Genomic DNA, 57,671 nt, shown 5'->3' on the forward strand with positions numbered 1-57,671 from the left:
TGGTCCTCTTATCCATGTGTCCTCCTTCGGCTGAGGACTACGCTAGGGGACCGGGGGGTCGCGGGGTGACAGAATCAAAAAACGAGGGGTGACAATTTCATTTGCTTATAACACAGTGGCATCCTGACTGGTAATCAAACTCTCCAATGCGTCTCCCGGTGTCCCGAAGGTTTTGGAGCAGTGGCATCCTGACTGGTAATCAAACGAGATCGCCGATCGAAGCGTCGACAGCCGTGTTTTGGAGCAGTGGCATCCTGACTGGTAATCAAACCGAGGGCGACGTCTACAACCGCGCCCACTTGTTTTGGAGCAGTGGCATCCTGACTGGTAATCAAACCCCCGTACTCGCCCGGCTCGTCGTCGCCGTGTTTTGGAGCAGTGGCATCCTGACTGGTAATCAAACTCCAGCCCCTTCTCGCGGAGGCTGCACGCGTTTTGGAGCAGTGGCATCCTGACTGGTAATCAAACTCGAGCGTGGGGATGTCAGCGGGGTCGTGGTTTTGGAGCAGTGGCATCCTGACTGGTAATCAAACCCCAGTAAGCGCCTCGAAACACCGCGCGTGTTTTGGAGCAGTGGCATCCTGACTGGTAATCAAACGGTAACATGTGGCCTTTCTTTAGCGTCGAGGTTTTGGAGCAGTGGCATCCTGACTGGTAATCAAACGGCCATCGTGCGCCTCATGGCGCCGTGCACGTTTTGGAGCAGTGGCATCCTGACTGGTAATCAAACTCCTCAGACCACATACAATCCTAGGCTTTGGTTTTGGAGCAGTGGCATCCTGACTGGTAATCAAACATTTCAGGCGGCAGGCCCTCCCACTCGAAGGTTTTGGAGCAGTGGCATCCTGACTGGTAATCAAACGGAGGATAGCGGATACATCGAGTGTCTGCTGTTTTGGAGCAGTGGCATCCTGACTGGTAATCAAACCAGAAGTGGGACGTGCTCGCCGGCATGGTGTTTTGGAGCAGCGGCATCCTGACTGGTAATCAAACGGCGCATATCGGCATGAAAAAAGGCCCTCGGTTTTGGAGCAGTGGCATCCTGACTGGTAATCAAACTGGTACGTCTGCTGGATGGAGCTGATGTCCGTTTTGGAGCAGCGGCATCCTGACTGGTATTCTATCGCGCTCCTCGGCTCGGCATACGTCGACGTGCTCTTCTGGCGCTACTGCGCAGGGGAGTCATGGGATGGTGTCGCACGCGAGTGTGGGATGTCTGAGAAGGCTGCGCGCAGGTACGCTGACGTCGCGATCGATGCCGCCGACACCTACGGAATCGCTAGGACCATGGATGGTGACGGCATGGCCGAATGATAGTAATTAATGCGATTGCCTTGGAAAACCTCCTCTATTATATATGGGATAGCATATATAATAGAAGGCGTCGAGAGGGGAGGTGATCGAATTGGAAGACTTCAAGAGAGGCCTCATCATCACCTTAATAGGAGTTGCCGTCGGCAAGCTCCTTGACGAGGAAGTCGAGGCGATAAAGAGAAAGGCTCCTCGTCCGCCCGGAAAGCACAGCAAGAAGCCTTAAGGAAAGGGGGCCGGGAGACCGGTCCCTCACCACCAGTCTACCCCAGAGGAGGGGAATGGAATGAGGACATTCATCATCGCCGCCGCGACTTCGTTCGTCTGCTTCCGCATCTGGCGTGCTGCCCGCGACAGGCGGGGCGAGTAACATGCCGGCGTCCGAGGCCCAGAGGCGGGCTACGGCGAAGTACGTGCGAGAGAAGGTCGTTCAGAAGCAGGTGCGGTTCTACCCGAAGGACGCCGATCTCGTCGAATGGGTTGAGTCCATTGACGAGCCGTTCTCGGCCTACGTGCGCAGACTCATCCGCGATGACATGGAGCGCGGGTCGTGTCCGCCAGTGACCGACTGTGACCAGGTATGACCAGATTTGACCAGGTCTGACCAGCCATGCCGGGTGTTTTCTGGTTTTGGAGCAGCGGCGTCCTATCCGGTAGACAAACTTTCACAGCCATTTCGGAAGCGGCCTCTCATCGCTTGAGGACGTTCTGATAACGGTTAGGGTTGGCTGCGTTGCATATCACGTGGTCGCGCATCACGATGGAAGCATCTCTTTCATCGAGCCAGTTAATCCCGATGGGCACATAAAAGGTGAAACGAAGTATTCGGCGAGATTAAAATGGAGCTTGGCAGAAACGACGCGTCAAGAGGAGTCGCGTTTGCGGCTCTGATTAGCGAGAACGGGAATAGAAATGGCACAAGGAGAGTAGAAGCCCTTAACGCCGATGTCGGTCATAGCGGAGATGACGGCTGACGAGCGTGACAAGTGGCTTATTGGCGATACCGTCGAGTTCGATCCCAAAGACCCGTTCAAGAACTTCACCAAAGACGAGCGCGAGAAGATCAAGCGCGTCATGGATGGAATCAACGGCAAGCGTCTTTGATCTGCGGCATCCTGGCTGGCAATAGCTTCATCCCCGAGGGTCGTGGCCAATTGTTGTCCGGACGCTTGGTTACTATGGGAACAAGGCCAGGACGAGTCGAGGAGGTAGTCATGAAAAGCGGTGCTCACACGGTCGTGCGGACAGACGGATTGCTGGCGATTGTGCGGCAGATAGGGCCCAGGTGTCCCTTGTCTGGCGTGCAAACCGAGACCATTCTCTAGACGAGATGGGTAACCCGTTTGATTTCGACCGGGACGGCCACTGGTCGATGCCGGAGCGTGCCTTTACGTATTACGGGGTGCGCCCACTCCTGAGCGGCGAAGGGGACCGCGGTGGGCGCGGCGGCTGCGGCTGTGGTTGCGGCTGCCTGATGGTTCTCATCGGCGTTCTGGTTGTGTTCTTACTCATTATTGGGTGAGCACGCAACAGCGCGCGCAAGGAAGTGCCATGGCCCCGATCAGCGTTGCCTCGCTCCGCAAGGACGCCTCAACACCATCGCGAGGACCGGCGTGGACTGCGTGCCCATCGCTATGTGCTATACTGCTATACATCTAAGCGAGGTGATGGAGATGCCGGGAACAACCGTGGCGTCGCAGGCACGTCAGACGCAGATGAACACGCGCATAGACCCAGCGCTCAAGGAGGCCGGGGATGCCGTGCTCGCGCGTCTTGGATACTCGCCATCGGCAGCCGTGCGCGGTCTTTGGCGGTTTGTGGTCGATCACCAGGACGACGCAGCTGCCGTGCGCGAGGTCCTCGAGCCAAATGCGTCAGCCGTGCTTTCCGATGAGGTTGCCAGGAAAGCGGCCGCAATCGCCGACCTGCGGTCCCAGTACGCGCAGACGGCTGGCGAGCTTGGCATTTCCAATAAGACCGAAGCGGACCTCCCGTCTTGGGATAACCTTCGCGAGGACTGGTACGGCGAGCGCCTGGAAAGGGAGGCGTAGATGTCACAGCCGTCGCGCGTTCTTCTTGATACCAACGTCTGGCTCGACGCGTTCGACGGCGCGCGGTCGCGCTCTCGTGCGGCGAACGAGCTGATCGACGCCTGCATTCACAAGGGGATCGACCTGCTCTTTGCGGTCGGCACGGCAAAGGACGTGTACTACCTCGTTGGGGCCTCGCTCAAGCGACAGGCGCGGGCGGCGGGAGGGGTGCTCTCCGAAAGGCAGGCGCGTGCGATATCCGCTTATGCGGCGGCATGCGTGGCGAACATGGGTGAGGTGGCAACGGCCGTGGGTGCAGACTCCTCGGACATCTGGCTCGCCCGAAAGTACCAGCGTATCCACGAGGACTTCGAGGATTGCCTCGTGCTTGCTGCCGTGCAGCGTGCAAAGGCGGATTTCCTCGTGACAAGTGATGAGGCGCTCCTGCGTCACGCTCCCGTGGCAGCGCTCTCGGTCGACGATTTCCTTGCATTGGTGGGGGAGTAGTTCCATGCAGGCCGCGAAGGATGCCAAGAACCTCAAGACGGCGGGGCTGGAAGGGAAGGCCAAGCGCCTTGTTGAGGTCGTGCGTGCCGACCCCTTTGGGACCCCGCCGGCCTATGAAGGGCTCGTCGGGAGCCTCGCCGGGCTCTACTCGCGCCGCATTAGCATCTGGCATCGCCTTGCCTACTCTGTCGACGCGAAGCCAGTCAACCATGGCGGCACGAGCTACGAGGGGACCGTCAAGGTGGTCCGCATGTGGACGCATTACGAGGGTGTGCGCGGGTAAGGTTTGCGCCGGCTCAACGGGAGGTTGCCATGCCGTTTTCCATCGTTCGCAACGACATCGCGCGCGTGCGCGCCGACGTGCTTGTCAACGCCGCCAACGAGCGGCTCGCCGCCGGGGGAGGGGTCTGCGGGGCGATCTTTTCCGGTGCGGGCGCGGGCAGGATGGCGGCCGCGTGCGCGAAGATTGGTCACTGCCCCACAGGCTCGGCGGTGACAACGCCGGGCTTCGACCTGCCGTGCCGCTGGGTGGTCCATGCGGTGGGACCCATCTGGCGCGGCGGGACGCATGGCGAGAGGGAGCTCCTGCAGAGCTGCTATCGCAGTGTGTTTGCCGAGGTGGCGCGCCTGGGTGCAGCATCGGTGGCCTTCCCCCTCATATCTGCCGGCATCTTCGGCTACCCCGTGCGCGAGGCGCTCGACGTGGCGCGGGCGGAGGCGTCGGCGTTTCTCGACGACCACCCGGACGTGGAGGTGACGCTCGTCGTCTTCACGCGCGACGTGGTGGCGCAGGGCGTGGCCCTTCTGGGAGAGCTGCGCGAGTGCGTGGACGACGCGTACGTGGACGGCAGCCCGCACCTGCGCGACCGCTCCGCCGAGCTCCGGGAGCTCTGCGCTCCCGAGGCGCGCCCCATCGCGGCGGCGCCCCTCGCCGCGCCCGCCACCATCGACGGCGGTCTGGGGACACCCGACGAGCTTGCCGAGTGTCTGGCGCACTTGGATGCCTCCTTCTCGGAGGCCCTGTTCGCCCTGATTGACGAACGCGGCCTTGCCGACGCCGAGGTCTATCGCCGGGCAAACCTCAGCCGGCAGCTCTTCTCCAAGATCCGATCCAAGCCGGACTACCGGCCGAGCAAGCCCACGGCGGTGGCGCTCGCGCTCGCCCTCGGCCTCACCCTACCGCAGACGCAGGAGCTTCTCGCCCACGCCGGGCTCATGCTCTCGCACAGCAGCAAGTTCGACGTGATCGTCGAGTTCTACCTCGCGCGCGGCGTTCACGACGTCATGACCGTGAACGAGGCGCTCTTCGCCTTTGACCAGCCGCTGCTCGGCTCGCAGTAGGCGTAGGCACCCGCACCCGGCAAATGTCGCCCGGCGGTTTACCTTCGCGCCGGCGTCTCCGCGTAGCCTTTGGGTCGTCAGGTGGACTGCGACAGAGGAGGCAGCAATGCGCACAGAGATCGTCTTCATCCTGGATGCGAGCGGGTCGATGACGGGGCTCGAGGCCGACACGATCGGCGGCTTCAACAGCCTCATCGAGAAGAACCGAGAGGAGCCGGGGGAGGCCGTGGTGTCCACGGTGCTCTTCTCGGACGGCTCGCGCGTCCTGCACGACCGGCTCGACATCCGCGAGGTGCCCCGGCTCACGAGGCGCGACTACGAGTGCTATGGGTGCACGGCGCTGCTCGACGCCGTGGGCGGCGCCATCAGGCACGTCGATTTGGTCCAGAAGGTGCAGCCCGCAGGCTACGAGGCGGACAGGGTGCTTTTCGTCATCACCACCGACGGCCAGGAGAACGCGAGCCGTCGCTACACGTACCCGCAGGTCAAGGGTATGATCGAGAAGCGCCGGAAGGAGGGCTGGGAGTTTCTGTTCATCGGCGCCAACATCGACGCCGCGGCGGAGGCGTCGAGCCTGGGCATCGCACCCGAGCGCGCGGCGGACTACGTGGCGGACGGACGCGGGACCGAGGTGCTCTACGAGGCGGTGGCGTGCGCGGTGGCAGAGGCGCGCGCGTGCCCGTCCAGCGCGGCGTTGGGCGACGCGTGGCGCGCGGGGCTCGACGCGGACGTGCGGGCGCGGAGACGGTAGGCGAATGCGCGCCCGTTACCTTTCCGTGCGAAAATGCCGCTCTCCGTTGGTGGCGCCGCCCCGCGCGGGCCGGGATAATCTTCCGTGATGCAAGAGGCCGCAGGAAGGGGAGACCATGATGCTCGCCCTTAAGGACATCCTCTACCAGGTCTGGAAGGCGCGCAAGGCCAGGGCCGCCAGGTAGCGTCGGCGAGAAGAACCTGCTGACCGCGGGTTCTTCTCGCCGTTTGTGTGAGTACGCTCCTCACGTTCGGCTCGCCTGACTGGAGGTGGCCATGGGCTGCCTGAGCGTGCTATTCAACCTGATCTGGATTCTCGCGCGAGGCTGGGTGACGGCGCTCGGGTTTTTGTCGTGGACATGTCCTGCTACGTCACGATCATAGGGATCCCTTAGGGCGGCAAGCGTTCAAGATGGCTGCGGTAGTACGATGGGTTTGGATGTCACTTGCCACCAGTCAACCAAGGGGCCCAGATCGGGCAACGTTGCCAATCCCCGGTGAAGCCCATGCGCCCCAGCCCGTCCTCGTTCAGCGGCCTGCAAAGCGTTATCTGGCCCAGCGACTCGTTTGGTTTTGGGCGGACTGTCGGTAACATGAGGATCAGCATCGACAAAGGAAGCTTCGATCAACTTCTTTAGAGCCGTCTCGGGGTGGGTCGACCACTTCGGGCAAGTACGCAAGGAGGCGCCCATGTCGCTCGTTCGTCTGTCAGAGCGCATATCCTATCTCCCGCACGTCGAGGAGCTTGACCGTCCCGTGCTGGCGCTCGTGCGCGGGGACCGCCTCGCCCTCGCCGTCGACGCGGGCTACTCGCCGCGCCACGTCGAGGACTTCTACCGCGAGCTCGTCTCGGCGGGCCTCCCGCTGCCCGACCTCACCGCGCTCACGCACTGGCACTGGGACCACAGCTTTGGCATGGGCGCCGTGGCAGGTCTCACGGTCGCCCGGAAAGAGACGAACGAGCATCTGCTCGAGGCGCGTGGGATTCTCTTGGACCCGGCCGACCCGCGTCGTGCGGACATCCGCTCGGCCCAGGGCTTTGCCGAGGAGTTTCCGCCCGGGGAGGACCCCGCCGTCGTGACCGCCGACCTCGAGTTCGAGGGCGAGCTCGAGGTCGACCTCGGCGGCGTGACGGCCCGCCTGATTGCCACGGACGCGCCCCACACCAACGACTCGACGCTCGTCTACGTCCCCGAGGAGCGCACCCTCTTCGTGGGCGACTGTTTCTGCGAGGACTACGACTCCGGCGACGACCCGTCCGTCTGCCGCCTCGACCCCGCGCGGCTGCGCGCGCTTCTCGCCACGATAGAGGGCCTGGACCCGGCACCGGAGACCTTCGTCATCGGCCACTGCCCGCCGGAGGGACCGGACGAGTTCCTCGGGTACCTGCACGAGCTGCTGCAGCCGGCCCCGGGGGAGGGAGGAACACATGCCAGCGCTTCGTGACGCGATCTATGGCCTTGCCGTGGGCGACGCGCTCGGCGTGCCGTATGAGTTCCGCCCGCGGGGGACCTTCACCTGCACGGGGATGGTCGGCCACGGCACGCACGGCAGGCCGGCGGGCACCTGGTCGGACGACACGAGCATGACGCTCGCCACCTGCGACAGCATCCGGGCGTGCGGGCGCGTGGACACAGGTGATATGCTCTCGAGGTTCCGTGCGTGGATCGAGGACGGCGCCTACGCCATCGACGGCGTGGTCTTTGACTACGGCAACACCACGGCCCGCGCGCTCGCCGCCGGCACGGGCTGTGCGGGCGAGCGCGACAACGGCAACGGCTCGCTCATGCGCATCGCGCCGCTCGCCTTCACGGATGCCACGGACGACGAGGTCCGCGCGGTCTCGGCCATCACGCACGCGCATCCCGTCTCAACCGGTGCCTGCGTGGACATGGTGCACGTGATGCGCGCGCTCGCAGCCGGCGCCTCGCCGGCGGAGGCGATTCCGGACCTCGAGGTCCTTCTCGCCGCCAGCGAGAAGGACCTCCGCTCCGGAGGCTTCGTGCGGGACACGTACTGCGCCGCGCTCTGGTGCCTTGCGGTCTCGGGGTCCTACGAGGAGTGCGTGCTGCGCGCGGTCAACCTCGGGGACGACACGGACACCACGGCGGCCGTTGCCGGCGCGCTCGCGGGCATCGCCTACGGCGTCGAGGGGATCCCGGGCGGGTGGCTCTCAGGGCTTCGGGGAAAAGACATCATCGAGCGCTGCCTGTTCTAGGGCCGCCGCGCCACGCCGTCATTAGCTCGGAGCTAATGAATCCTTCTTCTCAAATCCCTATGCTGAGCGTGTCGGATAGCAGGGAGAAGCTCGCCTGAAGTGCCAGGAGCTTCTTGGAAGAGAGGAAGCGGTCGTAATGTCTGACGCTGCACAGCAGCCGCGCTCGGCGGCAGCGATTGTCGGCTTGGTTCTCGGCATCATCGCAATCATCATCTCGTGGGTTCCCATCGTGAACAACTTCGCCTTCATCGTCGGGGCCGTGGGCCTGGTCTTCTCGGTCGTCGCCATGGTGGGAACCATGCGCAAGAAGAAGGCGGGCAAGGGGCTGGCAATTGCCGCCCTGGTGGCCAACATCGTCTCGATCGCCATCGTGCTGGGGACGCAGAGCATGTATGGCGCCGCAATCGACGACGCGCTTGATGCGCCGGCTGCGAGCACCGCGACGGCTCTGGGCGATGATGCCGACGCCGAGGCTCCCGCCACCTCGGACGTGGGGGACGCTCAGGAGTTCACGAACCTCGCCGTAGGGACGTCCGTGGAGCTCGAGAACGGCCTTTCGGTGACGGTCGACGCGGTCCAGACGGGACTTGTCAACTATGACGGGTCCTCGGTGGTCGGCATCCAGGTGACCTACGTGAACAACGGCGACGCCGGCGCCGACTATAACTCGTATGACTGGAAGGGCCAGGACGGCCAGGGCGCCCAGGAGTCGAGCACCTACTATGCCGACGGCACCAACGAGCTCTCCTACGGCACCCTCGACGCCGGCGGCAGCGTGACGGGCAACATCTATTTCGCCGGCGATACGGTGATGGCGCTCTACTTTGGCAACGTGTTTGCAGATTCCCCCGCGGCAAGCTGGGCGATCGCGTAGCATCATGCCGCGCAGAAAGGCGGGCTCGGCGCATCCGCATAGCGAGGACAGAAACCGTGACCGAGCGCGAGAGACGCGCGCCCGGTCACGGGTGCGCAAGAGGAACCGGTTGGATACCATAGGCAGAGAGAGACGATGCGTTCTTTTGGCACGGGGAGGTGGACGATGGGGCGCGACGCAGCGGGGGAGGGACCCCGGTCGGATGAGGAGCCCTTGACCGACGAGCTTCTGCGGGAGCTCATCTCCTCGCCGACGCCGATCGACTTCACCGATGCCCACAACATCACGCACCGCAGCCTTTCGGACTACCTCAACCGGCTGCTGGAAGCCAAGGGGCTCCGCCGCGCCGACGTCGTTCGGGCGGCGGGCATCAACGAGACCTTCGGCTACCAGATCTTCAAGGGCCAGCGCAATCCCTCGCGCGACAAGGTGCTGCAGCTCGCGCTGGCCATGGGATGCGACCTCACCGAGACGAACCGCCTGCTCAAGGCCGCCGGCGTCAACGAGCTGTACTGCAAGGACCGCCGCGACGCCATCATTCTGTTCTGCATCGACCGTGGGCTTGGGCTGCAGCAGGTCGACGAGCAGCTCTATCGCTTCCACGAGGACACGCTCGGGTCTTAGCGCCGCGGCGCTTCGCGTGCCGCGCTCGCCCGCGGCCGCCCCAAGGTCGGCCGAGCCTCCCAGGCCATGCCCCGGCATCGGTGTCCTCGCCGTTTGATACCATGGGCTCATGGATACGAATGACCCCACATACCACAGCCCGGGCGACGACGTCGAGCAGGAACTCGACGCCTACCTCGAGGCGCTGCGCCGCGACGATTGCTATCGGGTGCTGCGCAGGCTCAGCCGCTCGAGCGACCCGGCGTGTGGAACAACCGAGCTCGTTGCGTTCGAAGGCGTCAACGGCGCCAGCATGGGGCCGTTCGTGCGCAAGCGTCTGCCGCGGTGCCAAGGGCTGGGCGACGTCTACGAGGAGCTCTATCGACGCGAGCGCGCGGGCGACCATCTGCAGCATCTGCCGCGCGTTATCGACTGCTATAAGACCGCCTCCGAGCTCGTCGTGGTGCTGGAGTATGTTCCGGGCGAGACGCTTGATGGCTACGTCGCCCGCGAGGGCGCATCGACGGAGCTTGCTGCGCGGGTCATGCCGAGGCTGTGCGAAGCGGTCGCGGAGCTGCACGGGTCGACCCCGCCTGTCATCCATCGCGATATCAAGCCACAAAACATCGTGGTGTCGCCGCATGCCGTGACGCTGATCGATCTGGGCATCGCGCGCAGGCATCGCGCGGACGCTCGCGCCGACACCGTCCGGTTGGGGACGCGCGCCTATGCGCCACCCGAGCAGTTCGGCTTTGGCCAGACCGACGTGCGCAGCGATGTCTATGCGCTGGGCATGGTGCTGTGGTTTTGTCTCACGGGGAAGGAGCCTCAAGGCCAGCCGACCGCAGAGGCGCTCTCCGCCGCCGGCGTGCCCGGAAAGCTTGCGCGCGTGGTCTTGGTCGCATGCTCGTTCGACCCGAGCGACCGGTACCCGAGCGCCCTCGCCATGCGCGACGCCGTTATGGGTGCGCTGGCAAAGGGGGAGGGGCCATCGTCTTGTGGCGCACGTGCGCCACGCCGGGCGCTTGGCGATGTCGCGGCCACGGCCTCGGCTGCCGGTCCGGCGCATGCCGCAGGCGTCCCGACGCCGCCGGAGACGGGCTCGGCGCGTTCGTCACGGCGCGGGGTGCGCGCCGGCAGGCTTCGCAACGCCTTCCTCATCGCGTTGTGCGTGCTGCTGCTTCCGGCGCTGGCGGATGCGGTTCAGCACCCGACGGGCAACAACGTCGGACAGCCCATGTGGTACCTCGTCGTGCTCGCGTTTGGCTTCATCTATCCCGCCTGCGTCGGGGGCGCCTACCTCGCCCTCGACAAGCGCCGGCTCTATGCCCGCTTCCCCGCGATTGCATCTCGTACCTGGAAAGACGATCTCAAGGTCTACGGCATCGGCCTGCTCGTTCTTTTTGCCGTGGTCGTCGCGTGCAACGTCGCCACCCAGTCTTGAGAGGGCTCCGGTCGCACGCGTGTCCCGAAGGGTGTCGGCGCCGCCCGCCCGCATAGGGCGAGCCTTCGTTTCCGGGTGCTTGGCCGCTGGCGGCTTCGCACTCTAGGGGCTGCTGTCCAGGCAATATACAGCACACAGGGGAAATGCGGGCACATTTATGCATTGTTAATCGAGTGTCTAGAGCGGTTCATTTCGAATTTCACGTGGATCTGTGCAAAAAATCGATTTGTCGGTCATCGGGCGCTTCGTAGAGCCTCCATGCATACGTGCGGAGGGCCTCTTCCGCCAATAAAGGGGGTTATAAAATTGAGCCTTGTCATGCATACTGGCTTCCGGCGACCGACAAATCGATTTTTTGCACAAAATCATGCTTGCACGCGAGAAATGCTTTCAAGCAGGGGTTTCCCACTTCCAATCGTATTCATTTTAGGCCTGATAGTATGCAGTTTCCTCATCTTGGGGCAGCTCGCGGCGCGTAGCAGGCATTTCTGCCATGTCGCTCGACTGTGGCGCTTGTGACAATCTGGTTCGCCTCGTTCGTTTCGGGAGTAGAATAGACGCTTATTGAGAAAAGGAGGAATCTGTGTCACTGGAGTTTGGCCGGCGCGCCGATCTCGCCGACGTACGCCGCGTGGGCATCCCCCGCGCGCTTCTGTATTATCGCTATGGTATCGCCTGGCGCACCTTCTTCGAGCAGCTGGGCTGCGAGGTCGTGCTCGATGCGCCCTCCGACCGCGCCACCCTTGAGACGGGGGACCACCTGTCGGTCGACGAGTGCTGCCTCGCCTCGAAGCTGTTCTTGGGGCATGTCTCCGCCCTGGTCGACGAGGGCGTCGACGCCGTGTTCGTGCCCAGCCTCATGAGCTATGGCCGCTTCGAGACGTTCTGCACCAAATTCCAGGCGCTGCCCGACCTTGCCGAGAACGCCTTCATCGTCGCGGGCAGGCGCGTCCGCGTGATCTCGTTCCGCATCGACGAGCCCAAGGGCGACGCCGAGGAGGACGCCTACCTTGGCCTCGCGGCGCGTTTCGGCGCCTCGCGCAAAGAGGCGAAGCGCGCCTACAAGGCCGCGGCAGACGCCCAGCGCGCCTACGACGCATCCATGGCGCGCGAGCAGGAAAAGCTCGTGAAGGGCCTCTCCAAGCTTCCGGAGGCCGAGCGTCCGCTCACGATCCTCATCGCCGCGCACCCCTATGTGAGCCACGACCCCTTCGTCGGCGGCGTCGTCGAGGACGCCCTGCGCGAGCAGGGGGCGTGCGTGCTGTTCGCCGACGAGACCGACCGCTCCCGCGCGCTCAAGCGCAGCTACGACTTCTCGCACTCCATTCCCTGGATCGTCAACCGCGAGCTCATCGGTTCGATTCTCATGCTGCACGAGCATATCGACGGCATCGTGCTCATGAGCGCCTATCCGTGCGGCCCCGACTCCATGTGCGACGACGCCATCGAGCGCTGCATCAAGGGCAAGCCCATCCTCACGCTGACCGTGGACGCCCAGGCGGGCACGGCCGGCGTGGAGACGCGCGTCGAGAGCTTCGTGGACATCCTTTCCTACCAGAAGAAGGGCGGGTACCTCAATGCGTAGTTTCCAGTCGCAGCCCGAGCAGGGCGTCGGCGAGCCCCGCGTCAAGCGTCCCGCCGAGGAGCGCGGGCGCATCGTCATGCGCGAGGGCAAGCCGCGCCCGCTGTTCTTTACCGGCAAGCGCCCCAAGCGCGATCGTCACTCGCGCCGCAAGGTGTCGTTCTTCCATTTCCGCAACTACGAGCCGGCGTTCAAGTACTTCACCGAGCAGGTGCTCGATGCCGACTTCGTGCCCACGCCCACCCCGACGCGCGCCACGATCAAGCGCGGCGAGGAGATGAGCGCCGACTACGTGTGCACGCCGTTCAAGCACATCATCGGTGACTACGCCGCGGCGCTCGAGCAGGGGGCGGACGTCCTCGTGCAGGTGACGGGCTTCTGCCGCCTCAACTATTACGGCGAGCTGCAGGAGATGATCCTGCGCGATGCGGGCTACACCGACTTCCAGATGCTCAACTTCTCCTATGTGGCCTCGGGCAAGATGCGAGATTACATCGCGTACTGCAAAAAGGTGGTGAACCCCAACCTGTCGGTCGCCCATGGGGTGAAAAACCTGCTCGGCGCCTACCGCATGGTCGAGCACATCGATGCGTTCAGGGACCGCTACCTGGCAAACGCCGGGTTCGAGGTCGAGCCGGGGTCCTTCCAGCGCGTGCGCAAGGAGTTCATCTCGTCCATGAACGCGGCGAAGACGAACTCCGACATCGAGGACGGGTTCCGTCGCTCCATGGACGCGCTCGACGCGCTGGCGACCAAGAAGCCGGCGGACCCCGTGCGCGTGGGCATCGTGGGCGAGTACTACACCGCCCAGGACCCCACGAGCTGCCTCAACCTTGAGCAGAAGCTGCTGGACATGGGGGTGGAGCTTTCCAACGCCATGTCGATCTCGGCGTTCAACCTGCACTTCAACATCGATGCGGCGCAGGCGAGCATCTCCGAGTACAGCACCTACGACATGGGGCCGACCTCCACGTTCAACATCGCGGCGGCGAAGCGCTACGCCGAGGCCGGCTACGACGGCATCGTCCATATCAAGTCCGCCGGCTGCACGCCCGAGATCGACGTCATGCCGGTCCTGCAGCGCCTGTCGCGCGACTACCACGTACCGGTGCTGTTCCTCACCTTCGACACGCAGACCTCGGATGCCGGCTTGGACACGCGTCTCGAGGCCTTCTACGACATGATCGCCATGAAGAAGGTGCGCTAGGGGAGGCGTCGGCGCCGAAGGCTGCCGGGGCCGCGGGCGTTTCCGACGGCTGCCGCCCCCGGCATGGCCGGCGGGCGTCCGCGCCCGCAGCTCGGGCGGCGCTTCGAGGCGCTTGTTGCTCGCACACGACGCCGCGGCGCCGAGGCGCCGCGGATTTACGGGAAAGGTTTTTGCTCATGAAGGCATATCTTGGCATCGATACGGGCTCGATTTCCACGAAGGGCGTGGTGATCGGACCAGACAAGAAGATCATCGCCCGCTCGTACCTCTGGACCGAGGGCGACCCCTCGGGCGCGGTCCGACGCGTGGTCGATGACCTCCGCTCGCAGATCGACCTTGACGAGGTCGAGGTCATGTCCATCGGAACGACGGGCTCCGCCCGCCGCCTGGTGGGCGCCATGCTCGACGCCCAGGTGGTGAAAAACGAGATCACCGCCCATGCGGTGGGCACCACCTTCTTGCATCCCGACGTCCGCACCATCCTCGAGATCGGCGGCCAGGACTCCAAGATCATCTGCATCGAGAACGGCATCGCCGTGGACTACGCCATGAACACGCTCTGCGCCGCGGGCACGGGCTCGTTCCTGTCGAGCCAGGCGCATCGCCTGGGCGTCGAGGTCGAGGAGTTTGGCGAGATCGCCCTCACCTCCGAGAAGCCGGCGAACATCGCCGCCCGCTGCACGGTGTTCGCCGAGAGCGACCTCGTGCACAAGCTGCAGGTCGGCTATGAGAAGAAGGACGTCATCGCCGGGCTGTGCCGCGCGGTCGCGACCAACTACCTCAACAACGTCGGCAAGGGCAAGAAGATCGAGAGCCCCGTGGTGTTCCAGGGCGGCGTCTCCAAGAACGTGGGCGTGGTCGACGCGTTTGAGAAGGCGCTGGGCAAGAAGGTCATCGTCGACCCCGACGGCCACCTCATGGGCTGCTTCGGCGCGGCGCTGCTGGCTGCCGATGCGCCGAAGATGCGCGACGAGCCGTTCCGCTTCGACATCGACGACTTCGAGTTCCGCACGCGCGAGGTGGTCTGCGGGCATTGCGCAAACCACTGCGAGATCGTGTGCGTCTACCGCGACCAGGAGCTCATCGACTCCTGGGGCAACCGCTGCGACCGCGGCGCCATCAAGGTGCGCTAGGGGGCGCCATCGGTCCTGTGCCTGCCTGCGCCCCCCGGCCTCTTTCGGGGGCGCAGGCGGCCTCTGGTTCCGGTCGCTCCCGGCTGCGGCGCTGCGTCCAGGTTGTTTGCTGCGCTGCGTCCAGGTTGCACCCGGGTGCGGCGTGCAGGCGCCGCGAAGGCCGTCGCGAGGTGCGTCCGCGCTGTGGAGACCGGCATGAAAAAGGCCCCTTGAGGGGCCAGCTGTCGTGCGTTTCCGGGCGCGTGGTGCGGTGTGTGGTGTGGATGCGCCCGGTGCGAAGTGCGTCGAAGGTAGGGCCTAGATGAGGTTCATCTGGCCGGCGACCTTGTTGTACCAGTCCTGCCAGGTGGGCGGGCAGTACTTCTTGGCCGCTGCGGGGGTAAGCGTGGAGCCGTAGACGCGCTTGAGGTAGGAGACGTGCTCGTCGATGGCCTCTTCCCAGCTGCCGAAGGAACGCCAGCCGCCACCGGAAGCGCTCATGCCCCAAGCGTTGTAGCTGTTGGCGCAATGCACGCCCTTGGTGCTCTCGATGCACGAGATGGCGGGGGACCAACGGGGGTCGACGCCGTATTGCCATGCGGCGGAGGCGAAGGTGTTGCCGTAGCCGGCGAGGGGCGAACCCTCGAGATAGGCGTCGATGCGCGGGCCCCACTCGGCGACGAACTCCTCGCGGGAGACGTTCCAGTTCACGCCGCCCGACTCGACGGGCACGTTGATGGACTCGCCGGAGGTGCCTGCGGAGCTGTTGGGGTTGCCGCCGCTCTCGCCCTCACCGGTGCCCGGGGTGGTGTCGTCTGCCATGGCGGCAAGCTCGGCGGCGGCCTCCGCCTCGGCCTTGGCCTGGGCGTCGGCGCGGAGCTGCTGCGCGGTGGCGAGGGCGTCTGCGGCCGTCTGCTTCTCCTGCTCGAGCTGGGTCTTGGCCTGGTCGAGCTCGACCTTCTGCTGCTCCAGCTCCTGCTGCATGGCGTTGAGGTTCTCGATCGCCTCGTTGCTCGAGGACTGGATCTGGTTCATGTAGACGCAGGTGGTGATGAAGTCGCTCAGGCTCTCGGCGTTGAGCACCAGGCCCGCGAGGGGGTTGGAGCCCTTCTGGAACTTGTACAGCTCCTTGAGGGCCTCGCTGGCGCGCTCCTGGGCCCCGGGGAGCTGGGCCTCGATCTCGGCGATGTTGGCGGTGTTCTCATCGATCTTTGCCTGGAGCTCTTCGAGCTTGGCGACGGCCTCGTCGTAGGCCTTCGCGCTCGCCTCGACCTGCTCGGTGGCAGACGAGAGCTCGCTTTGGGTCTCGGCCGAGACGGCATATGCCGAAACGGGGGAGAGCACGGGGGTGGCGGCGAAGGCGACCGCGAGCGCAGCACAGGTGAGTGCGCGGGCGGGCTTGGACGCAACCACGGAGATGATGGAACGTTTTGAATCTCGCATCTATGTCCTCGACATTCTGCTTGCCTGAAACGCTGAAGCGATTATAGCCTGCACAAAAATTAAACTGACCCCCTAGGCAATCCTTAAGGCTCAAGTTGAAGGTTTATCACTGGTATCTACCTGCTGCTTTTATGAGTTGTTAAGATATTATGGGGGTTCAAGCTCACCTTTAAGGTTAAGGATATTCAAGGATATTCGGGCGTTTTCGGGGTGTGCGGGCTCCTCTCCTAGCTGGATGGGCAAGCTTCCTAGCTGGATGGGGACGGGTCCGTTCCATCCATGGTTGGGTTGGATGGGGACGGGTTCGTTTCATCCAACCCGCGGCCCAGCCGAACCCTGACGGCGGCAAGGGCGCGCCGCGGGCGGGGGCGGCGCCTAGGGGCGTCCGGCGCGCTGCCCTATAGAGCTGGCTCGTGTGCTAGCATGGGTCGCATATGCATGATGGCCTGGATGATGGTGCGGAGACGCACTGGCGCCGACGGCGCCAAGGGGAATGGGGTGCGACGCCCCAGCTATACCAGTAACCGTGATTCGTGATGTCGACCAGAAGGCGCCGCAGATCGGACGGCGTGGGCCGGCATCGAAGCGATAAGCCGGATCGCCTCTCATCCCATGTCTCGCGACCGGCGGGACGGCCCTGGATAGAAAGGAGCCGGCATGGCTCGGATCGACACCGATCCTACGTTGCATTCCCCGACAGATACGATTATGCGCGAGGTCGATGCGAGGCGGCATCCCGCTGCCCGCGCCTACGTATGGCGCCGCCGCGCGGCCGCGGTGCTCATCTCGGCGGCGCTCGTGGCGGGGCAGGCCCCCACGGCGGCATGGGCGCAGGACGCCGGGGCGGGGGAGTCCCCGGCGGCCGCATCGACGCAGCAGGCGGGCCTCGAGGACGCGGCGGGGGCCGACGCTTCCGGCTCAGAGGCGGCGCCTGGCGCCGAGTGCGCCCATGAAGGGGCCGACGAGTCTCGCAGCGACGCCTCCGCGGACTCGACGGATGCCGCGGACGCCTCCGACTCCGCCGCGACCGGCGCCGCCGAGCAGGCGGACGCGGACGGCACGGGCGCGCCGGCGCCTTCTGCGGACGCAGGCGACCAGGCGGACGCCGCCGAGGGCGCGGCGTCCCAGGCCGCTGAGGACACGATCACGGTCTCGGTAAAGGTGACGGGCGTCACCGAGCATGCAGAGGACGGCAGCTTCCACACCGAGACCTGGCTTCCCCTCGCGGAGGTCGAGGTGCCCGCGACGGGCGAGGTCACGGCGTGGGAGGTGTTCTCGTCCGCTCTTGACGAGGCCGGCTACACCTATGTCGTCGAGGGGTGGTACTGCCCCTTCTCCATCACCAGCCCCGACGGCCGAACGCTCGCGGCGACCACCGCTGAGCCCTACAGCTACTGGAGCTTCATGGTCAACGGCGACTATGCGAGCGTGGGCGCCGACCAGTATGTGATGCAGGCGGGCGACAGCATCGAGCTCGTGTACGTGGACGGCAGCGGAGAGGCCCTTCCCGAGGGCGAGGTCGACACGAACCCCGACGCGGAGCACCCCGACATTCCGAGCGACTGGAACGGCTTCGCCAACGGCGGCGGCGGAGCGGTCGTCGAGGACGCCGAAACGCCGACGGAGGGCGCCCAGGAGGCCTGGAAGGACTCGCTGCTGACCGATGAGGAGCGCGAGCAGTATGCCTCGCTCGCCGCATCCGACCCGCTCATCATCGACGGCAAGATCTATGTCGTGGCGTCTTCTGCCGTCTATGAGACGGAGCCTCCTTATAGCGCGACGAAGAGCCCGGCGCGCATCTCGGTCATCAATGCCTCCACCGGCGCGATCGAGCGTCAGGTCACCCTTTCGACCTCGCTCGACTCGGTGTGCCGCCCAGTGTATGCCGACGGCATCATCGTGGTGCCCCTTGCGGGGGGACGCCTGCAGGCGGTCTCGGCGGCGACGCTCGAGACGCTCTGGGTGCTCGACGGCATCGCGGGCGCCCAGTCCATCTCGAGCCTCACCGTCGCCGACGGCTACGTCTATGTGGCGACCGCCGATGCGCTGGGCACGGACTACACCGCGACGTCGGGCACGGTTCGCCGCGTGAACCTGCTCACCGGCGCCCTCTCCGGCACGGCCGAGAACGCCGCTTCTGGCTATTACTGGGCGGGCGGCATCTGGATGGACGGGTACTACCTGGTGGGCGACGACGCCGGCATGGTGCACGTGTATGCCTCCGACCTGTCGGGCGAGGTCTCGTCCGCCATGCTTTCTTCGGGCGTGCGCTCGACCCTTGTGGCAGACGGCGGCTATGTGTACGCGGTGACCAAGGAGGGCGTGCTGCACAAACTCGCCGTGGACGAGTCCGGCGCGGTGCGCGAGGTCGCGTCGGTTTCGTTTGCCGCGTCGAGCACCTCGACGCCCACGATCGCCGCTGGCAAGGCCTATGTGGGCGGCTCGTCGGCTTCCTACGCCGGCGTGCTCGCCGTGATCGATTTGGAGACCATGACGGTGTCGCAGTCGGTGACGGGCTACGCCGCATCCGACGGATCGGTGCAGGCGCTTCCCGGCGACGTGAAGAGCGTGCCGCTCATCTCGATTCAGGGGTCGGGCACCTACGCGTACTTCACCTGCAACAACCTGCCGGGCGGCCTGTATTGCTATCGCTTGGGCGACGCTGCCGCCTCCATGCTGTACCTGCCTGCGTCCGCCGACCAGAACTACTCCATGACCTCGGCGTTCGCCGGTCCCGACGGCACGCTGTACTACATCAACGATTCGGGCAACCTGTTTGCCCTGCGCGCGGCCCAAGAGGCGCCCGGCGATGAGCCCGGGGCGGGGGAGACACCGGGCGACGACGCCGGCGGCCCCGAGAACCCCGCGGTGCCGAGCGGGCCTGCCTCGTCGCGTCCGGCCGGCACGCAGATCCAGGCGTCGCACGCCCCGCTCTCCACGGCGCTCGCCTCGACGCGCGACGGCGCCGGGACGTCCGGGCGCGCTGAGGACGCCGCGCAGGACGACAAGGCGGAGCGGGACGAGCCTGCGGGCGCGGAGGCCGTCGCCTCGCTTGCCACGACGGGCGCAGACGTCGCCGAGGCCGTCGTAGAGCGCGGGGCGAACCCCGTGGCCGTGGGCGGCGTGGTCGCCGGCGTCGCCGGCGTGGGCGTGCTCGCCGCGGTCGCGCTCTGGCTGCGCCGCAGGGGAGGTGAGGCGTAATGGGCAAGAACGTAACGACGCCTCGGGACGCGCGCGAGCAGAGCCGCCCGGGTGCCGACGCCTTCATCTCGCTTGACGGAAGGGCCGACGCGCGGGAGGCCCCTTCCGCATCCAAGGGCACCGAGGCCCCTGAGGGCTCCTCCGCGCCGGGTGCGGGCGCGCCTTTGCCGGGACATGCCCCCTCGCGGGCAAAGGTGGCGGGGGCCGCTGTCGGGGCGGTGCTGTGCCTGGCGCTCGCCCTGGTTTCTTTGGGATTCGTCTATCCCGCGCAGGACGGCTCGTGGTCGCTTGCATGGCTGTTCCAGACGACTGAGGAGGCCGCCGACGTCTCCGCGCAGGGCTCTGTCGCCCCCACGGCGTCCGAGGACGATGCGGACGACGGCCCGGCGGACGACGCTGCCGCCGATGACGGCTCGGCCACCTCGGGGGAGGCCGACGCCGCGGCTTCGTCTGCGACGGGTGCCGACGACGGCGCGGCGAGCGCGGGTTCGCAGGGCGCCGCAGCAGGCGGCGCATCGGATGCCGGCGGCAGCGGCTCCTCGTCTGCCGATGCGTCTCAGGACGCCGACGCCTCGGGCGGTGCGTCGTCCGATGCCGGCGAGCAGCAGCCGGCGACCGTCACCATCAGCGTCTCGGTCAGCTCGTCCGAGGTGGGCGGCCCCGTGTCGGCGAGCGGATCGTTCACGTTTGAGGAGGGCGCCACGGCCTATGACGCGCTCTGCGCGCTCAACCTCTCGGTCAACGCCCAGAGCTCTGCCTACGGCATCTATGTGACCGCGATCGGCGGGCTCGCCCAGTTCGACCACGGCAGCAACAGCGGCTGGATGTACTCGGTCAACGGAGCCTCGCCCAACACGAGCGCAAGCTCCTATGTGCTGCGCGACGGCGACTCCGTGTCGTGGTACTACGTGGTGTAGGCATCAGGCATAACAGCGACCTTCCGCGTCCTCTTGACGCGGAAGGGAGGCGGCGGGCAGGACACATGCGATCCTGCCCGCCGTTCGTCTATCTGGTTCGTCTATCAGGCCCATCTATCGGGCTTACTTATCGGGTTCGCACATCATGCCCGCCTATCGAGTTCGCGTATCGGGTTCGCACATCATGCCCGCCTATCGAGTTCGCTCATCAGGACCACCTATCGAGTTAGCGTATCGGGCTCCCTTATCAGGCTCGCGCATTTCGTGGGCCGGCGTGCGCCGCGTTCATGCGATTCGTTCTAAACATGCAAGAATTTACGTTTTAGCGCCAGAAACGTAAATTCTTGCATGTTTATATTGCTGAGAGGCAGTCGATGGGCAGCCCAACAGCTGGGAGGGCGCACGGCCGGCGATTACGCGGCGCCAGGATTGTGGGAGGGGGCGCCGGGGCTGTGGGGGGCGCTGAAGGGCGGTTCTCGGCGCGGCACTCGATTACGCGGCGCCGGGGCCAGCCGTTCAGTGCCGGGGGAAGTCGGCCAAGCCTCATCGGCCGAGCCCAATCAGCCGAGTCCCATGCGCCGTGCCAATCAGCCGACGCCGGAGCAGGACTGCCAGGCCAATCAACCGGCCCCCAATCGCATCTTCTTGCCAATGAAAACAAAAAAGTTGCCGATGAAAAGAAAAAGCCGGCCCGCGGGCCGGCTCAGACGGTGACGTAGCAATCGGGCGCGCTGCTAACCGGCGAGGAACTTCTTGCGCGTGAAGAAGTTGTACCAGGTCACGCAGAAGGTGGCGATGACCTTCATGGCCTGGTAGCCCACGTTGAGCATGGTCACGCCTACAAACATGTACAGGTCGTTGAGGCCCAGCCCGATGCAGGAGAGGATGGCGAAGATCGTGAACTCGCGCTTGCGGCTCATGTCGTCGCGATGCTCGAACACGAAGCGCATGCTCAGCGCGTAGTTCAGGGCGACGGAGGTGAGGAACGACACCGTGGTGCTCACCAAGAAATCGATATGGAAGAGCTCAACCATCACGACGAGCATGATCCAATCCACCAAAAAGGAGAGGATGCCCACCGCGGCGAACTTGATGAACTGTTGCGTCACGGGGCGCTTGAGAACAGATCGCACAGAACCACTTCCAACGAGGATTGTCAGACACCCACCCGGGCGGAGGCCGCGGAGCGCGTCGGGCATGCGTGGGGCATGCGGGACGGTCGCGCTGCATAAGAGACCCACCCTGTGAGGTAGCAGAACTATACGGTAATCATCAAGAATATGTAAGCCGTCGCAGACGTTCTATACTAGATTTGCAAATTGCGGTCACAATGGCGTCCGGGCATCCGGTCGACCGACGATAAGGAGCGGGTATGGAGGACGTCACCAGCCAAGACGGCGAGCGGCCGCAGCGCGGTTCCGCATCGCCGAGCGCGCCCGTCCTTGCCATAGTGGTGCCGTGCTACAACGAGGCGCCGGTGCTCCCGCGCACGCTTTCCCTGCTGCTGGACGAGCTGGAGCTTCTTCGCAACGAGGGCTCCATCGACGCGTGCAGCCGGCTGCTGCTCGTGGACGACGGGAGCACGGACGGCACCTGGCGCCTGATCGCCGACGCGGCCGCTCGCGACGGGCGCATCATGGGCGTGTCGCTCTCCCGCAACAGCGGATTCCAAAACGCGCTCATGGCCGGCCTCATGGAGGCGCGCGCCTTTTGCGACGCCTGCATCAGCATCGATGCCGACGGACAGGACGACGAGCGCGCGATGGGGGCGATGGTCGAGGCGTTCTCCCGGGGCGCCCAGGTGGTCTATGGGGTGCGGTCGAGCCGGCAGGCCGACGGCGTCTTGAAGCGCGTCACGGCCCAGGGGTTCTATCGGTTCATGGCCGCCATGGGGGCGAAGACCGTCTACAACCATGCCGACTACCGCCTGCTCTCTCGTCGCGTGCTCGACGAGCTCTCCGGCTTTGGAGAGGCCAACCTGTACCTGCGCGGCCTCATCCCGCTTCTGGGATTCCCTTCGGCGACGGTGTCCTACGAGCGGCGCCGGCGCATGGCGGGCGAGAGCCATTACTCGTGGCCGGCCATGGCGGCGCTCGCCCTCGACGGCATCACGAGCCTCACGGTCAAGCCCATCCACCTTATCGCCATGGGGGGAGCGGCGCTGTCGCTGCTGAGTTTCGTGGGCGTCATCTGGGCGGTCGTCGTGTCGATTTCGGGCCATGCGGTTCCCGGCTGGGCGAGCCTGGTGTGCATCATCTGTCTCATCGGCGGGCTGCAGCTGTTTGCGCTGGGCTTGATCGGCGAATACGTGGGACGCATCTATCTCGAGGTCAAGAAGCGCCCGCGCTACATCGTGGAGCGCCGCGTCGGGCGCGCCCCCTCGCGTCGGGTCACGCCCGACGCTCCGCGTGCGGCCGAGGCGACCGAGGAGTCCTGACGGGCTGCGCCAAGGACGGTGCGCCAAGGACGGTCGGAGCGCCTCGACAGGCGGCCCGGCAGACATCCGAGGTGGCCCGGCGGGACGCCCCGGCAAGCGAGCGCCCCGGCAGGACGCCCCGGCATGCGACGAGCGGGCTAGCGGCCCGTCCCCCCGGCCCTGCTACCACCCCTGTCTTCGTGCTCCTCGAGAAAGATCTTGCGCGTCACGAAGTTCCACACCATCACGACGGCGGTGGCGAAGATCTTCACCAGGCGGTAGTCGAGCGTGAGCGCATCGGTGCCCACCCACATGAGGGCGTCGTTGATGATGAGGCCCAAAACCGAGAGCACGATGAAGATGACGAACTCGCGGCGGCGGCTCATGCCCTCGCGGTGCCGGAACACGTAGCGCATGCTCGCGAGGTAGTTGAAGATCACCGATACCGTGAACGAGATGGTTGCCGAGATCACCGGGTCGAGCCCAAAGGCCTCGGTCAGGAACACCATCACGCCGAAGTCGATGACGAATGCGATGGCGCCCACCACGCCGAATTTCATGATCTGTGCGAGAAGCTGCTTCACGGGACGCCCCCTTGTCATGTGCGATCGCTGTGTCCGAGGGGCAAGTGTAGCGCTTTTGGGGGACCTGGCCCCGGTCGGGGGCGGCGGTCGGGCAAATCCACAGGGGATGAACGCTCTGGGCCTGCCTGCGCGCAATGTCAACATTGACTGACTTTTTGTAGAGTATGGGCGGACCTTGGGGCAGGCGTGGCTCATACGTGAGATAATGACGTGCGTATGCTGCAAGGGGGGCAGCGTCAAGCGGGCCTCCTTTCGTATAACCAGTAAAGGAGAGCCCATGGCTGATTACATGCTTTGCTGCGAGTCCACTGCCGATATGACCCACGAGCACTTCGAGCAGCGGAACATCCCCTACGTCTGCTTTCATTACGAGATCGACGGCACCACCTATAAGGACGACCTGTACCAGTCGACCACTCCCGACGCCTTCTTCACCCGCCTGAAAAATGGTGCGCAGGCGAAGACCTCGCAGGTGAGCACCGGCGACTACGTCGAGTTTTGGGAGCCCTTCCTCAAGGAGGGCAAGGACGTGCTGCACGTCACGCTCTCTTCAGGCATCTCGGGCACGTACAACTCGGCGTGCCTGGCCGCCGAAAGCCTGTCCGAGCGCTATCCCGAGCGCACCATTCGCGTGATCGACTCCCTCGCCGCGTCCTCGGGCTACGGCTTGCTGGTCGACTATATGGCGGACCATCGTGACGAGGGCATGTCCCTCGAGGAGCTTTCCGCATGGGCGGAGGAGCACAAGCTCGACGTGAACCACTGGTTCTTCGTCTCCGACCTGGACTGCCTGAAGCGCGGCGGCCGCGTCTCGGCCACGAGCGCCCTCATCGCCACGGCGCTCAAGATCTGCCCGGTCATGAACGTCGACTACCAGGGCAAACTCATCCCGCGCGAGAAGATCCGCACCAAGAAGAAGGCCATCGTCCAGCTCGCTCAAAAATGCATCGAGCATATCCAGGACGGCGCGAACTACACCGGCAAGTGCTACATGTCGCAGTCTGCGTGCCTCGAGGACGCGCAGGAGGTCGCGCGCCTAATCGGCGAGCAGGTCCCCGCGCTGAAGGACAACATCCAGATCTTCAGCATCGGCACGGTCATCGGCTCGCACACCGGCCCGGGCACCGTGGCGCTGTTCTTTATGGGCGACAAGCGCGTCGACTAGCCGGCTCGAGGGCTCGGCGCGCCGCGCGCCGGACGGCTGGGGAGGCGAGGGTTCGGCGCACGTGCCCGGACGGCTGGGGGCGAGGGCTCGGCGCGCTGTACACCGGCTGGCCTGCCCTCCGTCTTCGCCGCCCGCCGCGCTTGCTTCGCAAGCCGCGGCGTCTGTCTGAGCTGCCCTCTTTTGATGTGTCCCGACCGAGCAGGTGGGGAATCTGGTAAGCTGTCGACGGGTAGGCGCCGAGGACGACCATAGAGGAATGGTGACAAGGCAATGGGCATTATGGATATCGTCGAGCCGATAGCGTTGTTTATCGGCGTGATTTTGGCGGCAGCCCTTATCTACGCCTTGATCGCAGCCGTGAAGTCGCGTTTTGGCCGCAGCGGCGACGGGCGCCGCGGCGGCGGCAGCCACATGCGCTAGGCCTGCCTCTACATCTCATGCAAACAAAAAAGGACGCGTCTGTGCGGGGCGCGTCCTTTTTGCTATGAGCTGAACGTCGTCAAGAGGCGCAGTCGGCCCACCTCATCCGGAGCTGCCGGAGGCGACGGGAGCCTGGCCGCGGCACACGGCGCCTAGCGCTTGCGATTCCGGAAAAAGAAGTGGGGGAAGCCCGTCTTCTGCTCCGGTTCGGCGGCGATGTTGTCGATGGCGTCGTCGGGGAAGGGGATGTCCGAGCGCGCCTCCAAGGGGTTGACCTCGCCTGCGGAGATCGGGTCGATGGAGGGCACGGGATGTTCGCCCTCGCCTTCAAGCTTGCGGTAGCGTTGCATCATGTCCGCCTGGAGCATCTGCGCCGACGGAGGCGTCCAGATGATGGCGTTCGCTCCGGCGCGGATGGTCTCCATGACGCTCTCGGCCGACTTGCCGCCCGTGGCGATCAGGGGCAGGGTGGGGAAGCGCTCGCGCAGCTGGCGCAGAACCGTCGGAGTGTCGCGGCTTGCCGCCACGTTGATGATCTTGGCGCCGGCGCTCACCTTGGCCTCGGCGTCGTCTGCGCGCACCACGGTCGCGATCACGGGGATGTCCACGATGCTGACGATCTGCGACACCATCTCGGCCGACGCGGGGGAGTTTACGATGACGCCCGCGGCGCCCTGCATCTCGGACACGGCGGCAAGCTGCACGGAGCGCTTGCCCTGCGTGGTCCCGCCGCCCACGCCCACAAAGACGGGGCACTCGGCAGCGGTGAGCAGCGCCTGCGTGATGGCCGGCTGGGCGGTAAAGGGGTAGACCGCAAACACGGCGTCGGCGTTGGCGTTGCGGATGACCGCGACGTCGGTGGAGTACAGCATCGATTTGATGCGCCGTCCAAACAGCGAGAACCCGCTGGCCTCCTCGATCTCGTCGGGCACGCGCAGGGCCGCCTTGCGCAGGTTCCCCTCGATCGGCGAGGGCTCGAGCGGCAGCACGCCGACGGGCGTGACCACATGCGGCGCCTCGGTGAGCTCGGGCGAGAGCTCGATCTCGGAGAAGTCCACGGCGGCGACGATGTCTTCGGAAAGCTCCGCCGGCACGCGCAGGGGAGGTTCAGGAGAGGGGCTCGGCATATCGACGTCCGTGTTGTCGGACGGCGTGGCTGCAGGCATATCTTCAAGGTTCATGGAGACCTCTCAATCATCGGGGGCGGATGGGGCATGCGCCGCGCGGACGCGAAACTGTCCTGTTGTACCCGTATCGGCTGTCGCGCAAGCCGATGATTATGGAACGCCCGCAAGCGTTTTACAAGGGTGCGGCCCTACTTTTTGCGGACGCGTGACGCCTTCTTGATTTTGGCGAGGTAGAACCCCTCGAATTCCTTGGTGGGGCGCACGGTGAGGGTGCCCTCGAGCCCGTTGGGAACCAGAGGGAGCGCGCCTGAGAACATGGCGGGCTCGAGCGGCGCCACCTCGCAGTCGCGATGGCGCTTGAGGGCTGCGCGGACCTGGTCCTCATTCTCTGCGGGAAGTATCGAGCAGGTGGAGTACACAAGGACGCCGCCGGGCTTGAGCACGGTCAGCGCCCGGTCGAGCAGCGCGCGCTGCGACTTGGTGACCTTGGAAAGGAGGTTCGGGGTGATGCGTTTCTGGGCACGCTCGTCGCCGGCGCGCACGGTGCCCGTCCCGGTGCAGGGGGCGTCCAGCAGGATCCGGTCAAACGAGAAGAACGTGTCGAGCTTGCGGGCATCGGTGCGCATGACGTTGATGTTGCGCGCACCGAGCTTGTCGAGGTTGTAGGCGAGCTTTTCGGCGCGCGGGCCGTTCATCTCGCAGGCGGTGAGGTGAGCGTTGCCGCCCGTGAGCGCCGCGATCTGGCTTGTCTTGCCGCCGGGCGCCGCGCACATGTCGAGCACATCCTCTCCGGCGGCCGCCTCGAGGACAAGCGGCGGCAGCATGGAGGAGAGGCTCTGCAGGTAGATCTTGCCCTCGCGGTAAAGATCGAGCTCCCACAGGGCGCGTTCCCTCGTGCCGGCGTCCAGAACAAAGGCGTCTGGATACCACGGCACGCGTCCAAAGCCGATGCCTGCGGCTTCGAGGGCCCGCGCGACCTCGTCCGCCGATGCCTTGAGGGCGTTGGCGCGCAAGGTGACGGGTCGCTCGCAGGCAGCGGTGCATCCTGCGAAGACCTGCTCCGCATCCGTTTGGTTGTAGGCCGCTTCGACCTCTTGGACGAGGAAGGAGGGCAGCTGCGTGGTGTCGATCATGGTCGCGCCTTCTCTAGGGTCTGTTCAGGTGGAGCCAGGGCCAGCGCCGCGGGCTCGCGTTCCATTGTGCCGCATCTGCCGGGCGATGCAAGGAGCCCGACAGATGCCTTGCCCAGGGAGCGGCATCGCGCCATGTTTTGCGACGCGGCACGGCTCGGCACGGCGGCCGCGCCCGTCTCGACGAGGTCGCCCCTCTGAGGCAGTGTTTGTTGCTCTATGCATGGCTTGATGTCATCTACCGAACATGTATGCATCGATTATTCATGGCAAAAAGAAAAAAGTCTCAGGAGGGGCTCAAACTGTGCAAAAAATCGATTTGTCGGTCATGGTGGGCGCATTATCGCGACCGACAAATCGACTATTTGCACACGTCACTGGCTGAAGGTGCAAAAAAGCCGATTGTCGGCCATGCATAATCGAGCTCCTTGACCGACAAATCGACTTTTTGCACAGAATGCCTCTATTTGCGTGATTAGCGCTATAACGTGCGAGATTGACGCTGCGAAGCGCCTCTCTACAGCAGGATGCCTGCGACGATGAGCGCGATGCACGCCGCAAAGGCAGCGATGTCGATCCCGCGGACGGGGTAGCGCTTGTAGGAGCTTGCCCGCGTGCGCAGATAGAAGCCGCGCTGCTCGGCTGCGAGGGCGCTCGCGTCGGTCTTGCTGACCGATGAGATGAGCAGCGGCACGCACAGCGGCAGCATGAGCTGGAGCTTCTTGATGGGGTTTTTGGTATCGTATTCGACCCCGCGCGCCGTCTGGGCCTCCATGATGGCGTTCATCTCCTGCGAGAACACCGGCACGAATCGCAGCGCCGTGGTGAAGGTGAACGCGTACTTGTAGGGAACGTGCAGCTTTTCCACGCAGGCGTTTGCGAGGTCGGTGAGCTTGGTCACCATGAGCATGAGCACGAGCGGGAGCGCAACGCCCAGCAGGCGCAGGCAGGCCTTGCCGCCGGTGATGAGCCCCTCGTCGGTGGCGAAGGCGACCACGGGCGTGCCGCTGCGCACAAAGGCGAGCTGCAAAAGAAGCATGATGAGCGCCACGGGCACGAGCAGCTTGAGCAGGCGGGCGAGCCTTCCGAGCACGCCCGCGTAGGCAGCGAGCAGCAGGGTGATCGCGAGCAGTCCCACGAGGGCGGGGTAGCCGTCCGACAAGAAGGTCGCGGCGATGATGGATGCGGCGAGCGCCAGCTTGGCGACGGGGTTCAGGCGGTGCAGAAGGGTGTCGCCAGGTACGTAGTCGATCACGTTAAGCATGGTCTGCAAGCTCCTTTACGCGGCGGACGATGTCGCTGACCTCGGAGATGTGGGCAAACGTTGGCGAGACGTCGCGAGCGAGGCGCCCGGCGAGGTCGATGACCTGCGGGGGCGTGACGCTGGCGCGCGCCATGAGCTCGGAGTCGGCGAAGAGCTCCGAGGCGGGGCCGCGCCCCAGGATGCGCCCGTCCGCCATGACCACGATGCGCTCGGCGAAGTCGCTCACGACCTCCATGTCGTGGCAAACCATGATGACGGCGCAGCCCTTGTCCGCCATGTCGCGCACGGTCTCCATCACGGTCATGCATTCCCGGTAGTCCAGGCCGCTCGTAGGCTCGTCGAGTACGACGACGTCGGGGTTCATGACCACGACGCCGGCGAGCGCCACCATCTGGCGCTGTCCGCGCGAGAGCGAGAAGGGGGCCTCGTCGCGGGGCAGCCCGAAGCGGTCGATGACCGTCTCCGCCCGCCGCTGCGCCTCGCGCGAGTCGACGCCCTGCAGCTCCAGCCCGAAGGCGACCTCTTCGATGACGGTGTTCTTGCAGATCTGCCGGTCGGGATTCTGGAACAGCGTGGACACGTGCGCCGCGATCGCCGAGACGGGGTTCTCGCCCGTGTCGAGCCCGGCGACGCGCACCCTGCCCCTGCTGGGTCGCAGCAGGCCGTTCAGCAGCTTGGTGAGGGTGGTCTTGCCCGCGCCGTTCTGGCCGACGACGCCCACGAGCTCGCCGGGATAGACCTCGAGCGAGAGGTCCTCGACGCTCGCGCCCCCGCCGGGATAGGTGAAGCCAACGTGCTCGAAGGTCAGCACGGGCGCGGCTCCCTCGGCATGCGGGCGCCGGGGGGCATGCGGGGAAGGCGTCGCCGCATGCGGGGTCGCGGACGTCTGGCCGGCGGCGCAGGCGTCCGCTGCGGCAGGGGCGGCGTCGGCACCTGCGGCGCCCGGGCCCGTCGCGTCGGCGCGGCGGATGATCTGCGCGATCAGGTCGTGCGCCTCCTCGACATTGAGGCAGGGGTCGTCGGCAGCGCACAGCCCCGCGGCGGCGAGGCTGTTGGAAATGCGTGCGGTGCGGGGGCTGTCAACGCCGAGCTCCCTCAAGAGCTCCGCGCGGCGAAACACCTCGTGCGGCGAGCCCTCGAGCGCGATGCCTCCCCGATCCATGACCACGATGCGGTTGCAGTGGCTCGAGAGCAGCGCGACCTTCTGCTCGATGACGATGACGGTGATGCCGAGGCGGCGGTTGATGTCGGCGAGGGTGTCGAAGACCACCTGCGAGCTCACCGGGTCGAGCGCGGCGGTGGGCTCGTCGAGCACGAGCACGCGCGGCTCGAGCGCCAGGATGGCGGCGATGGCGACCTTCTGCTTCTGCCCTCCCGAGAGCGTGGCGATCTCGCGGTGGCGAAGCTCGGAGATGCCCGCCGTCTCGAGCGTGCGCGCGATGCGCCCCTCGATCTGGTCGTGGGGCACCCCGAAGTTCTCAAGTCCGAAGAGCAGCTCGTCCTCGACTACCGAGGCGACCATCTGCGCGTCGATGTCCTGGGCGACCGATCCCACGGTGCGCGAGATGTCGGTGAGGGTGATCTCGCAGGTATCGTGCCCCGCGACGCGCGTGGCGCCGTAGAGCTCGCCGGTGAAATGGTGGGGGATCGCGCCCGAGAGGCATGCGGCGAGCGTCGACTTGCCTGCGCCCGAAGGACCGATGATGCCCAAAAAGTCTCCCTCTTCAACGCGGAGGGAGACGTCCGAGAGCGCGCGACGCGCGTCGGCGTCGTAGGAAAACGAGACGCCGTCCATCTCGATGATTGCTGCCATGAGAGCCTTTCCGCCGCGCCGCCGCGGCCATGTCGTGCTGCCTTCAGGAGTCGCGGGCAGCATATCACAGAAACGGCCCCGGACGGCCTGCGCGGCGTCCGGGGCATGGTTGCTGGGCACGGGGCTAGTCGTTCAGCTTGAGCGCCTTCTTGACGGGGATGTAGAGCGCGCCCACGAGCACCGCGTTGAACACGGCGGTGAGGGCGACGACCGGCAGCATCGCGGCGGCGATGGCCATGTCGAACTGCATGACGGCCATGCGGATGAGCATGAAGATGAAGCCCGAGACGAAGGTGGTCACGAAGGTGCCCACGGTGGGGACGACGGCCTTGGCGGGGGTCTTCATGCCGGCGTTCACGATGAGCGCCATGAGCATGGCGGCGATGCCCTCTGCCACGAAGTCCGCGCCGGGCAGGCTCGTGGTGATCTGGATCACGGCGGCGGAGACCAAGCCGATGACGAGCGCCTGGAGCAGGCCGGGGCGCACCACCAAGATGGTGAGGCAGAAGGCGGAGATGATGAACTCGGGGCTGATGAGGTTGCCCGAGATGGCGCCGATGGCCTTGCCGGCCGTCATGTTGAGGATGAAGCCCGCGGCCAGAAGGACGGCGAGCAGGACGAGGGCCTTGATGTCGAGCTTGCCGCGGTCGGGGGAGGAGACGGTGCGGGCGGCGGTGCGGGGCTGGGAGGAGAGCTGCTGGGACATGGTGGTCAACCTTTCTCGAGGATGCCGGCAAAGCGGCTGGTGAAGCTTCGTGTCGCGGTGCGACGTCGGGGGCGCGTGATGCGAGGGGAATCGGTCTCAAGGGGTCGCGGGGGCCGCAGATAACAAAAAAGCCCCCGGTCTCCCGGGGGCTCCGTGCCGCCTGTCTAAGAGATAGGCGTGATGGATCTCACCGTCGACCGACCGTATTCACATCACGCCACCACCAGTTCATGCGAGCGGTGCAAAGTGCGTTCTTCATGCTGGTGGCTCCTTTCGTGGTAGGGGCCCGAAGGCCTTTCAAGCGATTGAGGGCACTATAGCATAGCGAAGTGCCTTCGTAAGCGCGCACGCAAAAGATTGCGAGCATGTTTCCTGCGGGGCGGGCCGGGCTTACGCCTGCGCGTGCTGGGCGAGGTTCGAGAAGTCGTCGATGATGATATCCAGGCACTTCGGCAGCACGCGGGCGCCGAAGACGCCCTTGTTGTTGGAGATGACCTCGCCGTCGAACTGCATGCCGAGCGACGGCGTGCAGCTGATCTTGACCTCCTTCGCCTGGAACATCTTGAACTGCGGACGCCCCAGGCCCTTGCCGGCGGGATCGAAGACGCCTGCGATCGCGGTGGGCAGCAGCTGCACGAGGCGCGCCGGCTCGATGACCGCGATGTCCAGCAGGCCGTCGTCCATGCGGCAGTCGGGGAACAGGTTGATGTCGTTCTGGATGACCGCGGTGTTTCCCACCATGCACGAGATGCCGTCGAACTCGTCGACCTGGCCGTCGTGCTCGATGGTGAAGTGCGCCACCTGCGGCTCGAGCGTGGAGAGGGCCGACAGCACGTAGGCGATCTCGCCGATGTCGCTCTTCGAGGGAGCCGCCTTCTCCATGATGGTGGCGTCGAATCCCGACCCGGCGATGATGATGAAGCCGTGGCGGCAGATCTCGCCGGCCTCGTCTTTCCAGTAGAGCTCGCCCATGTCCACCTTGGCGGTGCGCCCCTCGCGGCACGCCTTGGCGAGCGCCGCCGCCTCGGGGGCGTTTCCGATGTTGGAGAAGAACAGGTTCGCGGTGCCTGAGGGGAAGATGAGCGTGGGGACCCCCGTGTCGCGCAGGCAGTCGAGCACGCTCGACACCGTGCCGTCGCCGCCCGACACCACCACGCGGTCGAACGAGGAGACGTCCTCTACCGCCTGCTCGGGCTCCATCCCGTCGCCGATGTAGCGCAGGACGATCTCGTCGCCGCCCTGGGCGAGCGTGTGGGCGAACGTGTAGATTTCGTCCGTGCCGGGGCCGGAAGCGGGGTTATGGATGATGAGGCAGCGCATTGCTTTCCGTTCTTCTATGGGGCTGCTATAGTTTCGGCGAACGTAGCGTATAGTTACGTTGACCGATATCCTACCCCCGCAGCCGGCGGTGAAACCAAGGCGACAGGTGAGCATGTATATTTCCACAGTTGAAGACCTTCAGGCGTTCTGCGACCGCGCGCGCACGTTTCCCGCCGTCGCGGTGGACACCGAGTTTTTGCGCGAGCGCACCTACCATCCGCGCCTGTGCCTGGTGCAGGTCGCCACGCCGGACGAGTGCGTGGCGATCGACCCGCTGGCGATCGACGACCTCTCGCCGCTTGCCGCCCTCATGGGCGACCCGTCGGTGGTCAAGGTCTTCCACGCCTGCTCTCAGGACATGGAGGTGCTGCTGCACACGCTTGGCGTGCTGCCCGCCCCGGTGTTCGACACCCAGGTCGCCGCGGCGTTTTTGGGCGAGCGTCTTCAGATCTCCTACAACGGGCTCGTCCACGCCTTCTGCGGCGTCACGCTTGCCAAGACCGAGTCGCTGACCGACTGGTCGCGCCGCCCGCTCTCCGAGAAGCAGCTCGACTACGCCCTCGACGACGTCCGCTACCTCATCGTCGCCTACCACGCCATCTACGACCGCCTGCAGGAGCAGGGGCGCATGTCCTGGGTCGCCGACGAGGTCGCCAACATCGCCGACCGCGCCCACTACGTCGTGGAGCCGCGCGAGATGTACACGCGCGTGAAGCGCATCACGTCCTGCACGCGCCGCCAGCTCGCCGTCGCTCGCGAGCTCGCGGCATGGCGGGAGACCCGCGCCGAGCGCAGCGACGTCCCGCGCAAGTGGGTCATGTCCGACGAGGTGCTGCTGGCGCTCGTGAAGCGCTCGCCGCGCGATGCCGCCGACTTCCGCAGCATCCGTGGCACCGAGCAGCTCTCCGAAGGCGATGTCTCCGCGGCGCTCGCGGCCATCGATCGCGGCAGGCGGTGCCCGGCAGACCACCTGCCGCAGGTGGGCCACGCCCGCAAGGCTCCCTCTAGCGAGCTCGAGAGCGTGAGCGACCTCATGTATGCGCTCATCCGCCTCATCTCCGAGCGTTCGGGCGTGGCGACGGCCATGATCGCCTCGCGCGACGACCTCATGGACTACATCGACCATCCCGAGCGCAGCCGCCTGCGCGACGGCTGGCGCTTTGAGCTCGTGGGCTCCCAGCTCGATGACCTGCTGTCGGGAAACATGGGCCTTACCGTCAAGGACCGCCGGGTCGAGATGCTCTAGACGGCGCGCCGTCCGGCCCCGCCGCTTTGCCCCGGATAGGGGGCAGCGGTCTGGGTACAAGGTGGGGAATGGCGTGTATCGAACAAGGAGTGAATGCACATGCCCATCTATTACGGTCTTGGCTACGGAATCGACACGAGCTACCTGCTGCTGGTCGCGGTATCGCTCTTGTTGGGCGTGGCGACGCAAGGCTATATCAACCGCACCTATAAGACGTGGCTGCGCGTGCCCTCGGACGGGCGCTCGGGCTCCGAGGTCGCCCGCACCATGCTCGACGCGAGCGGATGCTCGTCGGTGGGAATCCGCAGCACGCCCGGAACGCTGAGCGACCACTACGACCCTCGCGACAACAACCTCTACCTCTCGCGCGACAACCTCTCGGGCGGCTCGGTGGCAAGCGTCGCGGTCGCCTGCCACGAGGCGGGCCATGCCGTCCAGCGCGCCCAGGGCTACGCGTTCATGCGCTTCCGCCAGGCCCTCGTGCCGGTGGTGAACTTCACGCAGAACGTCTGGATGCTCGTCTTCATTCTGGGCGTCGCCATGAATCTTGCCGGCATGCAGACGCTGGCCATCGCGCTCTTCGCGTTCTCGGTGCTCTTTCAGTTGGTGACGCTGCCTGTAGAGCTTGATGCGAGCCGTCGCGCGGTCGCCTTTATCGAGTCGTCGGGCATGGGCGAGGTCAACGTGCGGGGCGCCCGCAAGGTGCTGACCGCGGCGGCCCTCACCTATGTGGCGGCGGCCCTTACCTCGATCTTGCAGCTGCTCTACCTGCTCGGCCGCACGAGCAACAGCCGCGAGTAGCCGTCCTTGGCGCGGCGCGGCAGGCGTCTCGCGGCGCGATGCGTCCCGGCGCGGCGTCGCGGCGCAACGCGGCCGCCGCGGCGTGCCGGTTCGTTTGTCCGCGCGGTGCGGTATCTTCTTCGCAGTCGATGAAAGGAGGAGGCGGCATGTGCGCCTGGAATCTGGTGGGCACCACGCCTGCGCGCGCCGACGTGCCCTGGCCAACCGCTCCCGAGGGAGGCCGGGCGTCTCGGGCTACGTCTTCTGGCGAGGACGCCCTCTCGGTGTCTCAGGCGGTTGAGATTGCAGCTGGCGCGCTCGACGCGCTTCCGCTGCTGACGGTGATCGGGGAGGTCACGGGCTTCCGCGGGCCGAACGCGCGCAGCGGGCACTGCTATTTCCAAATCAAAGACGACGCCGCGGCGGTGGACTGCATCGTGTGGCGCGGCGTCTACGGCAAGCGCACCTTCGACCTGCGCGACGGCATGCAGGTGCAGTTCACGGGCAACTTCAACCTCTACAAGCCCACGGGGCGCATGAGCTTTGTCGCCAAGTCCTTCACGCTGGCGGGAGAAGGCCTTCTGCGCCAGCAGGTCGCCGCCCTTGCCGAGAAGCTTCGCCGCGAGGGCCTCATGGACGAGGCGCGCAAGCGGCACATTCCCGCCTTCTGCTCGCGCGTGGCGGTGGTCACGTCGCTGTCGGGTGCGGTGATCGATGACGTGAAGCGCACGCTGCGCCGCCGCAACCCGCTCGTCGAGCTTGTGTGCGTGGGCGCAAAGGTGCAGGGGGAGGGCGCCCCCGATGAGCTCATCGGCGCCCTCGGGCGCGCGGCGGCGATCGAGCCCGCCCCCGACTGCATCTTGCTCGTGCGAGGGGGCGGGTCGTTCGAGGACCTCATGACGTTCAACGACGAGTCGCTCGCCCGCGCCGTCGCCGCCTGCCCGATACCCGTCATCACCGGCATCGGGCATGAGCCGGACACCTCGATCTGCGACATGGTGAGCGACCGCCGCTGCTCGACGCCTACCGCGGCGGCGGAGTCGGTGGCGCCCGCCATGACCGACCTCGCGGAGCTTCTCGCCGCCCGCGAGCGCAGGCTCGCCTCTGCGACCCAGTCGCTCGTCCGCGGGGCGGCGGGTCAGGTCGACACGCTTGCGCATCGCATCGTGATGGCGCAGGGCAGCAGGCTTGCCCAGCTGCGCTCGGCGCTCGACGCCGCGGCGCGCCGCCCGTGCCTGCAAGACCCCGCCTATGTGGTCGACCGCCGCGTCGCCGAGCTCGCCCAGACCGCTGATCGCCTAGCGGGCGCCATCGTGCGCGACCAGGGTCGCCATCGGGAGTCCGTAGAGCTTCTGGCCCCCCGCCTCAAGCGGAGCACGTCGGGTTTTTCCGGCAAGCGCCACGCGCTCGAGCTTGCCGCGTCGCGCTTGGCTCACGAGGGGCGGGCGCTTCTCGCGGCGCCGTCGTCTGCGCTTTCGGCCCAGGCGGCCTCCCTCGACGCGCTCTCGCCGCTCAAAGTGCTCTCGCGAGGCTACTCCATCGCCTATGACGAGACGGGCGTGGCGACGAGCGCCGACCGGTTCGAGCCCGGCTCGACCATCCGGGTCGCCCTGGCAGACGGCGAGGTCACAGGCACTGTCACCAAGGTGGAGCGAGGGCAAAGGCCCCAGATGTAGATTCGAGGCGAGGGCGTTTTCGAGAAGCGTCCTCCCAGCAAAAGAAAGGGAAGACCCATGGCAGATGTGAAACCGGTGGACGAGCTCACCTACAAAGAGGCGTCACAGGAGCTTGAGCGCATCATTCGTTCGCTGGAGTCGGGCGACATGGAGCTCGAGGAGTCGCTCGAGAGCTATTCGCGCGGCGTCGAGCTCTTGAAGAGCCTTCGCTCGCGTCTGGCGGATGCCGAGCAGAAGGTGTCGGTGCTTCTGGCCGATGTCGACGGCACCGATACGCTCGTGCCCGCCGAGGCTGCCGACACGAGCGATACCCTCTCGTTCTAGGGAAGCTTTTCCCATCGTGCCGGCGGGCGCGATGGGGGCGGGCGACGCATAGGGGGCAGGCACGGTGATAGCCGTCTGGATCGTTGCCACGGCGTTCACTTTGGCGAGGTTTGCGCATTCGACTCCCATGCGCCTTGCCATGTGCTGCGGCAAGGTGCGCGGCACATTCGTGTCAGCTCGCTCGGCCTTTGGCACGGCCTGTCGCAGGGCGCGTCTGCCTGGAAGCGGCCTGCCCTAAGCGGCCTGCCCGAAGTGCTGCTCCGTTCGCCATAACATCGGGTGCGCCCCTCTGCCGTCATGCGACAATAGGAGACAGGTCTGAGACGGGGCGCGCGTGTCCCGGCTTCGCTTTTCGTTGACAGAGAGAAGGATCATCCATGGACGACTGCATTTTCTGCAAAATCGCTGCGCACGAGATTCCCTCCACCATCGTCTATGAGGACGACAAGGTCGTTGCCTTCGACGACCTCAACCCCCAGGCGCCGGTACATACGCTCGTCATTCCCAAGGGCCACTACGAAAACATCGTGGACGGGGTGCCCGCAGACGTGCTCGAGGCCATGACCCACGCCATCGCCGAGGTCGCCAAGATCAAGGGGCTCGACCGCGGCTTCCGCGTCATCGCCAACACGGGTGCCTCCGCTGGCCAGACGGTCATGCACTTCCATATGCACGTGCTGGGCGGCAAGGACCTGGGCGAGGGTCTCATCTAGGCTTTCTTCTGCATACCTCGGAGAATAAGGGCCTGCCGACGCCGTGTCGGGAGGCCCTTGTTGCTGCCGGCCTCTCGCAGATAGCAGGCTCTCGCTGCTGCCGGCAGGCCTTCGTCGTCGCTGGCAGACGGCTTGGGCAAGGCCTGACGCCGCCATGTCGGACAGGTCGTCTCAACTTCTACTGCACTTTGGACGCCTTGGAACAGCTTCTTCTGCAAAATGGCCGCTAAGCCTGCTCTTTTTGGCCCTTAGCGTCCAAATTGCACCAGAAGTTTCTCCAGGCAACACTTCTCGGATGCTTGGGGCAGAATCGCGCCGCTCAAGGCCGCAGACGTGTATCATACAAAGGTGTATGCCTCCGCCGAGGGGCGGAGCGATTTTTCCAACGAGGGGAGTTCCATGAACGTTCTTGTGATCAACGCCGGCAGCTCGAGCCTGAAGTTCCAGCTGCTTGACACCAACACTCGTGAGGTCTTCGCCAAGGGCAACTGCGAGCGCATCGGTATCGAGGGCTCGTTCGTCGGATACACGGTCAACGGCGAGAAGAAGCAGCTCGACGTCGATATGCCCGATCACAAGACTGCCGTGCAGCACGTCTTCGAGATCCTGAAGGCCGTCGACAAGCCCATCGAGGGCATCGGCCATCGTCTGGTGCAGGGCGGCTGGTACTTCCCCGAGTCCAAGGTCGTCACCGACGAGACGCTGGGTTGGGCCCGCGAGGTCGCCCCGCTCGCTCCGCTGCACAACTATGCCGAGGCCGACGTCATCGAGATCTGCCGCGACATGTTCCCGGAGCTCGGCAACGTCATCGTGCCGGACACCGCCTTCCACTACAACATGCCCGAGCGCGCCTGGCGCTACGCCCTGCCGCGCGACGTGGTGGACAAGTACCACGTGCGCAAGTACGGCGCCCACGGCACGAGCCACCGCTACATCTGGCGCACCGTGGACGAGTTCACCAACCACGAGACGCATAAGCTCGTGAGCTGCCACCTCGGCTCCGGCGCGAGCCTGTGCGCCATCGAGGACGGCCACTGCATGGACACCACCATGGGCCTCACCCCGCTCGACGGCCTCATCATGGGCACCCGCTGCGGCACCGTCGACCCGGCGACCGTCTTCTATCTCAACCGCGTGGGCGGCTACTCGATCGACGACATCGACACCATGATGAACAAGAAGTCCGGCCTGCTCGCCGTCTCCGGCGTGTCGAGCGACTCCCGCGACGTGCGCGACGGCGCTGCCAACGGCGATGCCAACTGCCAGATGGCGCTCGACATGTTCAACTATCGCGCCTCGCAGCTCATCGCTGAGATGGCCGCCTCCATGGAGGGCATGGACACCATGGCCTTCACCGCCGGCATCGGCGAGAACTCCGCCGAGATCCGCGCCGCGATCGTGGATCGTCTGGGCTGGCTGGGCGTCAAGATCGATCCGGAACTCAACGACGTCCGTTCCGACGACCCGCGCGTCATCTCCACGCCCGACTCCAGCGTGAAGGTGCTCGTGGTTCCCACCAACGAGGAGCTCATGATCGCCCTCGACGTGGAGGCGCTGCTGGGCTAACGCCCTAGCATCCGTGTTTTCATAACGGGACATCTGCACCCGGTCGGCATGATTTGCTGGCCGGGTGTTTTTGTATGCGGTCTGCGCCCGGTGTGATCGTTGCCTCTGAGCACGTTGCGCGCCCCTTCGCAATGCAGCATCGGCGCCGCGCCGGTGTCCGGTGCGCCTGGCAACTCGACGTCCACGTGGATGTGCGAGCGTGATATAACTCAAGCAGTGCTTGTCTGAGCCGAGCAGAGTGTGCTTGAACCGCAGGGGGACGCATGAGGACTTCAGGAATCTTGATGCCGGTGACGTCGCTTCCCTCGCCGTGGGGCGTGGGAACGCTGGGTGCCGAGGCGCGGCGCTTCGTGGACTTTCTCGCCGCCGCCGGGGTCTCCGTCTGGCAGGTGCTTCCGGTCGTGCCCACGAGCTTTGGGGACTCGCCATACCAGAGCTTCTCGACGTTTGCTGGCAACCCCTACCTTATCGACTTGGACGACCTCGCCCAAGAGGGGCTGCTCGACCACGACGACTACGCGCATCGTTTCTGGGGCGACGACCCCGAGCGCGTGGACTACGGCGCCCTGTACCGCGAGCGCTTCGTCGTGCTGCATCGGGCCGCTGAGCGCCTGCTCGCATCTTCCCGTGGCGACTTCGAGGCGTTCTGCGAGCGCGAATCGGCCTGGCTTGACGACTACGCGCTGTTCATGGCGCTCAAAGACGCGCACGGCGGCGCCCCCTGGAGCATGTGGGAGGACGGCCTGCGCCGCCGCCGGCCGGACGTGCTTGCCGACGCGCGGACCGCATACGCCCGGGACATCCGGTTCTGGAAGGCGGTCCAGTATCTGTTCTTCTGCCAATGGGAGCGCCTGCACGGCTACGCTCGCAGCGCCGGCGTGCGCATCATGGGCGACCTGCCGTTCTACGTGTCGGGCGACAGCGCCGACGTCTGGTCGCGGCCCGAGCAGTTCGAGCTCGACGCCGACCTGCGTCCCCACGAGATCGCCGGCGTCCCGCCCGACGCGTTCTCAGAGATCGGCTAGGTATGGGGCAACCCGCTCTTCGATTGGGAGCGCATGCGTGACGAGGGCTACCGCTGGTGGGTCGACCGTGTCCGCGCCCAGTTCAAGCTCTACGACATCGTGCGCATCGACCACTTCCGCGGGTTCGACTCCTACTTTGCCATTCCGGCAGGCTCCGACACCGCGGCGGGCGGTCGCTGGCGTCCGGGCCCGGGCATCGACTTCTTCCGCGCGCTCAAGGACGAGCTGGGGCCGTGCGAGATCGTGGCCGAAGACCTGGGATACCTCACGCCCTCGGTACGCCAGCTGCTGGCAGACACCGGCTTTCCAGGCATGAAGATCTTGGAGTTCGCCTTCGACACGCGCGATGGAGGCGGGGCGGCGTACCTGCCGTTTTCCTATCCTGCAAACTGCGTCGCCTATGTGGGCACCCACGACAACGACACGGCGCTCGGCTGGCTGCAGAGCGCGCTGCCCGCAGACGTTGCCCACGCGCGCGAGTACCTGCGCCTCGACCCCGCCGAAGGGGAGGGCTGGGGCTTCATGCGGGCCATCTGGGCAAGCCCCGCAGACCTTGCCGTGGTGCAGATGCAGGACCTGCTCGGCCTTGGCAGCGAGGCGCGCATCAACACGCCCTCGACCATCGGAGGCAACTGGCGCTGGCGTGCACGGCCCGGCTTTGCGAGCGCAGACCTTGCATCCCGCATCCATCGCCAGCTGGAGCTCTACTACCGCCTGCCCGGACAGCTCGGCTAGGGCCCTCCACAAGAAGACGGCCCGGCAAGGAGGTTGCCGGGCCGTCTAGGAGTCCTTGTTGATATCCCTAGCCGAGCAGCTCGGGGTAGAGGGCGACGAGCATCGCGCCAACGCCAAAGATAGCGAGCCCCACCAAGAAGAACACGGTCCCGATGGCGATGTTGGCGTAGGTGCCAAACTGTGCGAGATAGGACCGCGAGGGGTCGGACAGGCTGTAGCGCACCTTGCACGGGCCGCCTCTTCGCACGACGATGAACTTGGTCCACCCGCTCGACCCCTCGTAGACGCGGCCGTCGACCTCGTAGCGATACAGCGCCCTCATGGGCTGGCTGCCGGTTCCCAGGCCTCTCTGCGCAGAGAGGAACGTTCCTGTGGCCCGGCCCCGATAGGAGAGGAGCCTAAACCACTTGGGACCCGAGTAGAGCGCGCCGACGAGCGTGAAGGACGCCGCGACGATCCAGACCGCGATCATGTCTGCCCCTCGTGCTACTCCGCCATCTGGGCCTGGACGGCGGTGATGGCGACGACGCCCACGATGTCCTCGGCGGAGCAGCCGCGGGACAGGTCGTTCACCGGCTTGGCGATGCCCTGCAGGATGGGGCCGTAGGCCTCGGCCTGGCCGAAGCGCTGCACCAGCTTGTAGCCGATGTTGCCGGTCTCGAGGTTGGGGAACACGAGCACGTTGGCGTGGCCGGCAACCTTGGACTCGGGGGCCTTGAGCGAGGCGACCTCGGGCACGATGGCGGCATCAAGCTGCAGGTCGCCGTCGATGGCGAGCTCGGGAGCCTTCTCCTTGGCGAATGCCGTGGCCTCCTGGACCTTCTTGGCGGTGTCGCCGCCGGCCGAGCCCATCGTGGAGTACGAGAGCATGGCGACCTGGGGCTCGACGTCGCCCATGAAGGTCTTGAAGGAGTGGGCGGAGGCGATGGCGATCTCGGAGAGCTCGTCGGAGGTCGGGTCGATGTTCAGGCCGCAGTCAGCGAAGACGAGGGTGCCGTCGGCTCCGAACTGGGGGGTCTTGGTGCACATGACCATGAAGGCGGAGACGAGCTTGGTGCCCGGAGCGGTCTTCAGGATCTGGAGCGCCGGGCGCAGGGTGTTGGCCGTGGAGTGGCAGGCGCCGGAGACCAGGCCGTCGGCGTCGCCCATCTTGACCATCATGGTGCCGTAGTAGGTGGCGTCCATCATCTGGGCGCGGGCCTGCTCGATGGTGACGCCCTTCTTGGCGCGCAGCTCGGCGAACTTCTGCGCATAGGCCTCATGCTTGGGGGCGGTCGGCGAGGTGGGGTCGATGACGGTCACGCCCTCGACGTCGACCTTGGCGGGGTCGCCCAGGATGACCAGGTTGGCCAGGCCCTCCTCGACGATCTGCTTGGCGGCCTCGATGGTGCGCGGGTCCTCGCCCTCGGGAAGGACGATGGTCTTCTTGTCCGCCTTGGCGGCGTCCTTCATACGGTTCAGGAAATCGCTCATGTCTCTCCTCATGATCTCGCCCATGCCCGCCGATCGTGCCGCCTGTCGATAAACTACGAGGTAGACGGCTTAAAGATGGGCAGGTTGAGCTTTCCTTGTGTGGCACGTCATATTATAGAGCGCTAGCGCTATAATCCCTCTAACAATTGGTGCCGTGTGCCCAAAGACGTCAAGATCGAGCCTGCGAGGAGCAGCGATGCAGATTCATTCTGGTCTACCTGAGTCATTCAACCCCGACCTCTACGACATGATCGTGGTGGGCGCGGGTTACGCCGGTTCTGTTTGTGCCCGGCGCCTTGCCGAGAGCGCGGGGTTCCGCGTGGCGGTGCTCGAGCGCCGCGACCATATCGCGGGCAACGCCTATGACTATGTGAACGAAGACGGCATCTTGGTGCACCTCTTCGGGCCGCACATCTACCACACCTACAACGAGCGCGTGCACACCTTCCTGTCGCGCTTCACCAAGTGGACCGACTACCAGCACAAGGTGCTCGCCAACATCCACGGCACCCTCATGCCGGTGCCGTTCAACCACACCTCGCTCAAGCTCGCCTTTGGCGACGAGCGCGGCGAGGAGCTCTACCAGAAGCTCGTGGACACCTTCGGTGAGAACAAGAAGGTGCCCATCATGGAGCTCCGCAAGAAGAACGACCCCGACCTGGTCGAGGTCGCCGACTACGTGTACGAGAACGTCTTTCTGTACTACACCATGAAGCAGTGGGGCCAGACCCCCGACGAGATCGACCCGTCGGTGACCGGTCGCGTGCCCATCTTCATCGGCGACGACGACCGCTACTTCCCGCAGGCGCCCTACCAGGGCATGCCGGCTGCCGGCTACACCGCCATGTTCGAGCACATGCTCGACCACGACCTCATCGACGTGTTCGTGGGCGTCGACGCGCGCGACATCTTCGAGATCGGCGAGACCAACGTCAACGTGTGCGGCAAGTGCTACGGCGGCGAGATCGTTTACACGGGCCCGCTCGACGAGCTCTTCAACCTCGATTTGGGGGCGCTGCCGTACCGCACCCTCGACATGGTCTTCGAGACCCTCGACGAGGACCAGTTCCAGCCCGTGGGCACCGTCAACTACACCACGAGCGAGGACTTCACCCGCATCACCGAGTTCAAGAACATGACGGGCCAGGTGCTGCCGGGCAAGACCACCATCATGAAGGAGTTCAGCCACGCCTACGAGCCGGGCAGCGGCCAGACCCCGTACTACGCCATCATCGACCCCAAGAACCAGGAGCTCTACGAGCGCTACCTCGACCGCGTGCAGAACCTCACGAACTTCCACCCGGTCGGCCGCCTTGCCGAGTATCGCTACTACGACATGGACGCCGTGACGGCATCGGCGCTCGAGCTCTCGGACGAGATCATCGCCTGCCATGCGTAAGGTCATTTCGTTTGGAATCCCCTGCTACAACTCGGCGGGGGACATGGACCGCTGCATCACCTCGATCCTCGAGGGGAGCGGATACGCGGGCGACATCGAGATCATCATCGTCGACGACGGCAGCAAGGACGAGACCCCTGCCAAGGCCGACGAGTGGGAGGCGCGCTACCCGGGCATCATCCGCGCGGTGCACCAGGAGAACGGCGGCCACGGCATCGCCGTGCTCTCGGGCCTGCGCGAGGCGAGGGGAACCTACTACAAGGTCGTAGACTCTGACGACTGGCTCGATGGCCAGGCTCTCTCCACCATGCTCTCCATCCTGCGCGGCTTCGTGCAGCGCGACACGCGGGTCGACCTGTTCATCTCGAACTACGTGTACGAGAAGGTGCACGAGGGCAAGCACACCGCCATCAGCTACCGCTCGGCCCTGCCGCGCAAGAAGGTGTTCACCTGGGACCAGATCGGCCGGTTTCGTCCCGATCAGAACCTGCTCATGCACAGCCTGTGCTACCGCACCGATGTGCTGCGCGAGGCAAACCTGCCGCTCCCGGCGCACACCTTCTATGTCGACAACATCTATGCCTATGTGCCGCTGCCGCTGTGCAAGAGCCTCTACTACGCCGACATCGACCTGTACCGCTACTTCATCGGGCGCGAGGGGCAAAGCGTCAACGAGGCGACGATGGTCAAGCGGCTTGACCAGCAGTTCCGCATCACCCGCATCATGATGGGTGCCTACCATCTGTTTGACGAGGTCGAGAGCCGCCGCCTGCAGAACTACATGATGGGCTACTTCACCATGATGATGACCATCTGCTCGGTCTTCACCAAGCTCTCGGACGACCCGGCGATGCCCGGCAAGCTCAAGGACCTCTGGGCCGAGCTGCGCACCTTCGACGAGCGCATGTATCGCCATGCCCGCTGGGGCCTTCTGGGCATTGGCACGAACCTTCCCACGAAGGTGGGCGACAAGGTCACCATCGCCGGCTACCACCTGGCGAGCAGGATCTTCAAGTTCAACTAAGCCAAGGGCGCCACGTTCTCGAGCGTGGCGCCCTTTGTATCCGCACCTGGAGCGTCCCGCCCCTCATGCACGCATCGAAGCGGGCGATCTCATGCGAGGCGAGCCCGGACGCTGTGGGACAATAGGTCCGCCCGCGCCGCTCGCCTTGAGCCGTGCGCGCGGGGCGGCACACGGCCGCAGCAGGAATGAGCCTTGGCTTGGAGGATTGACGCTATGCGTGAGAACATGAGCTACAACCCGCGGTACTTTCAGCTGCGAGAGGCGCAGCTCTCGAGAATGCTTGCGGTGGTGAGGCAGAATCGCGCCGCCGTTCCCGGCGGGGTCGTCTTCTTCGGGGACTCGTTGACCGAGACGTATCCCATCGAGCGCTGCTTTCCCCATGTGCCGCACCTATACAATTGCGGCATTGCCGGAGCCGTCTCGGAGGAGCTTCTCTGGATCGTGGACGAGGCGGTGATCAAATACCGTCCCGCGGTCGTCGTGCTCATGGTGGGCATCAACGACCTGGGGAACACCGTCATGGCGAGCCCTCGTGAAATCGCCCTGCATGTGAAGGAGATCATCGACCTCATCCTGGGCAACTGCCCAGAAACGAAGGTCCTGCTGTGGTCGACGCTGCCTTGTGTGGAGGAGCTCTGGGGGTATCGCCAGGTCCCCGGCATCCGATGCAACGATCTGGTGCGGATGATATTCGAACAGGAGCGCGAGCTCATCCGCGACGATCGAGTCACGCTGGTCGACGTGTTCCCGGCGTTTGTGGATGAGCGCGGCGGGGTGCTGAGGGACCTCTACAGGGACGGCCTTCATCTGAACGACGAGGGGTTCGACCGGCTCACCGGCTTGCTGGCGCCCGAGATTGGCAAGCTGCTGGGGTAGCGTTCCCAAACAGGGCAAAACCGGTCTCTCGCCCCGCTTTCTGAGCGCCTCCGCAGACGGGGGCGCCATCGTCAGGCGACAGATGGGGGCCCGGTGCAGGCGGGCAGGGAGCCCTGGTCTCAGATACGCGGCGGCGCTATATGGTGATCGCTCCGGTGGCGACCATGACCGCCGAGACGACGGCGATGACGAGAAGCGCCGCGGCGAGCGCCATCTCCCAGCGCCTCATGACCGGCGAGGCGCCGTGCTCCCTGCGGGCCATCACAAAGAACACGATGCCCGGTACATAGGCGATGCAGCACAGCATGAGCAGGTCGATCCCGGCGAGCAGGATGGCGACGGTCAAGAAGACCGTCGCGAACAGCGAGAGCGCAAACGCCCTGCCGGCCCCTTCGCGGCGCCGGGGCCAGGAGAGCTTCACCATATAGGCCGCCGCAAGCCCCCACGAGATCACGATCGACGCCGTGCAGAGCGAGTAGGCGAACTGGTATGCCGCCTCAGAGAACAGCATGACCACCGAGAGGACCTGGATCATGATGCCGGTGGTGACGAGGCACGCGGTCGGCGCCCCGTGGCGGTTGAGGCGCACAAAGAAGCGCGGCAGCAGCTCCATCTGCGCCATGCGGTTCATGGCCTCCGACGCCAGGATGGTGTAGGAGAGCCAGGCGCCGAAGATCGAGATGATGAGCCCGGCCGAGATGAAGGCGCCGCCCCAGGGGCCTACGACCTCCTGGAAGATATAGGGCATGGAGGGCGAGCCGAGCGTCATGAGCTCCTCGCGGGGCAGGTAGCCATAGGGGAGCACCGATGCCGCGACGTAGATCACCACGAGCGCCGCCACGCCGAGGATGGTGGCGCGCGAGACGTCGGCCTTGTTGCGCGCGCGGTGCCCCAGGACGCTCGCGCCCTCCATGCCCACGAACACCCACATCATGACCATGAAGCAGTTGATGACCTGCGTGGGAACGTCGCCCGGGGCGTCTGCGCCGCCCAGGTTGTTGGCGAGCGTGCCCCAGAAGTCTGCGGTGAAGACGTCGAAGCTGAAGACCAGGATCATCGCGACGATGAACACGAAGATGGGGACGAGCTTGCAGATCATGACGATGACGTTGACTACCGAGGCCTCCTCGACGCCGCGGTTGACCAGCAAGACGATGAGCCAGTTGACGACCGAGATGAAGGCGACGGCGCCCACGGTGAGGCCGTCGGAAAACGGCGGGAAGAAGTAGCCGATCGCCGTGGCGAGCATGACGCCGAAGGCGACGTTGCCGATCCAGATGGAGAGCCAGTAGCCCCATCCCGAGACGAAGCCCACGAAGGGACCGAATCCCTCTTTGGCGTAGGCGACGATGCCGTCGAGGTCGGGTCGCTCGAGCGAGAGGCGGCCGAAGGTATTTGCGAGCGCAATGAACCCGATGCCGGTCACGAGCCAGGCAAGCATGGCGGCGCCAGGGGCCGCGGCGGCGGAGATGTCGGTCGAGAGCGCGAAGACGCCCGAGCCGATGGACGAGGATATGACGAGGGCGATGAGGCCAAGAAGTCCGATGCCGCGCTTCTCGGGATTTGTCGTGGTTCGTGCCTCGCGGGGTGCGGTCATGGATTCCTCCAGCTAGATGATGCAATAATGCAGCCGTCACCCTCCTTTGAACAGGGATGACGGCGAGACAACATGCATCAGCTTAGCGGTTATATACGGTTTTTGGCCGAAGGAAGCCCTAGAATCCCGTCTGCGGTCGCACATCCGGCGCAAATGGCGCGCTCGAGCGCGCGCGTGGCGGCAAGGCCCAGCAGGTCGAGGGGAACCTCGACGTCGCCCAGGCTGCCGGACGCCATGACATAGATCGTGTCGCCGTCGTTGGTGGTATGGGTGGGTCGGATGGCGTGCGCATAGGCGTCGGCTGCCATCTGTGCCACCTTCGTCGCCTGCGCCTTGGTGAGGCGCGCGTTCGTGATGATGCACGAGATGGTGGTGTTGGTGCGGTCGAGCGGCATGCGAACGTCGGCGCCGCGCTCGAGCATGGCCTCCTCCATGTCGGCGATCTCTCGGCTCTCGGGCGAGGTGCGCATGCCGGCGATGGGGGAGAGGGTCGCGGGGTCGACCACGTTGCCGCAGGCGTTGACCACGGCGACGGCTCCCACCTTGATGTCGCCGAGCGCGATGGCCTGTGCCCCCAGGCCGCCCTTCATGGCGCATTCGGGCCCGTTGAGCTTGCCCACCGTGGCTCCGGTCCCGGCTCCCACGGTGCCCTCTTCCACCGGAGACCCCGCGCCCTCGAAGGCGGCTGCGGTGGCGCGCCGTCCGTCCTCGACGCCCGGGCGCACGCTTGCGTCGCCAAAGGCGAGGTCGAAGATGCAGCTGGAGCATACGATGGGCACGAGCGCCGGCCCGGTGTCGAGGCCGATGCCGCGCGCCTCGAGCTCGCGCGCAACGCCCGAGGCTGCCTCGAGCCCAAAGGCCGAGCCTCCCGAGAGGCAGACGGCGTGAATCTCCTGCACGGTGTTCTCAGGGCGCAGCAGGTCCGTCTCGCGCGACGCGGGGCCGCCGCCGCGCACGTCCACGCCGGCGGCGGCGCCTTCGGGCGCCACGATGACGGTGCAGCCGGTGCCGGCCTCGCGGTTGGTGCTGTGGCCGATCAAGAAGCCGTCGACCTCATGGATGGGAATGGCGCGATAGGCGGCGCCGGCAGCGTTGTCACACATGGGTTCCTCCCGGGTTGTGTCTGCTGGGTATGGGGAGCGTGGGCAAAGGTTCGCGCCCCGCGGGCGAGTCGAGCCGCCTGCGCGCGCTTCGGGCTCTAGCGAGCCTCGTTCAGCATCTCGTCGATAAGCCTCGCGAGGCGTGCGATGGGCAGGCCCACCACGTTGTAATAGTCGCCGTCGATCTTCTTGACCAGCATGCGGCCGCCGACGCCTTGGATGCCGTAGGCGCCCGCCTTGTCGAGCGGCTCGCCGCTGTCGACATAGCGGCGGATCTCTTCGTCGATCAGCGGGTAGAAGGCCACGTCGGTGACCTCGACGAAGCGGCGCGCAGCGGCCTCGCCCGCCTCTGCGGCCTCGCCGGCCCTCACCACGCACGCCCCGGTCATCACCTGATGGGTCCGCCCCGACAGGTGCCGCAGCATGTGGCAGGCGTCGTCCGCGTCTGCAGGCTTGCCCAGGATCTCGCCGTCGATGGTCACAATGGTATCCGCCGCGACCACCAGCTCATCCTCATGCCCATGCTGCGCGGCGACCGCCATCGCCTTCGAAACCGCGAGCCGGCCCACAAGCTCCCGCGGCCCCTCGTCGGGCAGCGGCGTCTCGTCGATGTCGGCCGGCTCTACAACAACGTCATAGCCCGCCTCGCGCATCAGCTCGATGCGCCGCGGCGATTGCGAAGCCAAGATCATAGCTGGATGCCCTCGCGGACCTTCTCGACGGCCTTCTTGCCGGCGATGTCCTCGAGCACGGCGAGCGCAAAGGGAAGCGCCTGCCCCATGGCCGAGGCGGTGATGATGTTCCCGTCGACGACCACCGTCTTGGGACCGGCGAAGGTGCCTGCGGGGAACGAGCTCTCGAAGCCGGGGAAGCAGGTCGCCTTGCGCCCGATGAGGAGTCCGAGCTCGCCCAGGATCGAGGGGGCGGCACAGATGGCGGCGACGTGCTTGGTGGAGGCAAACTCGCTCACCAGGTCGCAGACGCGCTGGTCGCGGCGCAGGTTGGTGGTGCCGGGCATGCCGCCGGGAAGCACGATGTAGTCGTACTCGGACATATCGACCTCGTCGAGGGTGTAGTCGCACACGATGTTCACCTGCTGGGCGCTCACCGCCTCGCGCGTCGCCATGACCGAGACAAGGGAGGCGCGCACGCCGCCGCGGCGCAAGACGTCAAGAATCGTGAGGCATTCGATGGTCTCGAAACCATCGGCTACGAGGATGGCGACAGCAGACATGGGAAATCCTTTCGACGAACGGCATCCCTGCGCTTATACCCGAAACGGGCGCTTCCGCGCAGAGAAGCGCCTGAGCGGTGCTAGTTGTTACGTGTAAGGTGCACGACCGTCTCGCAGTGGAAGGTCTGGGGGAAGAGGTCCACCGGCGTGGCCGAGACGACGCGGAAGGTTCCGTCGGCCCTGAAGCGGGCAAGGTCGCGGGCGAGGGTGGCGGGGTCGCAGGAGACATAGGCCACGTCTCGCGCCGAGGTCGAGGCGATGAGTCCCACGGCGTCTGCGGCGAGGCCGGCTCGCGGCGGGTCGACCACGAGCACGTCGGCGTCCTGGTCGGGGAACTCCTTCACGGCGTCGCCTCCGATGATGTCGACGTTGCTCAGGTTTGCGGCGTCGATGTTGTGGCGCAGGTCGCGCACCGCCGGCCCGTATGCCTCGACGGCGGCGACGAAGTCGCAGCGGCGGGCGAGCGGCATGGTGAAGGTGCCCGCCCCGCAGTACAGGTCGATGGCAAGATCTTCGGGCTCGGGCTTCAAGGCGTCCATCACCAAGTCGATGAGAATCTCCGCGGCGGCGGTGTTCACCTGGAAGAACGAGGGCGCCGAGACCCGCATGCGCCCGTCGGCGATCTTCTCGCTCCACGAGCCCTCGCCCGCAAGGAGCTCGACCTTGCTCACGCGGCGGGCGCGTTGCTCGCCCTTGGTCATGACGCGCACGATGCCGGTCGGGGCGAGCGCGTCCTCGAGCACGCGAGCGACGTGTGCCCGCGGGAACGGCCCGGTGGGCGTCCAGAGCGCCACCTCCACCGCGCCGGTGCGGCGGCTGGCGCGCACCCCTACGCGATCGAGCGAGAGGTCGCGCGAGTTGCCGAGGTAGCCCAGGGCGCCGGCGACCGCCTTGATGGCGCGAGAATACTTCTTCTCAAAGAGCGGGCAGGAGCCTACCGAGATGATCTGCTTGGGGTCGCGCCCGTGCATGCCCAGCCGCACGCGCCCGCGCTCGACCGACGGGGCGAGCTCGACTTTGTTGCGGTAGCCCCAGGCATCTCTCGTGGAACGGATGGGGCGCACCAGGGCCGCGACCTCGTCGGCGGTGAACTTGCCGATGCGCATGAGCGCGGAGCGCAGGTTGTCCTCCTTGGCGGCGAGCTGCGTCTTGCGGTCGAGCGCGCCCCAGGGGCACCCTCCGCATACGCCCACGAAGGGACAGGGCGCCTCGACGCGATGGGGGGACGCCTCGACGACGCTCTCGACGGTGGCGCGGACAAGCGAGGCGTCCTCGGAGTCCACGCGCGCCTCCACGACGTCGCCCACCACGCCGCCGGCGACAAAGACCGCCTTGCCGTCCTCGGTGTGGGCAAGGCCGTCCGGTCCGTATGCCATGCGTTCGATGGTGAGTCTCATGGTGTCCCTTTCTTGCGGTGTTTTGTTCCGCACCAGTGTAGCCGATGCCGCGCCGTGCCTGCGGCGTCGCCCAGCCCCTCGCAAAATGGCCGGATACCCAAGGGGGGCGCCCCGGCGTCCCCGCGGGCCTGCCTCGCACAGCCTTCGCCTCATCCCGACGGGCTATCTTGGTCTCCTCCGGCGCGACCTGCTCGTCCCCAAATCCATCCCGACGGCATTCCCGCTCGCTTTGCACAGCACTCAGCCAAATCCTCTTATGCAAAATGGACGCTAAGAAAAACCCGTGTTGCGTTTCGGCCGCTAAGACCCCGTTTATCGAGGTTTAGCGGCCATTCTGCATAAGAAGTTGCTTTCAAGCGTCCATTCTGCAAAAGAAGTTTTGTGCCCACCCTCCTCCGTGCCCAGCCTCTTTGGTCTCCGGCCTCGATGCCTGCCTTGTCGAGGAGGGAGACAGCTGTCGGGAGTCACCATCGACCGTACCTGCCATGTCGTAGATGTCTCTCAGCTGCCTCCCGGCGGCTCAAGCGTTTCTCGTATCGGCAAGTTCTCCAAGTGCGTCTAAGGAGATCCGGGGTACTTCAAAGCACTGAAAAGTGGTCACAGGTTTTCCGAGTAAGGCTTGCCGGGTCGATCGATTGATGCATTCGGGAATCTTTATCACCTTCCAGAGAACGAGAGAGAAGCGAGACGGCTAGCAGCCGAATCCCTCATTACAAGTGTTGATGACGCGTCGGGGAGGCGGACCCGTTTGAGCCAGTGGCGCACCTGGAGCGCGAGCGCACTTGGTCAATATGGTCGTGCTCTGGGTAAGGAGGCCGCGGGACATGGGGGCTATGATCAATCCATCAGATCTCTGGGCAAAAAGGATGTCCGACATGGAGCGCCGTGGTCAATCCGTCGGCACTCTGGGTACAGCGGTCTTGCGGATTGACCAGGAGGCCGCACGGTCTGCGTGGCACCTGCCCAGGCTGGTGAAGATTTGACCAAGAGGGCGTGAATAGGCGTGGCGAGGGCGTGAGTGGGCGAGTCGGGGGTGTGTGAGGCAGGGCGGCGGGGGCCATGCATGAACACAAGAACGGGCCGGATGCCTTTTGGAGCATCCGGCCCGCTGGGGTGTGGTGTGGGGTATTCCCGTCGTCCTTAGGTCGTGACGCCCACGACGACGACCGCGGGTTGCCCGGTTACCTGGCCTGGCCGTCGGACTTGCCGCGGATGAGCGTCTTCAGGCCGAGGCCGATGAGCGCGAGCCCCGTGCGCACGCGGCCGGGCTGTCGCTTTGCGAGCGCCTTGTTCGAGCGGGGCTTGCGCTCGCGGGCGGTCTTGGGGGCCTTCGTCCGGGAGGGCGCAGGCTCGGCAGAAGGCTCAGGCTCGGGCTCGATGATGGTGGCGCGCAGGGGAATCTCAGCTGTGGCCTGCGCGGAGGCGGAGGTGCCGGAGACGGGCTGGCTGGCAGGTTTCGGGGAGCTGGCCGCAGCGTGGGCGGCCGAGGCGCCTGCCGCGGAGGGAGTAGCCGAAACATCGGCCTGGGAGCTGGCGGCTGGCTGGGCGGCGGGGGAGCCGGCTGCAGGTGCGGCAGGCGCGGCGGCCTCAGCGGGTGCGGCCGCGGGCACGGCGGCCTTGGGGGCCTCGGTGACGGCGGCCTGTGCAACCGGCTCGCCCGCTGCAGACACGGGCGCAGACGCGGCGCTCGTAGCGGCACCCGCCCCAGCCACCGCCGCGGCCTCGGCACCAGCGGCAACCTCCGCCTCGTGCTCGCGCGTCTCCTCTTCGGCGGTGCGCAGGGTCTCGGCCGCGGCCTCGCGCTCGCGTTCGCCCACGGCGACCTTCGCGCGATGGTCCTTGCGCGCCTCGTCGGCATGGGCGGCGCGCGCATATGCCTGCGCCAGCAGGAACTCCTGCGAGTTGAACGGCTTCTCGTCCTCGGAGCGCTCGATGACCTCCCACTCGCCCGTGCTCGACAGCTCGCGCGCCTTCACGTTGTCATCGAGCTGAGCCTGCACGTACCCGCGCACAAGCTCGCGACATGCCGGGTCGAGCACCGGATAGGCGATCTCGACGCGGTGCTCGGTGTTGCGCGTCATCATGTCGGCAGACGACAGATAGATGATGTCGGCGTCAACGCCAAAGCTGTACACGCGCGCATGCTCCAGGAAGCGGCCCACGATGGAGCGGATGTGCACGTTCTCGGTCTTGCCGGGAATGCCGGGCAGGAGGCACGAGATGCCGCGGATGATCATCTCCACGCGCACGCCGGCCTGCGACGCCTCCACGATCTTGTCGATGATCTCGCGGTCGGTGAGCGAGTTCATCTTGAAGAACACGCGCGCCGGCTCGCCGGCAAGCGCCCGCTCGATCTCGCGGTTCAGGCCGTTCATGACCATGGGCTTGAGCCCCGCGGGCGCCACGCCCAGGTAGCGGTAGTGGCCGCGCAGGTTGCCCAGCGCGAGGTTGCGGAAGAACGAGTTGGCGTCCTCGCCGATGCCGGGATGCGCCGTCATGAGCATGAAGTCCGAGTACAGGCGCGCGGTCTTCTCGTTGAAGTTGCCGGTGCCCAGAAGGGTGATGCGCGTGAGCGCCATGCCGTGGCGGTAGGTGATCTGGCAGATCTTGGAGTGGCACTTGAAGCCCTCGGAGCCATAGATCACCGTGCAGCCGGCCTCCTCGAGGCGCTCGGCCCACTCGATGTTGTTCTGCTCGTCGAAGCGGGCGCGCAGCTCCATGAGGACGGTGACCTCTTTGCCGTTCTCGGCGGCGTCGATGAGCGCCTCGCACAGGCGGCTCTGCTTGGCCACGCGGTAGAGCGTGATGCGCATGGAGATGCAGGCGTCGTCAAAGGCGGCCTCGTGCATGAGGTCGAGCAGCGTGTTCATGGACTCATACGGGTAGAACAGCAGCTTGTCGCCCTCGATCACCTGGTCGACGATGCGGCGGCCAGGCTCGAACATGGGGCTCGGCTGGGGGCGGAACGGCCTGAACAGCAGCTCAGAGCGCGATGCTTCGGGCAGGTGGCTCTCGAGCCCGTAGACGTAGCCCAGGTCGAGCGGGATGTCGCGAACCATGACGGCGCGGCTCGTCAGGTCGAGCGACTTGCGGATGGTCTTGATGGTGGAGGGATCGAGCGTGCCGCTCACGTTGAGGCACACCGGCTGCAGGCGCAGGCGCTTCTTCAGGATGCGCTTCATGTGCAGGCGGTAGTCCTCTTCCTCCTCCACGCCCTCGCCGTCCGGGTCGATGTCGGCGTTGCGGATGACGCGGATCACGGCGCGGTCGAGCGGGGTGTAGGAGCCAAAGCAGCTGGAGAGACAGGTGAGAATGATGTCCTCGAGCAGGATGTAGCGGTACTCGCCGGGGGCGCTGGGGATCTCGACGACGCGGTTCATGGACGAGGGGATCTCGATGAGGCCGAGCAGGCGGCCCTCGTCGACGCTGTCAAGGCCGCAGGCCAGGTACAGCGCGCCGTTGCGCAGGTTGGGGAAGGGGTGGCGCGGGTCGATGACGAGCGGCGAGATGATGGGGGAGACGTAGGACTGGAAGTAGCGCTCCACGAAGGTGCGCTCGTCGCCCACGAGGTTCTCGGGCCCCACGCGATGCACGCCCCAGGACGCCAGGCTCGACTCGATGGAGTGGAAGATGCCGGTGGCGCGGTCCATGAGCGGCGGCAGCGTCTCGAAGACGCGGTCGATCTGCTCGGAGGGGGTCATGTTGCTCTTGTTGTCCACGGGCTGGCGCTTGAGCGTGGCGAGGTCCGACAGCCCGCCGATGCGGATCATGAAGAACTCGTCCAGGTTGGACTCGAAGATCGCCACAAACTTGATGCGCTCGAACAGCGGCACGGTCTCGTCAAAGGCCTCCTCGAGCACGCGGTTGTCAAACCGGAGCCAGCTGAGCTCGCGGTTCTGGGTGTAGGAGAAGTCGTAGCGCTCTGACCGCGGGATCTCGGTCACGCCCTTACGCTTCTTGTCTGCTTTGTCCTTGGCTTTCTTGTCGGGCTTCGGTGACATGGTCTCCTCGTCTCACGCGGATGGTGCCGCGACGTCGTGAACGGTGTGATGCCCCGTGCGGGGTCATCTATATATAAAAGTATAGCCCTCCCTTTATACGGCGTTCGGGGCGCGACGGCGCGGACGCCGGCAAAGCTTTATGAAAGCCTTACGTGCGCCGCCCCGCCCGGGCGCGTCGCGCGGGCGCGACCATATATACCTACGGCTGGGCGAACGGTCCAAAAATGCCCGCGGACGGTAGGAAAAGGGGGCCAATTGAATATTTTCCTAAAATTTCTGAATCAGAACGGCGGGGAATAACGCGCTGGCAAAGACTTGCATTGCTTCATAATTCAAGAAATAGTATGCAGAACTGAGATTAAAATATGCGAAAAGAAACAGCATAGACTGAGTGTTAATAATAAGTTTTCGCACGTAAATCTACTTTATCCGGGGATAGCGCCTCATGGGCATTTGTTACGTGATATACCGTTCCCCTTCACTTTTATACCGTTCAGGGGGAAGTGAGACAAAGTGGTTAGAAATGGATATATCTATAGGCGTCGGTACGAACCGCCCTGACGGAAGGGCGAAACCAATCGGGTCTCTCGGGACCCCGACAGAAAGGTAGGAGGACGATGACTAAAGGCTTGCATGTGACAAGCGAGATCGGCAACCTCAAAAAGGTCTGCCTGCATCGCCCGGGCGAGGAACTGCTGAACCTCCCCCCCGACGAGCTTGAGCGTCTGCTCTTCGACGACGTTCCGTTCCTGGAGGTCGCCCAGCAGGAGCACGACACCTTCGCGCAGATCCTGCGCGACCAGGGTGTCGAGGTGCTGTACCTCGAGCAGCTCATGGCCGAGGCCCTCGACGCCGTTCCCGGCGCCCGCGAGGAGTTCCTCGACCAGTGGCTCGCCGAGGCGGGCATTAAGGGCAAGATCGCCCCTGCCGCCATCCGCGAGAGGCTGGACTCCATCACCGATAACCTCGAGTTCGTGAAGAAGACCATGGCCGGCATCACCAAGGCCGAGATTGACCTGCCGCTGACCAGCTCCGTCACGCTCGATTCCCTGGTGAACACCGAGTCCGAGAGCGACCTGCTCGTCGACCCGATGCCCAACCTCTACTTCACCCGCGACCCGTTCGCGGTCGTCGGCACCGGCGTGAACCTGAACCGCATGTACTCCGTGACGCGCAACCGCGAGACCATCTACGGCAAGTACATCTTCAAGTATCACCCCGACTACAAGGACGTGTCGCTGTACTACCGCCGCGACAGCACCTTCCACACCGAGGGCGGCGACGTGCTCAACATCAACGAGCACACCATCGCCGTGGGCATCTCCCAGCGCACCCAGGCTGCCGCCATCGACGTCATGGCCCAGAACATGTTCTGGAACTCCGACTCCAAGATCGACACCATCCTGGCGTTCGACATCCCGGTGTCTCGCGCGTTCATGCACCTCGACACCGTGTTCACCCAGATCGACGTCGACAAGTTCACCATCCATCCGGCCATCATGGGCACGCTGACCGTCTACAAGCTCACCCCGGGCTCCAACCCCGGCGAGGTCGAGATCGTGGAGATCAACGACACCCTCGAGCACATCCTGGCCAAGGCCCTCGGCATCGATGCCGTGAAGCTGATCCCCTGCGGCGGCGGCGACCCGATCGCGGCTGCGCGCGAGCAGTGGAACGACGGCTCCAACACCCTGGCCGTCGCCCCGGGCAAGATCTGCGTCTACCAGCGCAACACGGTCACCAACGACGTCCTCTACAAGGAGGGCATGGAGCTGCTCGTCGTTCCGTCGGCAGAGCTCTCCCGCGGCCGTGGCGGCCCGCGCTGCATGAGCATGCCCTTCTGGCGCGAGGACCTCTAGTATTCATCCGTCCGGGAACCCCGCCTCTCCCTTTGTGCGGCGGGCGAGGCCGCGCCGGTCGTCGCCCGCCCCGCCCCAGGCGGCCGGGGGCTCCTGGAAGACCGGGAGGCTTGTCTGCCTCCCGGGCACCGAACCTGGTTTTTGGCCCTCTAGGTTTCGCCGGCATGCCCGGATGACCTAGAACTCGTGAAGCAATGCTTCCATTTGATTCCAGACGGCGGGAGCGACTCCGCTTCCGCCATACTGGACGTTTGGGCGCCAGCCCATATCGCACGGATTTTGATTCGAAAGGAACCAACATGGGTGTCAACCTCTCCGGCCGTAGCTTCCTGCGCCTGCTCGACTTCTCCACCGAGGAGATCGAGTACCTGCTCAAGCTCTCCCGCAACTTCAAGGACCTGAAGCGCACGGGCACCCCGCACCGCTATCTCGAGGGCAAGAACATCGTCCTGCTGTTCCAGAAGACCTCCACGCGCACCCGCTGCGCCTTCGAGGTCGGCGCCATGGACCTCGGCATGGGGGTGACCTACCTCGATCCGGGCAGCTCGCAGATGGGCAAGAAGGAGTCCATCGAGGACACCGCCCGCGTGCTCGGCCGCATGTATGACGGCATCGAGTTCCGCGGCTTCGCCCAGGAGGACGTCGAGGAGCTCGCCGCCAAGTCCGGCGTGCCGGTGTGGAACGGCCTCACCGACCTGTGGCATCCCACCCAGATGCTCGCCGACATCCTGACCGTCCAGGAGAACTTCAACTACGACATCAAGGGCAAGACCCTCGTGTTCATGGGCGACGCCAAGAACAACGTGGCCCGCTCCCTCATGGTCGTGTGCGCCAAGCTCGGCATGAACTTCGTGGCCTGCGGCCCCGAGGAGTGCATGCCCGCCTCCGACGTCATCGAGGCCTGCAAGCCCATCGCCGAGGCCAACGGCTGCACCATCACCCTCACCACCGACCCCAAGGCCGCCTGCACCGGCGCCCACGTCATCTACACCGACGTGTGGGTCTCCATGGGCGAGCCCGACGAGGTCTGGACCGAGCGCATCAACCAGCTCGAGGCCTACCGCGTCACCCAGGAGCTCATGGACCTGGCCGATCCCTCCGCGATCTTCCTGCACTGCCTGCCCAGCTTCCATGACACCAACACCACCATCGGCGCCGACA

At 65.5% G+C, this 57,671-nt stretch carries 49 protein-coding genes, 1 pseudogene and 1 CRISPR repeat array (1 of these 51 running past the window's edge); of the genes and pseudogenes, 33 read left to right on the top strand and 17 right to left on the bottom strand.

What is annotated here, in order from left to right; translation table 11 throughout:
• Positions 1-104 precede the first annotated feature (104 nt).
• A CRISPR array of direct repeats spans positions 105-1,125; the repeat unit is 36 nt; unit sequence GTTTTGGAGCAGTGGCATCCTGACTGGTAATCAAAC.
• A 280-nt stretch (positions 1,126-1,405) separates the two neighbouring features.
• From H6A15_RS10570 to H6A15_RS06845, 16 genes are all read left to right on the top strand, one after another.
• Complete coding sequence (locus H6A15_RS10570) at positions 1,406-1,537, top strand: hypothetical protein (RefSeq protein WP_275060842.1); 132 nt, start codon at positions 1,406-1,408, stop codon at positions 1,535-1,537.
• Positions 1,538-1,682: 145 nt separating this feature from the next.
• Positions 1,683-1,895, top strand: coding sequence for a hypothetical protein (locus H6A15_RS06775; RefSeq protein WP_204672996.1), 213 nt, complete (start codon positions 1,683-1,685; stop codon positions 1,893-1,895).
• Between the two features lie 361 nt (positions 1,896-2,256).
• Positions 2,257-2,415, top strand: coding sequence for a hypothetical protein (locus tag H6A15_RS06780; protein WP_204672997.1), 159 nt, complete (start codon positions 2,257-2,259; stop codon positions 2,413-2,415).
• Between the two features lie 569 nt (positions 2,416-2,984).
• The gene (locus H6A15_RS06785; protein WP_204672998.1) at positions 2,985-3,362 is read left to right on the top strand and encodes a type II toxin-antitoxin system RelB/DinJ family antitoxin; all 378 of its coding nucleotides are present in this window, start codon (positions 2,985-2,987) and stop codon (positions 3,360-3,362) included.
• Positions 3,363-3,848, top strand: coding sequence for a type II toxin-antitoxin system VapC family toxin (locus H6A15_RS06790; protein WP_204672999.1), 486 nt, complete (start codon positions 3,363-3,365; stop codon positions 3,846-3,848).
• 4 nt (positions 3,849-3,852) lie between these two features.
• Positions 3,853-4,131 (top strand): Txe/YoeB family addiction module toxin, encoded by a 279-nt coding sequence (locus H6A15_RS06795; RefSeq protein ID WP_239462432.1) that lies wholly within the window; start codon positions 3,853-3,855, stop codon positions 4,129-4,131.
• A gap of 29 nt (positions 4,132-4,160) precedes the next feature.
• Positions 4,161-5,189: a macro domain-containing protein gene (locus H6A15_RS06800; RefSeq protein ID WP_204673001.1), complete on the top strand. Its 1,029-nt coding sequence runs from the start codon at positions 4,161-4,163 to the stop codon at positions 5,187-5,189.
• Between the two features lie 106 nt (positions 5,190-5,295).
• A complete protein-coding gene (locus H6A15_RS06805; RefSeq protein WP_204673002.1) occupies positions 5,296-5,940 on the top strand; it encodes a vWA domain-containing protein in 645 nt (214 codons plus the stop codon).
• A gap of 689 nt (positions 5,941-6,629) precedes the next feature.
• The gene (locus H6A15_RS06810) at positions 6,630-7,385 is read left to right on the top strand and encodes an MBL fold metallo-hydrolase (protein ID WP_204673003.1); all 756 of its coding nucleotides are present in this window, start codon (positions 6,630-6,632) and stop codon (positions 7,383-7,385) included.
• Entirely contained in the window at positions 7,369-8,157 is a 789-nt protein-coding gene (locus H6A15_RS06815; protein WP_204673004.1) for an ADP-ribosylglycohydrolase family protein, read from the top strand. The genes H6A15_RS06810 and H6A15_RS06815 overlap by 17 nt, the downstream gene beginning before the upstream one ends.
• A gap of 136 nt (positions 8,158-8,293) precedes the next feature.
• Positions 8,294-9,031 carry a DUF4190 domain-containing protein gene (locus tag H6A15_RS06820; protein WP_204673005.1) on the top strand — a complete coding sequence of 246 codons (738 nt, stop codon included), beginning with the start codon at positions 8,294-8,296 and terminating at the stop codon, positions 9,029-9,031.
• Between the two features lie 213 nt (positions 9,032-9,244).
• On the top strand, positions 9,245-9,655 hold the full coding sequence (locus H6A15_RS06825) for a helix-turn-helix domain-containing protein (protein WP_239462433.1): 411 nt from the start codon (positions 9,245-9,247) through the stop codon (positions 9,653-9,655).
• A 109-nt stretch (positions 9,656-9,764) separates the two neighbouring features.
• Positions 9,765-11,078: a serine/threonine protein kinase gene (locus H6A15_RS06830; RefSeq protein ID WP_204673007.1), complete on the top strand. Its 1,314-nt coding sequence runs from the start codon at positions 9,765-9,767 to the stop codon at positions 11,076-11,078.
• Between the two features lie 583 nt (positions 11,079-11,661).
• Entirely contained in the window at positions 11,662-12,663 is a 1,002-nt protein-coding gene (locus H6A15_RS06835; RefSeq protein ID WP_342635829.1) for an acyl-CoA dehydratase activase-related protein, read from the top strand.
• The gene (locus H6A15_RS06840) at positions 12,656-13,867 is read left to right on the top strand and encodes a hypothetical protein (protein WP_204673008.1); all 1,212 of its coding nucleotides are present in this window, start codon (positions 12,656-12,658) and stop codon (positions 13,865-13,867) included. Before H6A15_RS06835 ends, H6A15_RS06840 begins: the two co-directional genes overlap by 8 nt.
• 176 nt (positions 13,868-14,043) lie before the next feature.
• Complete coding sequence (locus H6A15_RS06845) at positions 14,044-15,000, top strand: acyl-CoA dehydratase activase (protein WP_204673009.1); 957 nt, start codon at positions 14,044-14,046, stop codon at positions 14,998-15,000.
• Positions 15,001-15,297: 297 nt separating this feature from the next.
• Here H6A15_RS06845 and H6A15_RS06850 read toward each other — a convergent pair whose 3' ends face one another.
• Positions 15,298-16,422 (bottom strand): coiled-coil domain-containing protein, encoded by a 1,125-nt coding sequence (locus tag H6A15_RS06850; protein ID WP_239462434.1) that lies wholly within the window; start codon positions 16,420-16,422, stop codon positions 15,298-15,300.
• Between the two features lie 657 nt (positions 16,423-17,079).
• Between H6A15_RS06850 and H6A15_RS06855 the strand changes: the two genes are divergently transcribed.
• Complete coding sequence (locus H6A15_RS06855) at positions 17,080-19,623, top strand: DUF4430 domain-containing protein (RefSeq protein ID WP_204673010.1); 2,544 nt, start codon at positions 17,080-17,082, stop codon at positions 19,621-19,623.
• Entirely contained in the window at positions 19,623-20,540 is a 918-nt protein-coding gene (locus H6A15_RS06860; protein WP_204673011.1) for a DUF4430 domain-containing protein, read from the top strand. Before H6A15_RS06855 ends, H6A15_RS06860 begins: the two co-directional genes overlap by 1 nt.
• A 734-nt stretch (positions 20,541-21,274) precedes the next feature.
• Here H6A15_RS06860 and H6A15_RS06865 read toward each other — a convergent pair.
• Positions 21,275-21,649 carry a GtrA family protein gene (locus tag H6A15_RS06865; protein ID WP_289544323.1) on the bottom strand — a complete coding sequence of 125 codons (375 nt, stop codon included), beginning with the start codon at positions 21,647-21,649 and terminating at the stop codon, positions 21,275-21,277.
• Between the two features lie 263 nt (positions 21,650-21,912).
• On the opposite strand from H6A15_RS06865, the gene H6A15_RS06870 reads away from it, so the two are divergent.
• On the top strand, positions 21,913-22,977 hold the full coding sequence (locus tag H6A15_RS06870) for a glycosyltransferase family 2 protein (RefSeq protein WP_204673013.1): 1,065 nt from the start codon (positions 21,913-21,915) through the stop codon (positions 22,975-22,977).
• 137 nt (positions 22,978-23,114) lie between these two features.
• Here the strand turns inward: H6A15_RS06870 and H6A15_RS06875 are convergent, their stop codons facing one another.
• Positions 23,115-23,540 (bottom strand): GtrA family protein, encoded by a 426-nt coding sequence (locus H6A15_RS06875; protein ID WP_204673014.1) that lies wholly within the window; start codon positions 23,538-23,540, stop codon positions 23,115-23,117.
• 277 nt (positions 23,541-23,817) lie between these two features.
• Here H6A15_RS06875 and H6A15_RS06880 point away from each other — a divergent pair, with 277 nt between their 5' ends.
• Positions 23,818-24,705: a DegV family protein gene (locus tag H6A15_RS06880; protein ID WP_204673015.1), complete on the top strand. Its 888-nt coding sequence runs from the start codon at positions 23,818-23,820 to the stop codon at positions 24,703-24,705.
• A 279-nt stretch (positions 24,706-24,984) separates the two neighbouring features.
• Positions 24,985-25,125 (top strand): hypothetical protein, encoded by a 141-nt coding sequence (locus tag H6A15_RS06885; RefSeq protein ID WP_204673016.1) that lies wholly within the window; start codon positions 24,985-24,987, stop codon positions 25,123-25,125.
• Between the two features lie 152 nt (positions 25,126-25,277).
• On the opposite strand, the gene H6A15_RS06890 is transcribed toward H6A15_RS06885, so the two are convergent.
• From H6A15_RS06890 to H6A15_RS06915, 6 genes are all read right to left on the bottom strand, one after another.
• On the bottom strand, positions 25,278-26,306 hold the full coding sequence (locus H6A15_RS06890; protein WP_204673017.1) for a hypothetical protein: 1,029 nt from the start codon (positions 26,304-26,306) through the stop codon (positions 25,278-25,280).
• 134 nt (positions 26,307-26,440) lie between these two features.
• Positions 26,441-27,385: an RsmB/NOP family class I SAM-dependent RNA methyltransferase gene (locus tag H6A15_RS06895; protein WP_204673018.1), complete on the bottom strand. Its 945-nt coding sequence runs from the start codon at positions 27,383-27,385 to the stop codon at positions 26,441-26,443.
• Positions 27,386-27,899: 514 nt separating this feature from the next.
• A complete protein-coding gene (locus H6A15_RS06900) occupies positions 27,900-28,646 on the bottom strand; it encodes an energy-coupling factor transporter transmembrane component T family protein (RefSeq protein ID WP_204673019.1) in 747 nt (248 codons plus the stop codon).
• A complete protein-coding gene (locus H6A15_RS06905) occupies positions 28,639-30,459 on the bottom strand; it encodes an ABC transporter ATP-binding protein (RefSeq protein WP_204673020.1) in 1,821 nt (606 codons plus the stop codon). Before H6A15_RS06905 ends, H6A15_RS06900 begins: the two co-directional genes overlap by 8 nt.
• A 124-nt stretch (positions 30,460-30,583) precedes the next feature.
• Positions 30,584-31,165 (bottom strand): hypothetical protein, encoded by a 582-nt coding sequence (locus H6A15_RS06910; protein WP_204673021.1) that lies wholly within the window; start codon positions 31,163-31,165, stop codon positions 30,584-30,586.
• Positions 31,166-31,555: 390 nt separating this feature from the next.
• Positions 31,556-32,485 (bottom strand): diacylglycerol/lipid kinase family protein, encoded by a 930-nt coding sequence (locus H6A15_RS06915; RefSeq protein WP_204673022.1) that lies wholly within the window; start codon positions 32,483-32,485, stop codon positions 31,556-31,558.
• Positions 32,486-32,597: 112 nt separating this feature from the next.
• On the opposite strand from H6A15_RS06915, the gene rnd reads away from it, so the two are divergent.
• The 7 genes and pseudogenes from rnd to malQ all read left to right on the top strand — a co-directional run bounded on the left by rnd (position 32,598) and on the right by malQ (position 40,550).
• Positions 32,598-33,731 carry a ribonuclease D gene (rnd, locus tag H6A15_RS06920; RefSeq protein ID WP_204673023.1) on the top strand — a complete coding sequence of 378 codons (1,134 nt, stop codon included), beginning with the start codon at positions 32,598-32,600 and terminating at the stop codon, positions 33,729-33,731.
• Positions 33,732-33,830: 99 nt separating this feature from the next.
• The gene (locus H6A15_RS06925) at positions 33,831-34,532 is read left to right on the top strand and encodes a zinc metallopeptidase (protein ID WP_204673024.1); all 702 of its coding nucleotides are present in this window, start codon (positions 33,831-33,833) and stop codon (positions 34,530-34,532) included.
• Between the two features lie 146 nt (positions 34,533-34,678).
• Positions 34,679-36,187, top strand: coding sequence for an exodeoxyribonuclease VII large subunit (gene xseA, locus H6A15_RS06930; RefSeq protein WP_204673025.1), 1,509 nt, complete (start codon positions 34,679-34,681; stop codon positions 36,185-36,187).
• A 57-nt stretch (positions 36,188-36,244) separates the two neighbouring features.
• Positions 36,245-36,511, top strand: a complete 267-nt coding sequence (gene xseB / locus H6A15_RS06935; RefSeq protein ID WP_204673026.1) for an exodeoxyribonuclease VII small subunit — start codon at positions 36,245-36,247, stop codon at positions 36,509-36,511.
• Positions 36,512-36,888: 377 nt separating this feature from the next.
• Complete coding sequence (locus H6A15_RS06940) at positions 36,889-37,224, top strand: histidine triad nucleotide-binding protein (protein ID WP_204673027.1); 336 nt, start codon at positions 36,889-36,891, stop codon at positions 37,222-37,224.
• A 399-nt stretch (positions 37,225-37,623) separates the two neighbouring features.
• Positions 37,624-38,790, top strand: a complete 1,167-nt coding sequence (locus H6A15_RS06945; RefSeq protein ID WP_204673028.1) for an acetate/propionate family kinase — start codon at positions 37,624-37,626, stop codon at positions 38,788-38,790.
• 284 nt (positions 38,791-39,074) lie between these two features.
• Positions 39,075-40,550, top strand: a pseudogene (gene malQ / locus H6A15_RS06950) (4-alpha-glucanotransferase).
• A gap of 67 nt (positions 40,551-40,617) precedes the next feature.
• On the opposite strand, the gene H6A15_RS06955 reads toward malQ, so the two are convergent.
• Positions 40,618-41,022 carry a DUF3592 domain-containing protein gene (locus H6A15_RS06955; RefSeq protein ID WP_204673029.1) on the bottom strand — a complete coding sequence of 135 codons (405 nt, stop codon included), beginning with the start codon at positions 41,020-41,022 and terminating at the stop codon, positions 40,618-40,620.
• Positions 41,023-41,036: 14 nt separating this feature from the next.
• Positions 41,037-42,023 carry a phosphate acetyltransferase gene (pta, locus tag H6A15_RS06960; protein WP_204673030.1) on the bottom strand — a complete coding sequence of 329 codons (987 nt, stop codon included), beginning with the start codon at positions 42,021-42,023 and terminating at the stop codon, positions 41,037-41,039.
• Between the two features lie 196 nt (positions 42,024-42,219).
• On the opposite strand from pta, the gene glf reads away from it, so the two are divergent.
• The 3 genes from glf to H6A15_RS06975 all read left to right on the top strand — a co-directional run bounded on the left by glf (position 42,220) and on the right by H6A15_RS06975 (position 45,322).
• Positions 42,220-43,422 carry a UDP-galactopyranose mutase gene (gene glf / locus H6A15_RS06965; RefSeq protein WP_204673031.1) on the top strand — a complete coding sequence of 401 codons (1,203 nt, stop codon included), beginning with the start codon at positions 42,220-42,222 and terminating at the stop codon, positions 43,420-43,422.
• Entirely contained in the window at positions 43,415-44,446 is a 1,032-nt protein-coding gene (locus H6A15_RS06970; protein WP_204673032.1) for a glycosyltransferase family 2 protein, read from the top strand. The genes glf and H6A15_RS06970 overlap by 8 nt, the downstream gene beginning before the upstream one ends.
• A gap of 213 nt (positions 44,447-44,659) precedes the next feature.
• Positions 44,660-45,322 (top strand): GDSL-type esterase/lipase family protein, encoded by a 663-nt coding sequence (locus H6A15_RS06975; RefSeq protein WP_204673033.1) that lies wholly within the window; start codon positions 44,660-44,662, stop codon positions 45,320-45,322.
• Between the two features lie 136 nt (positions 45,323-45,458).
• Here the strand turns inward: H6A15_RS06975 and H6A15_RS06980 are convergent, their stop codons facing one another.
• The 6 genes from H6A15_RS06980 to ppk1 form a co-directional block, all read right to left on the bottom strand.
• A complete protein-coding gene (locus H6A15_RS06980) occupies positions 45,459-46,919 on the bottom strand; it encodes a basic amino acid/polyamine antiporter (RefSeq protein WP_204673034.1) in 1,461 nt (486 codons plus the stop codon).
• A gap of 89 nt (positions 46,920-47,008) precedes the next feature.
• Positions 47,009-48,022: a P1 family peptidase gene (locus tag H6A15_RS06985; protein ID WP_204673035.1), complete on the bottom strand. Its 1,014-nt coding sequence runs from the start codon at positions 48,020-48,022 to the stop codon at positions 47,009-47,011.
• Positions 48,023-48,117: 95 nt separating this feature from the next.
• Positions 48,118-48,711, bottom strand: a complete 594-nt coding sequence (locus H6A15_RS06990; protein ID WP_204673036.1) for a Maf family protein — start codon at positions 48,709-48,711, stop codon at positions 48,118-48,120.
• Positions 48,708-49,253 (bottom strand): DJ-1 family glyoxalase III, encoded by a 546-nt coding sequence (locus H6A15_RS06995; RefSeq protein ID WP_204673037.1) that lies wholly within the window; start codon positions 49,251-49,253, stop codon positions 48,708-48,710. The genes H6A15_RS06990 and H6A15_RS06995 overlap by 4 nt, the downstream gene beginning before the upstream one ends.
• 80 nt (positions 49,254-49,333) lie before the next feature.
• Positions 49,334-50,650: a 23S rRNA (uracil(1939)-C(5))-methyltransferase RlmD gene (gene rlmD / locus H6A15_RS07000; RefSeq protein WP_204673038.1), complete on the bottom strand. Its 1,317-nt coding sequence runs from the start codon at positions 50,648-50,650 to the stop codon at positions 49,334-49,336.
• Positions 50,651-51,831: 1,181 nt separating this feature from the next.
• A complete protein-coding gene (ppk1, locus tag H6A15_RS07005; protein ID WP_204673039.1) occupies positions 51,832-54,651 on the bottom strand; it encodes a polyphosphate kinase 1 in 2,820 nt (939 codons plus the stop codon).
• A 617-nt stretch (positions 54,652-55,268) separates the two neighbouring features.
• Between ppk1 and arcA the strand changes: the two genes are divergently transcribed.
• Together arcA and argF are read left to right on the top strand one after the other, a co-directional pair.
• Positions 55,269-56,510 carry an arginine deiminase gene (gene arcA / locus H6A15_RS07010; protein ID WP_204673040.1) on the top strand — a complete coding sequence of 414 codons (1,242 nt, stop codon included), beginning with the start codon at positions 55,269-55,271 and terminating at the stop codon, positions 56,508-56,510.
• Positions 56,511-56,809: 299 nt separating this feature from the next.
• A protein-coding gene (gene argF / locus H6A15_RS07015; RefSeq protein ID WP_204673041.1) for an ornithine carbamoyltransferase crosses the window boundary here: on the top strand, positions 56,810-57,671 show its 5' portion. Its footprint extends 134 nt past the window's final position; 862 of the gene's 996 nt are visible here — the first part of the coding sequence; its start codon is at positions 56,810-56,812; its stop codon lies off the right edge, out of view.

It is taken from the genome of Enorma phocaeensis (assembly GCF_016901575.1).
GTDB lineage: Bacteria > Actinomycetota > Coriobacteriia > Coriobacteriales > Coriobacteriaceae > Limicola > Limicola phocaeensis_A.

Coding starts and splice junctions, on each gene's coding strand:
- H6A15_RS06810 (WP_204673003.1), top strand. CDS start 6,630: ATGTCGCTCGTTCGTCTGTCAGAGCGCATATCCTATCTCCCGCACGTC.
- H6A15_RS06795 (WP_239462432.1), top strand. CDS start 3,853: ATGCAGGCCGCGAAGGATGCCAAGAACCTCAAGACGGCGGGGCTGGAA.
- H6A15_RS06870 (WP_204673013.1), top strand. CDS start 21,913: ATGGAGGACGTCACCAGCCAAGACGGCGAGCGGCCGCAGCGCGGTTCC.
- rlmD (WP_204673038.1), bottom strand. CDS start 50,650: ATGAGACTCACCATCGAACGCATGGCATACGGACCGGACGGCCTTGCC.
- H6A15_RS06975 (WP_204673033.1), top strand. CDS start 44,660: ATGCGTGAGAACATGAGCTACAACCCGCGGTACTTTCAGCTGCGAGAG.
- H6A15_RS06905 (WP_204673020.1), bottom strand. CDS start 30,459: ATGGCAGCAATCATCGAGATGGACGGCGTCTCGTTTTCCTACGACGCC.
- H6A15_RS06830 (WP_204673007.1), top strand. CDS start 9,765: ATGGATACGAATGACCCCACATACCACAGCCCGGGCGACGACGTCGAG.
- H6A15_RS06970 (WP_204673032.1), top strand. CDS start 43,415: ATGCGTAAGGTCATTTCGTTTGGAATCCCCTGCTACAACTCGGCGGGG.
- H6A15_RS06895 (WP_204673018.1), bottom strand. CDS start 27,385: ATGATCGACACCACGCAGCTGCCCTCCTTCCTCGTCCAAGAGGTCGAA.
- ppk1 (WP_204673039.1), bottom strand. CDS start 54,651: ATGTCACCGAAGCCCGACAAGAAAGCCAAGGACAAAGCAGACAAGAAG.
- H6A15_RS06820 (WP_204673005.1), top strand. CDS start 8,294: ATGTCTGACGCTGCACAGCAGCCGCGCTCGGCGGCAGCGATTGTCGGC.
- H6A15_RS06885 (WP_204673016.1), top strand. CDS start 24,985: ATGGATATCGTCGAGCCGATAGCGTTGTTTATCGGCGTGATTTTGGCG.
- H6A15_RS06880 (WP_204673015.1), top strand. CDS start 23,818: ATGGCTGATTACATGCTTTGCTGCGAGTCCACTGCCGATATGACCCAC.
- H6A15_RS06775 (WP_204672996.1), top strand. CDS start 1,683: ATGCCGGCGTCCGAGGCCCAGAGGCGGGCTACGGCGAAGTACGTGCGA.
- H6A15_RS06955 (WP_204673029.1), bottom strand. CDS start 41,022: ATGATCGCGGTCTGGATCGTCGCGGCGTCCTTCACGCTCGTCGGCGCG.
- H6A15_RS06925 (WP_204673024.1), top strand. CDS start 33,831: ATGCCCATCTATTACGGTCTTGGCTACGGAATCGACACGAGCTACCTG.
- H6A15_RS06915 (WP_204673022.1), bottom strand. CDS start 32,485: ATGCGCTGCCTCATCATCCATAACCCCGCTTCCGGCCCCGGCACGGAC.
- H6A15_RS06995 (WP_204673037.1), bottom strand. CDS start 49,253: ATGTCTGCTGTCGCCATCCTCGTAGCCGATGGTTTCGAGACCATCGAA.
- H6A15_RS06850 (WP_239462434.1), bottom strand. CDS start 16,422: ATGCGAGATTCAAAACGTTCCATCATCTCCGTGGTTGCGTCCAAGCCC.
- H6A15_RS06890 (WP_204673017.1), bottom strand. CDS start 26,306: ATGAACCTTGAAGATATGCCTGCAGCCACGCCGTCCGACAACACGGAC.
- xseB (WP_204673026.1), top strand. CDS start 36,245: ATGGCAGATGTGAAACCGGTGGACGAGCTCACCTACAAAGAGGCGTCA.
- pta (WP_204673030.1), bottom strand. CDS start 42,023: ATGAGCGATTTCCTGAACCGTATGAAGGACGCCGCCAAGGCGGACAAG.
- H6A15_RS06780 (WP_204672997.1), top strand. CDS start 2,257: ATGTCGGTCATAGCGGAGATGACGGCTGACGAGCGTGACAAGTGGCTT.
- H6A15_RS06790 (WP_204672999.1), top strand. CDS start 3,363: ATGTCACAGCCGTCGCGCGTTCTTCTTGATACCAACGTCTGGCTCGAC.
- H6A15_RS06815 (WP_204673004.1), top strand. CDS start 7,369: ATGCCAGCGCTTCGTGACGCGATCTATGGCCTTGCCGTGGGCGACGCG.
- H6A15_RS06860 (WP_204673011.1), top strand. CDS start 19,623: ATGGGCAAGAACGTAACGACGCCTCGGGACGCGCGCGAGCAGAGCCGC.
- glf (WP_204673031.1), top strand. CDS start 42,220: ATGCAGATTCATTCTGGTCTACCTGAGTCATTCAACCCCGACCTCTAC.
- H6A15_RS06800 (WP_204673001.1), top strand. CDS start 4,161: ATGCCGTTTTCCATCGTTCGCAACGACATCGCGCGCGTGCGCGCCGAC.
- H6A15_RS06910 (WP_204673021.1), bottom strand. CDS start 31,165: ATGTCCCAGCAGCTCTCCTCCCAGCCCCGCACCGCCGCCCGCACCGTC.
- rnd (WP_204673023.1), top strand. CDS start 32,598: ATGTATATTTCCACAGTTGAAGACCTTCAGGCGTTCTGCGACCGCGCG.
- H6A15_RS06985 (WP_204673035.1), bottom strand. CDS start 48,022: ATGTGTGACAACGCTGCCGGCGCCGCCTATCGCGCCATTCCCATCCAT.
- H6A15_RS06990 (WP_204673036.1), bottom strand. CDS start 48,711: ATGATCTTGGCTTCGCAATCGCCGCGGCGCATCGAGCTGATGCGCGAG.
- H6A15_RS06845 (WP_204673009.1), top strand. CDS start 14,044: ATGAAGGCATATCTTGGCATCGATACGGGCTCGATTTCCACGAAGGGC.
- arcA (WP_204673040.1), top strand. CDS start 55,269: ATGACTAAAGGCTTGCATGTGACAAGCGAGATCGGCAACCTCAAAAAG.
- H6A15_RS06945 (WP_204673028.1), top strand. CDS start 37,624: ATGAACGTTCTTGTGATCAACGCCGGCAGCTCGAGCCTGAAGTTCCAG.
- H6A15_RS06785 (WP_204672998.1), top strand. CDS start 2,985: ATGCCGGGAACAACCGTGGCGTCGCAGGCACGTCAGACGCAGATGAAC.
- H6A15_RS06840 (WP_204673008.1), top strand. CDS start 12,656: ATGCGTAGTTTCCAGTCGCAGCCCGAGCAGGGCGTCGGCGAGCCCCGC.
- H6A15_RS06940 (WP_204673027.1), top strand. CDS start 36,889: ATGGACGACTGCATTTTCTGCAAAATCGCTGCGCACGAGATTCCCTCC.
- H6A15_RS06980 (WP_204673034.1), bottom strand. CDS start 46,919: ATGACCGCACCCCGCGAGGCACGAACCACGACAAATCCCGAGAAGCGC.
- xseA (WP_204673025.1), top strand. CDS start 34,679: ATGTGCGCCTGGAATCTGGTGGGCACCACGCCTGCGCGCGCCGACGTG.
- H6A15_RS06855 (WP_204673010.1), top strand. CDS start 17,080: ATGGCTCGGATCGACACCGATCCTACGTTGCATTCCCCGACAGATACG.
- H6A15_RS06805 (WP_204673002.1), top strand. CDS start 5,296: ATGCGCACAGAGATCGTCTTCATCCTGGATGCGAGCGGGTCGATGACG.
- H6A15_RS06900 (WP_204673019.1), bottom strand. CDS start 28,646: ATGCTTAACGTGATCGACTACGTACCTGGCGACACCCTTCTGCACCGC.